The sequence below is a fragment of the Pseudoalteromonas sp. DSM 26666 genome, assembly GCF_900116475.1.
Classification (GTDB): Bacteria; Pseudomonadota; Gammaproteobacteria; order Enterobacterales; family Alteromonadaceae; genus Pseudoalteromonas; species Pseudoalteromonas tetraodonis.
Genome location: NZ_FPAR01000001.1, coordinates 751,656 through 809,326 on the forward strand (window position 1 = coordinate 751,656; position 57,671 = coordinate 809,326).

The 57,671-nt window shown below is 40.6% G+C and carries 41 protein-coding genes and 2 pseudogenes (1 of these 43 only partly in view); 28 read left to right on the top strand and 15 right to left on the bottom strand.

What is annotated here, in order from left to right; genetic code table 11:
• Positions 1–392, top strand: a pseudogene (locus BM380_RS03390) (ribonuclease E); the annotation flags it as partial.
• A gap of 930 nt (positions 393–1,322) precedes the next feature.
• On the opposite strand, the gene yejK reads toward BM380_RS03390, so the two are convergent.
• On the bottom strand, positions 1,323–2,339 hold the full coding sequence (gene yejK, locus BM380_RS03395) for a nucleoid-associated protein YejK (RefSeq protein ID WP_090492923.1): 1,017 nt from the start codon (positions 2,337–2,339) through the stop codon (positions 1,323–1,325).
• A gap of 63 nt (positions 2,340–2,402) precedes the next feature.
• Between yejK and BM380_RS03400 the strand changes: the two genes are divergently transcribed.
• From BM380_RS03400 to BM380_RS03425, 6 genes are all read left to right on the top strand, one after another.
• Positions 2,403–2,615 carry a YejL family protein gene (locus tag BM380_RS03400; protein ID WP_008109847.1) on the top strand — a complete coding sequence of 71 codons (213 nt, stop codon included), beginning with the start codon at positions 2,403–2,405 and terminating at the stop codon, positions 2,613–2,615.
• A 5-nt stretch (positions 2,616–2,620) separates the two neighbouring features.
• On the top strand, positions 2,621–4,117 hold the full coding sequence (locus BM380_RS03405) for a DUF3413 domain-containing protein (RefSeq protein WP_090492925.1): 1,497 nt from the start codon (positions 2,621–2,623) through the stop codon (positions 4,115–4,117).
• A 145-nt stretch (positions 4,118–4,262) separates the two neighbouring features.
• On the top strand, positions 4,263–4,745 hold the full coding sequence (locus BM380_RS03410; protein ID WP_013464686.1) for a DUF4124 domain-containing protein: 483 nt from the start codon (positions 4,263–4,265) through the stop codon (positions 4,743–4,745).
• Positions 4,746–5,100: 355 nt separating this feature from the next.
• Positions 5,101–6,819: a bifunctional isocitrate dehydrogenase kinase/phosphatase gene (gene aceK, locus BM380_RS03415; RefSeq protein WP_013464685.1), complete on the top strand. Its 1,719-nt coding sequence runs from the start codon at positions 5,101–5,103 to the stop codon at positions 6,817–6,819.
• A 16-nt stretch (positions 6,820–6,835) separates the two neighbouring features.
• Positions 6,836–7,774, top strand: coding sequence for a LysR family transcriptional regulator (locus BM380_RS03420; protein WP_028835763.1), 939 nt, complete (start codon positions 6,836–6,838; stop codon positions 7,772–7,774).
• A gap of 172 nt (positions 7,775–7,946) precedes the next feature.
• On the top strand, positions 7,947–8,390 hold the full coding sequence (locus BM380_RS03425) for a ferritin-like domain-containing protein (protein ID WP_024601388.1): 444 nt from the start codon (positions 7,947–7,949) through the stop codon (positions 8,388–8,390).
• Positions 8,391–8,721: 331 nt separating this feature from the next.
• On the opposite strand, the gene BM380_RS03430 is transcribed toward BM380_RS03425, so the two are convergent.
• Genes BM380_RS03430 through BM380_RS03440 form a run of 3 tightly spaced genes read right to left on the bottom strand, consistent with a single transcriptional unit; the run spans position 8,722 to position 13,394 of the window.
• Positions 8,722–11,754: a TonB-dependent receptor plug domain-containing protein gene (locus tag BM380_RS03430; protein WP_090492928.1), complete on the bottom strand. Its 3,033-nt coding sequence runs from the start codon at positions 11,752–11,754 to the stop codon at positions 8,722–8,724.
• Between the two features lie 9 nt (positions 11,755–11,763).
• Positions 11,764–12,840: a FecR family protein gene (locus BM380_RS03435; RefSeq protein ID WP_013464681.1), complete on the bottom strand. Its 1,077-nt coding sequence runs from the start codon at positions 12,838–12,840 to the stop codon at positions 11,764–11,766.
• Positions 12,837–13,394, bottom strand: coding sequence for an RNA polymerase sigma factor (locus BM380_RS03440; RefSeq protein WP_013464680.1), 558 nt, complete (start codon positions 13,392–13,394; stop codon positions 12,837–12,839). Before BM380_RS03440 ends, BM380_RS03435 begins: the two co-directional genes overlap by 4 nt.
• 300 nt (positions 13,395–13,694) lie before the next feature.
• On the opposite strand from BM380_RS03440, the gene BM380_RS03445 reads away from it, so the two are divergent.
• The 6 genes from BM380_RS03445 (at position 13,695) to BM380_RS03470 (ending at position 20,994) form a co-directional block, all read left to right on the top strand.
• Positions 13,695–14,303: a PilZ domain-containing protein gene (locus BM380_RS03445; protein WP_090492931.1), complete on the top strand. Its 609-nt coding sequence runs from the start codon at positions 13,695–13,697 to the stop codon at positions 14,301–14,303.
• Positions 14,304–14,417: 114 nt separating this feature from the next.
• The gene (locus BM380_RS03450; RefSeq protein ID WP_090492934.1) at positions 14,418–15,473 is read left to right on the top strand and encodes an agmatine deiminase family protein; all 1,056 of its coding nucleotides are present in this window, start codon (positions 14,418–14,420) and stop codon (positions 15,471–15,473) included.
• The gene (locus BM380_RS03455) at positions 15,470–16,363 is read left to right on the top strand and encodes a carbon-nitrogen hydrolase (protein WP_013464677.1); all 894 of its coding nucleotides are present in this window, start codon (positions 15,470–15,472) and stop codon (positions 16,361–16,363) included. The genes BM380_RS03450 and BM380_RS03455 overlap by 4 nt, the downstream gene beginning before the upstream one ends.
• Before the next feature lie 50 nt (positions 16,364–16,413).
• Positions 16,414–19,887 carry a transcription-repair coupling factor gene (gene mfd, locus BM380_RS03460; RefSeq protein ID WP_013464676.1) on the top strand — a complete coding sequence of 1,158 codons (3,474 nt, stop codon included), beginning with the start codon at positions 16,414–16,416 and terminating at the stop codon, positions 19,885–19,887.
• Entirely contained in the window at positions 19,887–20,723 is an 837-nt protein-coding gene (locus tag BM380_RS03465) for a peptidoglycan binding protein CsiV (protein WP_090492936.1), read from the top strand. The genes mfd and BM380_RS03465 overlap by 1 nt, the downstream gene beginning before the upstream one ends.
• A gap of 16 nt (positions 20,724–20,739) precedes the next feature.
• Positions 20,740–20,994, top strand: a complete 255-nt coding sequence (locus BM380_RS03470; RefSeq protein ID WP_013464674.1) for a hypothetical protein — start codon at positions 20,740–20,742, stop codon at positions 20,992–20,994.
• Between the two features lie 23 nt (positions 20,995–21,017).
• Here BM380_RS03470 and BM380_RS03475 read toward each other — a convergent pair whose 3' ends face one another.
• The 3 genes from BM380_RS03475 to BM380_RS03485 form a co-directional block, all read right to left on the bottom strand.
• Entirely contained in the window at positions 21,018–22,385 is a 1,368-nt protein-coding gene (locus tag BM380_RS03475; protein WP_013464673.1) for a hypothetical protein, read from the bottom strand.
• A gap of 107 nt (positions 22,386–22,492) precedes the next feature.
• Positions 22,493–24,940 carry a TonB-dependent receptor plug domain-containing protein gene (locus BM380_RS03480; RefSeq protein WP_028835767.1) on the bottom strand — a complete coding sequence of 816 codons (2,448 nt, stop codon included), beginning with the start codon at positions 24,938–24,940 and terminating at the stop codon, positions 22,493–22,495.
• Between the two features lie 755 nt (positions 24,941–25,695).
• Entirely contained in the window at positions 25,696–26,124 is a 429-nt protein-coding gene (locus tag BM380_RS03485) for a hypothetical protein (RefSeq protein ID WP_013464671.1), read from the bottom strand.
• A gap of 337 nt (positions 26,125–26,461) precedes the next feature.
• Between BM380_RS03485 and ccoN the strand changes: the two genes are divergently transcribed.
• From ccoN to ttcA, 12 genes are all read left to right on the top strand, one after another.
• Entirely contained in the window at positions 26,462–27,895 is a 1,434-nt protein-coding gene (gene ccoN / locus BM380_RS03490) for a cytochrome-c oxidase, cbb3-type subunit I (RefSeq protein ID WP_013464670.1), read from the top strand.
• Positions 27,896–27,907: 12 nt separating this feature from the next.
• Positions 27,908–28,582: a cytochrome-c oxidase, cbb3-type subunit II gene (gene ccoO, locus BM380_RS03495; protein WP_013464669.1), complete on the top strand. Its 675-nt coding sequence runs from the start codon at positions 27,908–27,910 to the stop codon at positions 28,580–28,582.
• Between the two features lie 6 nt (positions 28,583–28,588).
• Positions 28,589–28,774 carry a cbb3-type cytochrome oxidase subunit 3 gene (locus BM380_RS03500; RefSeq protein ID WP_010389598.1) on the top strand — a complete coding sequence of 62 codons (186 nt, stop codon included), beginning with the start codon at positions 28,589–28,591 and terminating at the stop codon, positions 28,772–28,774.
• The gene (gene ccoP, locus BM380_RS03505; RefSeq protein ID WP_013464668.1) at positions 28,771–29,805 is read left to right on the top strand and encodes a cytochrome-c oxidase, cbb3-type subunit III; all 1,035 of its coding nucleotides are present in this window, start codon (positions 28,771–28,773) and stop codon (positions 29,803–29,805) included. The genes BM380_RS03500 and ccoP overlap by 4 nt, the downstream gene beginning before the upstream one ends.
• A 149-nt stretch (positions 29,806–29,954) precedes the next feature.
• Complete coding sequence (locus BM380_RS03510) at positions 29,955–30,446, top strand: FixH family protein (protein WP_090492938.1); 492 nt, start codon at positions 29,955–29,957, stop codon at positions 30,444–30,446.
• Between the two features lie 8 nt (positions 30,447–30,454).
• Positions 30,455–32,827 carry a heavy metal translocating P-type ATPase gene (locus BM380_RS03515; RefSeq protein WP_090492940.1) on the top strand — a complete coding sequence of 791 codons (2,373 nt, stop codon included), beginning with the start codon at positions 30,455–30,457 and terminating at the stop codon, positions 32,825–32,827.
• Positions 32,824–32,991 (top strand): cbb3-type cytochrome oxidase assembly protein CcoS, encoded by a 168-nt coding sequence (gene ccoS, locus BM380_RS03520; protein ID WP_008109812.1) that lies wholly within the window; start codon positions 32,824–32,826, stop codon positions 32,989–32,991. Before BM380_RS03515 ends, ccoS begins: the two co-directional genes overlap by 4 nt.
• Positions 32,984–33,655, top strand: coding sequence for a sulfite exporter TauE/SafE family protein (locus BM380_RS03525; protein WP_090492941.1), 672 nt, complete (start codon positions 32,984–32,986; stop codon positions 33,653–33,655). Before ccoS ends, BM380_RS03525 begins: the two co-directional genes overlap by 8 nt.
• A 42-nt stretch (positions 33,656–33,697) precedes the next feature.
• Positions 33,698–34,435, top strand: coding sequence for an FNR family transcription factor (locus BM380_RS03530; protein ID WP_013464664.1), 738 nt, complete (start codon positions 33,698–33,700; stop codon positions 34,433–34,435).
• Positions 34,436–34,631: 196 nt separating this feature from the next.
• A complete protein-coding gene (locus BM380_RS03535) occupies positions 34,632–35,786 on the top strand; it encodes a right-handed parallel beta-helix repeat-containing protein (RefSeq protein WP_090492942.1) in 1,155 nt (384 codons plus the stop codon).
• Positions 35,787–35,945: 159 nt separating this feature from the next.
• Positions 35,946–36,872 carry a universal stress protein UspE gene (gene uspE, locus BM380_RS03540; RefSeq protein WP_036983022.1) on the top strand — a complete coding sequence of 309 codons (927 nt, stop codon included), beginning with the start codon at positions 35,946–35,948 and terminating at the stop codon, positions 36,870–36,872.
• Positions 36,873–36,964: 92 nt separating this feature from the next.
• Complete coding sequence (ttcA, locus tag BM380_RS03545) at positions 36,965–37,879, top strand: tRNA 2-thiocytidine(32) synthetase TtcA (protein WP_090492944.1); 915 nt, start codon at positions 36,965–36,967, stop codon at positions 37,877–37,879.
• 48 nt (positions 37,880–37,927) lie between these two features.
• Here ttcA and BM380_RS03550 read toward each other — a convergent pair whose 3' ends face one another.
• Positions 37,928–38,992, bottom strand: coding sequence for a hypothetical protein (locus BM380_RS03550; RefSeq protein WP_090492945.1), 1,065 nt, complete (start codon positions 38,990–38,992; stop codon positions 37,928–37,930).
• Between the two features lie 64 nt (positions 38,993–39,056).
• A complete protein-coding gene (locus BM380_RS03555) occupies positions 39,057–40,115 on the bottom strand; it encodes a hypothetical protein (protein WP_090492947.1) in 1,059 nt (352 codons plus the stop codon).
• A 324-nt stretch (positions 40,116–40,439) separates the two neighbouring features.
• On the opposite strand from BM380_RS03555, the gene BM380_RS03560 reads away from it, so the two are divergent.
• Complete coding sequence (locus BM380_RS03560; protein ID WP_090492949.1) at positions 40,440–41,729, top strand: amidohydrolase; 1,290 nt, start codon at positions 40,440–40,442, stop codon at positions 41,727–41,729.
• Between the two features lie 143 nt (positions 41,730–41,872).
• Positions 41,873–42,504 (top strand): annotated as a pseudogene (locus BM380_RS03565) (trimeric intracellular cation channel family protein).
• A gap of 13 nt (positions 42,505–42,517) precedes the next feature.
• Here the strand turns inward: BM380_RS03565 and recD are convergent.
• The 6 genes from recD to BM380_RS03595 form a co-directional block, all read right to left on the bottom strand.
• A complete protein-coding gene (recD, locus tag BM380_RS03570; RefSeq protein WP_090492951.1) occupies positions 42,518–44,536 on the bottom strand; it encodes an exodeoxyribonuclease V subunit alpha in 2,019 nt (672 codons plus the stop codon).
• The gene (recB, locus tag BM380_RS03575) at positions 44,533–48,099 is read right to left on the bottom strand and encodes an exodeoxyribonuclease V subunit beta (protein WP_090492953.1); all 3,567 of its coding nucleotides are present in this window, start codon (positions 48,097–48,099) and stop codon (positions 44,533–44,535) included. The genes recD and recB overlap by 4 nt, the downstream gene beginning before the upstream one ends.
• Entirely contained in the window at positions 48,086–51,385 is a 3,300-nt protein-coding gene (recC, locus tag BM380_RS03580) for an exodeoxyribonuclease V subunit gamma (RefSeq protein WP_090492955.1), read from the bottom strand. Before recC ends, recB begins: the two co-directional genes overlap by 14 nt.
• A gap of 168 nt (positions 51,386–51,553) precedes the next feature.
• Positions 51,554–52,615: an alkaline phosphatase D family protein gene (locus tag BM380_RS03585; RefSeq protein ID WP_090492957.1), complete on the bottom strand. Its 1,062-nt coding sequence runs from the start codon at positions 52,613–52,615 to the stop codon at positions 51,554–51,556.
• Entirely contained in the window at positions 52,612–53,742 is a 1,131-nt protein-coding gene (locus tag BM380_RS03590) for an alkaline phosphatase family protein (protein WP_175527441.1), read from the bottom strand. Before BM380_RS03590 ends, BM380_RS03585 begins: the two co-directional genes overlap by 4 nt.
• 68 nt (positions 53,743–53,810) lie before the next feature.
• Positions 53,811–56,084: a TonB-dependent receptor domain-containing protein gene (locus BM380_RS03595; protein ID WP_090492961.1), complete on the bottom strand. Its 2,274-nt coding sequence runs from the start codon at positions 56,082–56,084 to the stop codon at positions 53,811–53,813.
• Positions 56,085–56,486: 402 nt separating this feature from the next.
• Here BM380_RS03595 and BM380_RS03600 point away from each other — a divergent pair, with 402 nt between their 5' ends.
• Positions 56,487–57,671: the 5' portion of a PAS domain S-box protein gene (locus BM380_RS03600; RefSeq protein ID WP_090492963.1), read on the top strand. The gene runs 555 nt beyond the window's last position; the window shows 1,185 of its 1,740 coding nt (coding positions 1–1,185); the start codon lies at positions 56,487–56,489; its stop codon lies beyond the right edge, outside the window.

Below are 57,671 nucleotides of genomic sequence, written 5' to 3' on the forward strand. Positions count from 1 at the left end.
AAGCTGAAGAACCAGTGAAAACTGAAGAACCAGTAAAAGCTGAAGAACCAGTACCAGCTGAAGAAGTTGCTGTTGAAGCTGAAACAGCACCGGTTAGCGCTACTGAAACACCTGTAGAAGCGAAAGAAGCACCTGTGGTTGAAAATAAACCTAAGGCAGTTTCGCAAGCGAGTTCAGCTAATGTAAACGCTAAAACAGTGATTACAGCAGGACATGCAAGTGCGCCAATGGCACAGCCTGCGCCTGTAGCCGATAGCGAAACCAAGCATACATCGGTTGCAATGGCACATGACAAACGTGAGTTAATCCCTGACAGCGGCCTTCGCCCTGGCTCGGTAAAACCTGCCGGTCGTGCAAGCTCAGCAATGACTAAAACGCTGAGTGCTGAATAAGCACTGAGTTTAGCTCAAAGCATAAAAAAGCCGCGTTAATTGATTTTAACGCGGTTTTTTATTGTCTGGCATTTATGTAACTGGCAACGGGGTTCGGGCTGCGAGGATCGGGTAAGGAGTAAAGGTTAAAGGTTAAAGGTTAAAGGTTAAAGGTTAAAGGTTAAAGGTTAAAGGTTAAAACATTCGAAGCTTCGCTTCACACGAGATCAAGCTCTATGTCTACCAGTTATCTGCTAATACCTGTTTTATCTTCTCATTTACTCCTCATTCTCTTCTCTCAGTGCAATTAGATCTTTAAGAAAATTATTCACAAAGAGGGCTAAGAGACGCTGCGCTTTTAGAGGGTAAAGTTACAATCGAAAGTTAACGGGCTGCGGGGTTAGGGTTACGAGCCTGATCCCGAAACCCGTAGCCCGCAAATTGCCGTAAGCATGACAATAAGATTTTAGTGATTTATTTACCACAGAGGATAGGAGAAAACAGAGGAAATGATTAAATACAAATGTTATGAAATTAAAAAGTACAGGGTATTGGTTTTGTTTTGTATTCTCGGTGCAGCGCGTAGCGCCTCGGTGTACTCCGTGGTTCAAAAATGAAGATAGAGGTAAAGTTAACGGGCTGCGGGGTTAGGGTTACGAGCCTGATCCCGAAACCCGTAGCCCGCAAATTGCCGTAAGCATGACAATAAGATTTTAGTGATTTATTTACCACAGATGATAGAAGAAAAAAGAGGAAATGATTAAATACAAATGTTATGAAATTAAAAAGTACAGGGTATTGGTTTTGTTTTGTATTCTCGGTGCAGCGCGCAGCGCCTCGGTGTTCTCTGTGGTTAAAAAACCAAAGATTAGAGTCAAAAAAGTTAGCGGGCTAAGAGGTGCGGATTACGAGCCTGATCCCGAAACCCGTAGCTCGCAGCCCGCTGTGAGTTTAATCTTGCTGTTGTTCCATAAATCGCTGTAGCTGATCTTTTAAGTTTGGTGGAATGCCCTTGATCACTAACGTATCAGTGGCTTCATTATAAGTTACACGCTCGCCTAAATGCTTACGCTCAAAACTGATACTGACTCCACCGCCTAAGCCTGAAAATTTAACCATGCTGGTTACCGTTTTTTTATCAACCGGGAATGACTCTTCTAAGTCATAGCTTTGCTCTTTACAAAAACTTTCAAACGGGTTGTCGTCGCCTTTGGTAAGCGTTGCTGAAAGTTCACTCACATTAGCTTCTTCACCCGTGGTAACACAGTCGTTACAGTAATCGAATACTTGCTTACGTAACTCGTCTTTTTCAGATTTATCAAACTCTTGCTCTGATAAGTAGTCTTCTACCGCATTGAGCATCACTTGACTTTGCTGCTTAGGATCAATGCCCTCTTCACAACCTAAAAAGTCTAAGAAAAAGTCAGCGACTTTACGCCCTGCACGACCTTTAATAAATGAAATATAACGATTGTCTTCTGCCTGGGTATCCCATGCGGTTAAGTCAATACGAGCAGCCAATTGCATACGCGAAATATCTAAATGACGCGATGCGGCTAAATCAAGCTCAGAGGTCATTGAGTAATGCTCTTTAATATTGATCATGGCAATCAACATATAATCAGTCGCCACGTACTGATAGTGACAAAATACTAAATAGCCCGTTTCGTTAAAGGCGTATTTATCTAACTCTTCTTTTAATACCGTTGATGCTTGCTCGGTCATATGCCAAAAGCCAAGTTCATTATTGCGATAGCTTTGCATGGTAGAGGCAACAATACTGTTTTTTTCGCCACTAAAAGCACAAAACCCTTTGCCTGGCTTGCCATTGTAGGCATGGTGTAATTGCTCAATGAATACAGCGACTTTATCATTGATTGTCATTTCGTCGTTACGAAGGTGAATTTGAGTGTCGTCATCTTTTTTGTCTACATAGTGTACGACTAATTTTTTAACATCTATTGCCATCTTTGTTTTTCACGCCTCTGGTGTTAAAATACGGGAATATAACTCTTTTTATTGAACCAACTGATGCCAATCTTATCAAAATACTCTAATGAAGAAGTAGAACAAATCGTCGATCAGCTTATTGATGTTTTATCAAAACATAATGCGCCGGTTGATTTAAGTCTTATGTGTTTAGGAAATTCTATCACGCATATCTTAAAAGAGCATGTACCAACAGGGAAAAGACAAGCCGTTACCGAGAACTTTGCAAAAGCACTCGCGCAGTCGGTTAAGTAAACTCTATGAATTTATCGCAGCACAACCAGTTTTCATCGAAAGCGAGTCAATTATTAAGTTGGGGTCATTGGTTTACATTTGCCAATATTGGCTTAGCGCTTTTAATTAGCTTAAGCTATTTATTTGCCGATTCGCCACCGACCACTTATATGGGTATAACCTATATGATGGTTACTTGGCTAAGCCACACTAGCTTTATTGCATTTTTAGCGTTTGTGCTGACGGTTTTCCCTTTGAGTTTAGTATTCCCCTACCCACGGCATATACGTGGTATGGCAGCAGTGATTGCAACTGTCGGGGCCTCAATACTGACTTTAGACGCTTACGTTTACTTTAACTTAGGTTATCACTTAAATGCCTCTGCACTGCCTGAAATTATTTCACTGTTGTGGCATCGTGTAACAAACTCACCCGCACTTACCACCTTGCTTGCAGGCAGCATAGTGTTAGCCATATTAGCGTTTCAATTGACTGTTAGTAATTTTACTTGGCATCATTTAGGGCGTTTAAAACAGTTTAAATTTGCCCGTTATGCCGGTTCATTTTTAGTGATTTGTTTTGCGCTAAGCCACAGCATTCATATTTGGGCTGATGCAAATTTAAAATTTGATATCACTAAACAAGATAATGTACTACCACTTTCGTACCCGACTACGGCAAAAAGCTTACTCGCTAAAAACGATTTGCTGGATGTTGAAAGCTACGAGCAAGCGCACAACGTTAAAATTAATAACCAAGGTATTAATTATCAAGCACCTGTTCCATTAGAAAAATGTGAAGATTACAGCGCAGCAAAAGTTGATATATTGGTGTTTGATAATGACGAGCAGCTAGCAAAATTTGTTGCCAGCCAACAAAGTATTTATAAAAACACGCAATTTTTACAACCCACCGATCATAGTGATATGTTATTTGGGCTTGTGTATGGCTTGCCAGCATTTTACAAAACGAACATTATTGAGCAGCAAACTTTACCCGTTTGGCAAAGCCAACGCCGTAGTGTGGAAGTGGCCGGTATTGATGAGCTGAGCTTTATTAACGAGCAAGCACACAAAGACAGTGCAATAAAAATTGTTAAAGGGGCTGAAAACGCCACTGTACGTGATGACGCTACTGAATTTTTTGCTTTTAGTATCTCGCAAAATAGCAATGAAATTGTAACCACGTCAACATTGTATAGTTCCGATAAATTTATTTCTAAGGTGAACGGTTTAATTCAGCCTAGCGATATTATCGCTACGAGCCTTGGCCAATACTTAAACTGTAATGCGCTTGCGCAACAAACTATGCTGGGCGAAAACTTGTACAGTAAAAGTAATAATATTGGGGTTAATTACTCGCAAGGCGTGGTGATTGCTTACAAAAAAGATAGAATCACGCTTATTGATCGTGATGGAAATTTTAGAAATATCTCTGCCGCTGAAGGGTTTTCAATTGAACAAGGGCTTGATATTCCATTTTTAGTGCATGGTATTAAAAAGCTTAAAACATTTTCTCAATAGCACCTCATAATACGAGCGAGTCATTAAAACTGACTCGCTTAGTTTCTGTTATTACTCCTTTGCACTTGCTATCCCCCCAAGCTAGGTTATAGTTTTTATCATTAAAAATTATTAACTCGATCAGAATATACAAAGGATAATCATTATGTTCAGCGTTATTAATCTGATCATTACTGTCTGTATTTTATGTTTTAGCTCTCTTGCATTAGCTCAAACCACCTATTTCAAGTGCGTCACTCCCAAAGGCACCACTTTCTCTCAGTTTCCCTGTAGTGATAATGCTACCTCACACACAATAACCGCCACTGAGCCTAAGCAAACCGGTAAAGAAATAAACTATACCAAACAGTTAAACGAGCTGGAACGAGATACGATTATTTCCAACCTAGAAGCAGAGCTGCGCAGTAATCAGCATAAGTTAGCAATACTTTTACGAGAAAAAGACAGGGCTGATTTTAAACAACAGCAGCGTTTAAATCATATATTGAGCGCAGATGATAAAAAGCGTATTAGCAAAGATATTAGAAACACACAGAAAAAATTAGATAAGCAATATAAAAAAGATAAAGCATTGATTGAAAAGCGTATTAAAAAGTTACAAAAAAAGATTGATGCCTATCAACCTTAATCAGACTAACTTCAATAAATATCATCTTAATTAGCTTGGTTTTAAATATAAAATAACATACCCTTAACATCTATAGAGCATAAACTCTATTGTGTGTTTAGTGGTGTAATTTCCTTTGACCACCTTTTTCGGATTTAATACTAATACCAATTGCATTAAATTAGTGATCTATTATAGCGACAAAGAAATAAGTCGATAACAAGGCGAAAATTATGATACATAGTTGTTCTATATAAATAATTTTTAACGCAGCTAGCGGATTATTTAATACGCTAGAATGATCATGTTTTTAATAAAATTGGTATAACCACCGGCATTATCCTAAACACCTAAAGGCGTCTATTAAGGAGTACTGATGCAACCACGCCAAATTGCTGAATTAATTTTAACCGGTTTTAAAAAGCATTATTTGCTGTTTCAAAGAACAACAGCCAAGGCTCCCTACGCTTTTGCTAAAAGAGACTGGCAAGCTATTAATGATATAAGTCGCCTGCGTATAAGCTATTACGATGATCGGGTAAACGAAACAACAAAAACACTGCGAGAACGCCAGCAAACAGACGCGCTAAACGAGAGCTTATGGCTTGAAGTGAAAAAGCTTTACCAACACTTTTTATGTTTTCATCCGCAAGCAGAACTTGCTGAAACATTTTATAATTCAGTATTCTGCCGCCTGTACCACCGCCGCTATTTTCACAATGACTTTATTTTTGTAGAAGCCACGCTCAAAGATGCGCCTTCTGTGCCCGTTGAAGCTGAATACCGTAGTTATTTTCCTGTTGTAGATGGTTTAAAGCCCACCATTAAGCGCATTATTAATCACTTTGATTTTAAGGCCGATTTTGTCAATCTAGAACGCGATATTCGTTTATTAGTTAAAGCCTTTTATAAACAAGCACCCGATACACACCACCAACATTGGCAAATGCGTTTTGATATATTACATACCCCGTTTTATCGTAATAAAGCCGCTTACATTGTGGGGCGCGTTGTATCGCAAAGTGGCGTTCAGCCTTTTATTATTGCGGTGTTACACCATGAAGATAAAGGCCTTTATTTAGATGCCTTACTTACAAAGTCGTCACAAATGCGCGTTATTTTTGGCTTTGCGCGTGCCTATTTTATGGTAGAAACTCATGCTCCTTCAGCGTTAGTACGGTTTTTAAATCAACTTATGCCTAATAAAACCCTCGCCGAGCTTTACAACGCCATAGGCTTTCATAAACAAGGTAAAACCGAGTTTTATCGCGAGTTTTTGAATCATTTAACCCATTCTAATGATGAATTTACCATTGCTCCCGGTACACCGGGTATGGTGATGATGGTATTTACCCTACCCTCGTTTGGTTATGTATTTAAAGTTATTAAAGATAAATTTGGTGAAAGTAAGCCGTTTGGTCGCGATACGGTATTAAAACGCTATCAACTGGTTAAAAGTCATGACCGTGTTGGCCGAATGGCTGACACCATAGAGTATTCAAACGTCGTATTTCCTTTGGCACGATTTGATAGTAACTTGTTAGCACAGTTGCACAAAACCATTGGCTCATCGATGGTGATTGAAGGTGACTGGTTAATCATAAAACATTTATACATTGAACGGCGAATGACACCGCTTAATTTGTTTTTAGAAAATGCAGACGAAAAAAGTGCCGCCGATGCCATTGAAGAGTATGGCCAGGCGCTTAAAGAAATGATTGCCGTGAATATTTTCCCTGGCGATATGCTGTTAAAGAACTTTGGTGTAAGTAAGCACAAACGTATTATTTTTTATGATTACGATGAAGTGCAATATTTAACAGACATGAACTTTAGAGCACTACCCAAAGCAAAAAGTTATGATGATTATTTGATGGATGAACAAAGTTACTCGGTTGCTCCGCAAGATGTATTTCCAGAGCAATTATGTACCTTTGTAATGCCTAACCCAACATATAAACAATTTTTAACCAGTACGCACCCAGAACTACTTGATGTGAGCTTTTGGAAACAAGCACAACAAAATATAAAAAATGGAAAGGTGAGTCATATTTATCCCTATCCTACAGCACAGCGTTTTATCCATTACTGGTAAACGTTAAGGACACACAATGAATATAAGTAAAATAGATTTAAATTTACTGGTTTATCTCGATACGTTACTGCGCGAATGTAACGTTACTCGTGCCGCTAACCAGCTTAGTATTACTCAACCGGCAATGAGTAATGGACTTAAACGCCTACGTAACCTTTTTAACGATCCTATTTTAGTGCGTACCAGTGATGGTATGGTGCCGACCGAGCGCGCTATTGAGTTACAGCCTGTTATTCGCGGTATTTTGATGACGCTTGAAGAAACGCTAGCACCTAATCGCGAATTTGAAGCTAAACAAAGTAAACGCGTGTTTAGAATTATGGCCAGTGACTATGCAGCCAGTACCATGGCACCGCGTTTGTTAGGGAAATTACATGAAGAAGCCCCAGACACCACATTAGATATTTTAACGCCCAGCGATGTAACTTTTCATGATGTAGAAAACGGTAAAGTAGACATGGCAATTAACCGCTTTGAGAACTTACCGCAATCGTTTCATCATAAGCGAATTTGGAAAGATAGCTTTTGCTGTTTAGTAAGATCCGACAACCCTATTATTGAAAACTTTAGCCTAGATAGCTATTTAAAAGCCCGTCATATTTGGGTAAGTAAAACAGGCTTTGGTGTTGGGGTTGGCATGGATCCAAAAGATGTGCAAAAGCTGGGTTGGGTTGACGAAGCGCTCGCACATTTTGGGAAGCATCGAAATATTGCCACGTTTACTCGTAACTACCATGTTGCGATTCATTTAGCGAAAGAAAAAAACCTAGTGGCGACTTTACCTTCAAAAGCGGCCAATATTTATGTAGACGATCCGGGGCTTAAAATACTTGAACCACCCTTTCCAATTCCACCATTTGAACTTGATATGATATGGAGCCCTTTGTTACACAGAGATGCTAGCCATATTTGGTTACGTCAAAAAGTAGCCGAAGTAGCTGAAGAGCTTAAATAACCTTCTTACATGCTTTTATGTAAATTTTGCTTGCTAGCAGTATGTTAGCAAGCTTGCCTAGACCTCCCCATAACAATAAAACCATGAAAAACAATTAGTTAAAAAATAAAACCGCGTTGGAATGCCGCTTGCTTAGTTATCTATGTATTTTAAATTAACAGAGGTCATTATTATGAGCACCCATCAAGGACAAGAGATAAATCATATCACCGACATTATCCAAGTAATGAATAGCGGTATCGACTTTTACGAAAAAGCACAAGATAAAGTACAAGATCCTAGCGTAAGTGCATTATTTCAGCGCATGATCGACGCCCGCAAAGTAAGTGTTGAAAGCTTACAACCCTATGCAATTAATCAACAAGGTGCACGTGAAGATGGCTCTTCGTTCGCGGTAGAAGCACGCAGAGCATTTACCGCTTTGCTCAGTACATTTACTAGCGATAACGACCAAACCTACATTAAAGAGCTTGAAGAAGTAGAAGATAAAACCTTAGAAGAAATTAAAACAGCGTTAAAAAAGCCTCAATCACATGATTGTGAAGCGGCGCTGTCAAAGGTATTGCTTACCATGCAAAGCTGTCATGCTGAAATGAGTAAAATGCAAAAACATTAAGTTTAAAAACTATAAAAGGGCCTTACGGCCCTTTGGTTGTTAAATAACAATAGGAGAGTTATTAGGGTCTGTTGACCTTTTAAGGTTGAATTTGCAGCAGTCTGTTTGGTATTTAGGCAAGACAGAGCCTATGTGGTGTGGTTATTCCCCATAAATAGGCGATAACGCTGCATCAATACCAAACAGGCGCTGCCCGAAGGGTTCTGCCTAGGGGCGATTTACTCTTTGTTGCTCGGTTTTTACTTAGCCCACTAGGTTACAAACCTCGCGCCGCGATTAAACCGCTCCTAGTTTGAACAAATTTTAATCCAAAAAGGTCAACAGACCCTTATTAAAAGCGGTATTCTGCACCTACGTAGTAGTAAGCACCGTTAAAACCAAATGGCGCTGAACGACGAGAGTACTTAAATACCCCATCACTGCTGACAATGGTATTACCTTGAGCATCTACAATAGTACCTGAACGTGAATTACCTATGGTGTTTTCATCAGGGTAAACATCAAATAAGTTATTTGCGCCAATGTTTACCGATAAATTATCAGTTACAAAGTAATTAACTTTAATGTCAGTTAAAATTTCAGCACCGTAAGTCTGGCGACCGCCATCTTCAACTGTGTACTCACCAAAACGATTAAGTGATAAATTAACAGTCCAGTCGTCACGGCGATAAAGTGCACTTAAGTTAATGCGATCTTCTGGTTGCCATTCTTCGATGATAGAAATTTCTTGATCAGAAAACACATCATCGACTGGCACGGTTTCAAGACCAGAACCTGCAGGTGTAAATAACGACACCACATCGGTTTCGGTAAAGTTGGCCGCTAATGTAAAATCAAGCGTGCCGCCTAGGCCTTCTGTATTCCATGTAGCTACAAAGTCGATACCTTGCGTTTCTGTGTCAGCCCCATTTAAGAAAAACTGTCCTGCACCAGCACCCGAGCTAAGTAACGCGGCATCAAGACTGTTTGATAAACCTTTGCCTAAGCGATTACTAATTACAATACGGTCGTCAATATCGATTGAGTAGTAATCAAGCGTTACATTAATATTATCGCTTACGTTATAAACAATACCTAAACTGCGGTTTTGTGATTTCTCTTCTGTTAACTTAGGAATACCTAAACTTTGCGCCAAGGTTGAATCGTTTCTAAACGTGCCCACTTCTTCAGCCACTAAATTGCCATTAGGACCAACAACAAACTGCGTGCTGATATTGTTAAAGTACAACTGCTGCATTGAAGGGGCTCTAAATCCTGAGCTTAATGCACCACGAAGTGAAATATCTTCGGTTAGTGACCAGTTACCCGCGAGTTTAAAGTTAACTGTATCGCCAAATCCTTTGTAATTATCGTAACGTAACGCCCCTGAGATAATCACATCTTCAATAACGTAAGCTTCAGCGTCTAAATAAAACGAGATCACATCGCGCGACTCATCAACCGACGATGCTGGCGATGAACCACCAAAGCCTTGTGTGCCACCTGATGCATTTTCGCTACCAATACCACCGCTCAGTCCATCATAAATATTAACACCATTGTTGGTATCGTAATCGCGGTATGCGTATTCGCTGCCCTCTAAAATACGGTACTCATCGGTGCGTATTTCTGCGCCCATTGCTAATGAGTAATCATCAAAATTTTGAGTAAAATCAAGATTAATTGTTTGCAGTGATAACTCCATACCATACGCGTAACCTTCACGTGGAATAGTGGCGCGAATATCTGCGGCGCTTAAACCTTGGTCGTAACGTAAGAAGTTGGCATAAGAGGCATTAATCGTATCGCTAGTGGTGTAATCAATGCTGTTTTCACCATAGGTGTACGATAAGTCTAAGCTTGAATCGTTATCAAACTGCGTTTTATAACCAAAGTTATATGAAATATCGTCAATCGTAGTGTTTATTTTTGGTAAAAAGCCAGCCGGAACTGTCGCATCACCATCTTGTAATACTGGGTTACCACCGGCATTGGCATTATGACGGAAAAATGCTGCTGATTCGTTATCACGCGTTGAGTAGGTAATAAAACCGTATAGTTCACCCGCTCCTAATTCGTAGCCGGTGTTAACCGTTAAACCAAATTGTTGAGAGTCGGCATCGCCAATTCTAAATGTATCGCGTGGCGCGGTTAGTTCACGCGGGTCGCCTGCCAGTAACGTGCCGTCACTGAGCTCAGTACAACCATAAAATTGACATGAACCATGAAGCCCTGCACGGTTAGTTGGTGCGCGGTCACGGTAGTTTATAGTTGTATTTAAATAACCATTGTCACCTAAAGCAAAGCCTTTATTAAAGTCGATGTTAACAGTTTCGCCATCACCTTCTGAATACTCACCGTAGTTAATAGCGGCTTTACCACCTTCGCTGCCATCTTTGAGCACAATATTTATAACACCGGCAATTGCATCAGAACCATATTGAGCCGCAGCGCCATCACGCAGTACTTCAATACGTTTAATTGCTGAGGCTGGAATAGCGTTCATATCGGTACCCGCCGTACCACGCCCCACCGAAGTATTAATATGAATAATACTGGCTTGGTGACGACGCTTACCATTGATCAATACCAACGTTTGATCTGGCCCTAGGCCACGTAGCGTTGCTGGTCTTAATGCGTCAGTACCATCACTGATAGATGAACTTGAAAAGTTAAAAGAAGGTGCAATAGCTTGAAGCATGCGGCCAACTTCTGTTTGGCCGGTATTTTCGAGTGCTTCTGCACTTAAAATATCAACGGGGACAGGTAAGTCTTCAACTGAGCGCCCTGCCACACGACTACCTACAATAGCAATTTTTTCGATGTTTTGTTCTGCGCTTTGTTCAGCGGCATTGATTCCTTGTGAATTAACTGCAAGTAAAGCAGGTAATACAGCTGCACTAACTCCTGAAAGCTTCATCATGTTGTTATCTTTCCTATTGATTTGTTTGAGTTTAATACTCAGTAAACCATTTTGATCAACAACCGCATCGAGCTGTGTCTCAGCCAGTAATGCTTTTAGTGCATCAAGTTGAGAATAAAATCCATACAACGAATTTGCTTCGTATTGCTTGGCAAGTTCATACGAAAAAACCACAGTTTGTTCTGTTTGCTTAGCAAATTCTATTAAGGCTTTGTCTGCTCGTTGCGCTTTTATATCAAATTGCATCATTTGCCCCTCGGTTTGACTTGCATACACACTGATACTAAAAAACAGCGGTGCAACAAGGCCAAATTGAGTTAAATGGCACGTATGGTTACTGCGCAACTTATATAAACAGTTAGCAAACAAAAATCCTCTATAGTTTTTTATCATTTTTTTAATCTTTAAATTACTTTTTACACTCTTATGAGCAACATTGATTAACAATGGTGTGATTTTCATTACGATTACCTATGATTTTTTTTGATATTTTAGGCTAACAACATGCTCGCCTAAACGTTCATGTTCAATCGAAAAATTATTTTGCAAGCTCTCTAACAGCCCTGCCACATCACCCGCTTTAAAAACACCGGCCACTTTTATACGGGCTAACTCATCAGACGATAGTTCAAACCGCGTGGCGGTATAACGGCTAACTTCGTTTAAGGCATCAACCAGTTGCTCACCATTAAATATCAACATGCCATTTTGCCAAGCTAAGTCACGCTGTACATCATCAACCGATAACTGTGTGATTGGTTTGGTAACGCTTTGTTCAATAATGGCTTTTTCACCGGAAATCACAATATTGGCATTAATTTGACGAATTTCATGATTGTTATTATCAGCTTGTTGATACGCTTTAAAATCATCAGCATTAACAGCAACGCTAGGATCGGTGATCATCACTTTACCCTCAGTAACGACCAGCTCGAGATCTGACGAAGTATTGCGCTGCACATTAAATACAGTACCGAGAGCGGTAAAGCTTTTATCACCGGCCATCACGCTGAATGGGCGTGATGCATCTTTAGCAACATTAAAACGCCCCTCGCCACGACTTAGTAACAATTGCCTACGGCCTTGGCTATAAGCGACTTCCAATGAGCTATTGGTATTAAGTTGTACAATTGTGCCATCTGGTAAAACATAGGTTGCTTGCTCGCCAACTTTTGTTTTATAAATTTTTGTATAATTTACCTTGGCTAAATTTTTGTTGAAATTGCTATCTATATTTAGCAATAAATAGCTGCACATCATTAATGCAGCAACAATACTTGCTGCCATGCCAAATACATACGCAGGCTTTGTTTTGCTATTAGCCGATTGTTTATTTGGAAATAATACGCTGAGTTCGTTAAGTACACTCAGGTCATCCCAAAGCTGAGCTAATTCATACACCGCATTTTGATGAGCAGTACTTTGTAGCATCCACAGTTTAAATTGTTCTTGCTCTTCTTTTGTAAGGCCACGGTCAATAGCACTGATCCATTGCGATGCTTTTTCTAATATTAATTCTTTTGAGGTAAATTGATGGATGTTATTCATTTTGCTGCCCTCATTATGTCCGCACTTTGTTGGCAATGGTCGCTCTCATCGTGTGACTGCTCGCGCATATATAGCATGGTATTTAATAACCCTTTGGCAATGTGTTTTTCTACCGTACTTTGACTTAGCTGCATTTGCTGTGCGATCTCTTTTTGGCTCATTCCATAGACTTTTTTTAAAATAAAGCACTTTCTTACAACAGGACTTAATTGCTCAGTCGCCCGACAAAATAATAAAAAACGCTCTTTAGAGGTGTATTCGTCTTCTAATTGCATTGATTTAAGCAATTTGGGGAGTTCAGTTTCGTGATTTAAAGGGGTACTAAATTTATTATCCCATTTAGCTATATGATTAAGTGCTAGGTGTTTAGCTGTTTTTAACATGTAGCTACGGGTGTATTGAATATCTTGCTTTAATTCAGCTTCATAACTTTTAACAAAGGTTTCTTGAACAATATCATCAACATCGTCAGGCAACACAATTTTAGACACGAAGCGCCGCAGTTGCGTGGATATGTCTGAGAATGTACTGGCTAATTTAAGTCCTCGAGCCACGTGGGTAGTCCCTTGTTATTATTATTACCGTAAGATTACGAGTTTTAGGGCTAATTACAAGGAGTTTTGTTAATTATTGGTTATTTATTAGTTGCTAACATACATAGTGCAATGTAAACGTATTACCTTTTAAAACTTTTTTAATCATTATGCCTATTTGGTAAATATTGAAAGTTAGCGCAATTTTAGTTGATTTGGCTTTTTATAATGAGGGCAAACAGATATTTAGCTTAATTTTATTGGCGTGTTGTGTAGTAATTTAGTAGTCGCAACGCTACTATTAACGGATAGGAGTTACATATGAACAATCAAAAATTATCAGATTTTGAGCTTTATTTTCAAATTGATGAAAGTAATCGCGTCAATCTGTTTGCCGTGGATGATTCGGCTGTGCCAAAAAGCTTAGCTGAACTTGACGCTGATATTCCGCCTTTATTTAAACTTGCTAACGAAGTAAGCAGTTTAGAGCAAAGCGCCTTAGGCCCTTTGCGTAATTTAGGTGATATTGCCCAAGAACTAACTACTTTTTTACAAGCTCAGTCGCGCAAAATAGATTTGATCATGAGTCATATTTTAGCCTCTGAACAACCTGAAGATAACTCAATCTATTGCGACAGTTACGGCGGTGGCGGCATTAAGTTTACCAGTGAACATTTGTATACATTAGGGCAAAAGTTTCGTACTAAACTTTTTTTACAACACGAGGCCTCTGCGGTGTATTGTTATAGCGAAGTGGTTGCCATTGAAAAACAAGATAATGAGCACTACCAATATACCCTGTTATTTGTATCAATAAGAGACAGCGACCAAGAGCTGGTTGTAAGAGCCAGCTTACATGCGCAAACTCGCCAGCTTAAAAAGCGCCAGCAACTTGAAAAAGCCAAAGAGAGTACAAACGATAAAAGCTAGCGTTTATTTACTTCTCAAATCGCTTTAAAATTGTGAGCCAAACGCTCATTTAGAAGTGACTTAGCAGTAATTGAACTGCTAAACTAGCCCCATCTTTATTTGTATTAAAAATCCATGAACTTTAGACTTTTACCTGAATGGGCCGAGCAAGACGCTGTTATGCTTACATGGCCGCATAAAGACACAGATTGGGCTGATAATTTAGCCCGTGTAGAACCTGTATATATTGAGCTTGCTAAGCATATAACAACGCAGCAAAAGCTTGTTATTGTGGCGCATAATAGCGCCTTAAAAATGCATATTACAGCATTGCTAAATAGCGCTAACATCTCTTTGAATCGTGTTCATTTTGTAGTAACCCCTACCAATGATACGTGGGCTCGCGATCATGGCCCGCTTACTTGTAGCGCTATTGACTCACCCGAGCAACTAAAAGTATATGATTTTACTTTCAATGGTTGGGGCAATAAATTTGAAAGCGCATTAGATAATCAAATTAATCGTACTTTGGTAAAAGAGTTAAGTAGCAAAAAAAACCACTATCAAGCGCTCGATATGGTACTTGAAGGTGGCGGTATTGAAATAAACGAGCATGGTGTGTTGCTAACAACCAGCGAATGTTTGCTTAATAAAAACCGTAATCCAAATTTAAACCCAAGTGACATAGAAGCGCTTTTAAAAGCGCACTTGGGCGCAACAGATTTTTTATGGGTTGATCATGGCTATTTAGCAGGTGACGACACCGACAGCCACATTGATACCTTAGTGCGTTTTGCACCAAATAATACACTTGTGTATGTGCAATGTGACGATGAAAGCGATGAGCACTTCAGCGCGCTTAATGCCATGCAAAAGCAACTACAAAGCTTTAAAACTGCCGATCGCACCCCATATAAGCTAATTGAGTTGCCATGGCCAAAAGCCGTGTACGATGATGAAAACACGCGTTTACCCGCCACCTATGCAAATTACTTAATTATTAACAATGCGGTATTAGTGCCTACTTATAACGATGTAAACGACCAACGCGCGTTAGCACAGGTTCAAAAAGCATACCCAGATCACACAATTATTGGGGTAAATTGTTTACCTATTATTGAGCAATTTGGCAGTCTTCACTGCATTACAATGCAATTACCTCGTGGATTTTTAGCTGGAGCAGCACAATGACAAGCCCTGCAAATTTATCAGTTGCCTTAGTGCAACAAAGCAACAGTGACAACGCTGAACACAATATTGAAAAATCAATTGCTGGCATTCGCGATGCAGCCAGTCAAGGTGCACAACTTGTTGTGCTACAAGAGTTACACCGTAGTTTATACTTTTGCCAAACCGAAGATGTCGACGTCTTTGATTTAGCCGAAACAATACCTGGGCCGAGTAGTAATACGTTAGGTGAACTTGCTAAAGAGCTTGGTATCGTGATTGTCGCGTCTTTATTTGAAAAGCGCGCTACAGGCCTTTATCACAATACCGCAGTGGTGCTCGAAAAAGACGGCAGTATTGCCGGTAAATACCGTAAAATGCATATACCGGATGACCCTGGCTTTTATGAAAAGTTTTACTTTACTCCAGGCGACTTAGGCTTTGAGCCTATTCAAACCTCAGTGGGCAAACTTGGCGTACTGGTGTGTTGGGATCAGTGGTTTCCTGAAGCGGCGCGTTTAATGGCGATGGCAGGTGCCGAGCTTTTAATTTATCCAACGGCCATAGGCTGGGATCCACGCGATGATAAAGACGAGCAAACCCGTCAAAAAGATGCTTGGGTTATTAGCCAACGAGCCCATGCGGTAGCCAATGGCGTTCCGGTGATTAGCTGTAATCGTGTTGGTCTTGAGCGCGACCCGAGTGGACAAAGTGACGGCATTCAATTTTGGGGTAACTCGTTTATTGCAGGTCCCCAAGGCGAAATATTGGCAGAGGCCGATAATCAAAGTGAACAAATATTAATGGTTGAACTTGATCAAAAACGCAGCGAGAACGTAAGACGTATCTGGCCGTATTTACGCGACCGCAGAATTGATCATTATCAAGATTTAACAAAAATCTATCGCGACTAAATAATAGTATGGCTCTTAGCAGCTAAGAGCCTAATTTAATGGAGTAATTAATGGCGTTTGAGCAATGGGCAGCCTTGCCTTGGGTAAAATCTCAAAAAGATAAAATTCAATGGGGCGAGCTTTTAGGCAGTGGCTTGAGCATTGCCATTGCACAAGGTGTAAAACAACAAGATAACTTAGTGTTAATAGTTACGCCAGATACACCAAGTGCTTTGCGCCTTGAAACCGAATTAGAGTATTTGCTTCCGGATAACCCGGTAATGATATTTCCGGATTGGGAGACATTGCCTTATGATCATTTCTCTCCCCATCAAGATATTATTTCAGCGCGCTTAGCAACGCTTAATACCCTGAAAAACGAGCAACAAAGCGTGCTCATTATGCCTGTATCAACGCTGATGCTGCGCACGGCCCCAGCTTCGTTTATATACGGTTCAACGCTTAATTTTAAAGTGGGCGATAGATTAGACACCCACGCTTTGCGTGAAAACTTAGAGCAAGCGGGTTACATGCACGTGCAACAAGTTATGGAGCATGGCGAATATGCAATACGTGGCTCTATTGTTGATTTATACCCGATGGGCAGTAAACACCCATTTAGGCTCGATTTTTTTGATGACGAGCTTGATACCATTCGCTTATTTGATGTGGAAACACAACGCTCAGATGAAAAAGTAGAAAAAATTGAGTTACTTCCTGCCCATGAATTCCCCACTAACGACACGGATATTGAACGCTTTAGAATAAACTATCGTGAAAAGTTTGGCGCAAGCGCAGAGCAAGACTCTGTCTATATGCAAGTTAGTAAAGGTAATTGGCCTGGAGGTATTGAATACTACATGCCATTATTTTTTGATGGCTTGGCGACTATTTTTGACTATTTGCCTGAATCAACGACCGTGATGCAATTAGGCGATTTAGAACATGCGGCGGATAACTTTTGGCACGATGTTAATGTACGCTATGAAAACCGCCGTGTGGACCCCTTGCGCCCACTTTTACCACCGGATGAATTGTACCAGCCAATCAATGAGCTATTTTCAAACTTAGGTAATTATGGCCGCATTCGTTTATCGCAAGCAAAATTGGGCACTAAAGCGGGCAATAAAAACCTTGCCGTTAATGAATTACCCAATGTCCGCATTGATCATAAACAACATGAACCTTACAACGCATTCATTAGCTATGTGGCAGAGCAAAAAAAGAAAAAAGGCCGAGTTGTCATTAGTGTTGAGTCGGATGGTCGACGTGAATCATTACTGAGTATATTAAAACCCAGCGGCTTAAAATTTAAAGAGTTTGATACTTTTGAGCAATTTACCAACAGCAGTAGTGACGTTGGTTTAATTGTAAGCCCACTTGAACAAAGTGTCGTGCTTAGCACAAAACCTAGCCTGAGCATTATTACTGAGCAAGAATTGCTTGGAATTAAAGTATCACAACGCAGACGCCGTAAGCACAAGTATGAAGCAAGCCAAGATGCGCTAATTCGTAACTTAGCAGAGTTAAAAGAAGGCCAACCGGTTGTGCACCTTGACCATGGTGTTGGCCGTTATCAAGGACTGCAAACAATTGATGCTGCCGGTGTGGTTACTGAATTTGTAACCATTATTTATGCCGGTGAAGCAAAGCTCTATGTGCCGGTATCAGCGCTTCATATGCTTAGCCGTTACTCTGGCGGTGAAGAAGCCAGTGCCCCACTGCATAAGCTCGGCTCTGATGCGTGGGATAAGGCAAAAAAACGCGCCGCTGAAAAAGTACGCGATGTCGCTGCTGAATTGCTCGATATCTACGCTCAGCGCCAAGCAAAGCCGGGTAATAAATTTACGCTGGATGGCCAAGCTTATCGTCAATTTAGTGATAGCTTCCCGTTTGAAGAAACGGATGATCAACGTAACGCTATTGAAGCTGTACTGGGTGATATGCAATCAAAACAAGCCATGGATCGCTTAGTCTGTGGTGATGTAGGCTTTGGTAAAACCGAAGTAGCCATGCGTGCAGCGTTTGTTGCGGTTAACGATAATAAGCAGGTGGCTATTTTAGTCCCTACCACCCTACTTGCTCAACAACACTACGATAACTTTAAAGACCGCTTTGCTGATTTTCCAATTGAAGTGGGTGTATTGTCTCGGTTTAACTCGACCAAAGAGCAAAAAGAAACCCTTGAAAAGATGAGTAATGGCAAGCTTGATGTTGTCATTGGCACGCATAAACTAATTCAACAAGACATCAATTTTAAAGACTTAGGCCTGTTAATTGTTGATGAAGAACACCGATTTGGGGTGCGCCAAAAAGAAAAAATTAAAGCCCTGAGAGCTGATGTTGACATACTCACCCTGACCGCAACCCCTATCCCCCGTACTTTAAATATGGCCATGAGTGGTATGCGCGATTTATCTATTATTGCTACCCCACCGGCTAAACGCTTAGCTGTTAAAACTTTTGTGCGCCAACGCGACGAAGAGCTTATTCGCGAAGCGGTACTGCGTGAGATTAAACGCGGCGGCCAGGTGTACTTTTTACACAACAATGTAGAAACCATTGAGCGTGTTGCTCAAGAAATTAGCGAATGGGTGCCTGAGGCAACAGTTACCTCAGCCCACGGGCAAATGCGAGAGCAAGAGCTTGAGCAGATCATGACCGATTTTTATCACCAAAAATACAATGTACTGGTATGTACTACGATTATTGAAACCGGCATTGATGTACCCACAGCAAATACTATTATTATGGACAGAGCCGATAAACTCGGTCTTGCTCAGCTGCATCAATTACGCGGACGTGTTGGTAGAAGTCATCACCAAGCCTATGCTTATTTACTCACAGGTAACCCTAAAGCGCTCTCTAAAGATGCGAAAAAGCGTTTAGATGCCATTGCCTCATTAGAAGATTTAGGCGCAGGCTTTGCCTTAGCAACCCACGATTTAGAAATTCGTGGTGCCGGTGAGCTATTAGGAGACGATCAATCTGGACAAATGCAAACCATTGGCTTTAATTTATACATGGAAATGCTTGAACAGGCTGTTAACGCGCTTAAAAATGGTCAAGAGCCAACCCTTGAAAATTTATTACAAAAACAAACCGAAGTTGATTTAAAGCTACCTGCCTTGTTACCTGATGATTATATTCATGATGTTAACGCGCGTTTAGGTATGTACAAGCGTGTAGCAAGTTGTGCTAACCTTGCTGATATTGATGAACTGCAAGTAGAATTGATAGATCGATTTGGTTTATTACCTGATGCAGCTAAAAACCTATTTAGTTTACAACAACTAAAAATGCAGGCGAGCAATTTGGGCATAACCAAAATAGAAGCTAACCCGAAAGGAGGCTACTTTGAGTTCAGTCAAAATACCAAGGTTAATCCTAGCTTCATTATTGGTTTGATACAAAGTGCGCCACACATTTATAAAATGGATGGCGCAAATAAATTACGCTTTGCCATTAGCGAGGCGAATGCCCGTGAACGCTTAAAAATGATCACTGCTATGATTGCAGATTTCGAAAAAAAGGTTAGCCATTAATGTTGCTGAAAAAATCGCTGGTTATTTTATGCTGCTTATTTAGCAGTACTGCATTTGCAGAGCGCTGGTTTGAAGTAGAGGTGTTAATATTTAAACAGCGCCCTGCTCCTTACTTACAAGAAGACTTTAGCTTAAAGCATGACGCCATTGAAGATAAAAACACCTTAGATTTATTGGCCTCTGCTTATAAAAACCAAGCAATGGACGCGTGTATAAACGGTGACCCACGCTTTCAAACACGTACATTTGCTGACACTTTGGTTAATTCAAACCCACAGTCTGCAGCGTGTAACGACAGCATTGATTATGTAAAAAGTTACGATGTGCTGCCAGTAACCCCTCAAGCACCAGTACAAGATACGATGGAGCAAACTTACCTGCTCGCTCCTGAACAACTGCAGTTTGAACAACAACGCCAAGCTTTAGACCGCAAAGGACTCACCCCTATATTACATACAGGCTGGCGGTTTGAAGGCGCAAGTAAATCACGCTCACCCAGTATGCACTTATTTGCAGGCAACCAATTAAATAACAATATGAACACCGGTTTTAGTTACGCCAATTCCGACTTTATTAGCTTACTTGATACTCCTGAGCCATTGTTTAATGAAGCACAGTCTCCGACCATGAAATGGGAGTTAGATGGCTTATTGAAAATACATTTACGCCATTATTTATACATTAATGCGGATTTCGACATTAGTGAAAAGCAAGATAATGGTGAGCTAGAATCAGCCCGTTTTTCACAATTTAGACGCGTTTTCAGCGAAGATATTCATTACTTTGATCATCCTCGTATGGGTATGATTGTACAAATTCGAAAATTTAACCATTAACAGTAGGAAAATAATAATGAAGAAGCTCCTAATAATTGCTGCAGCACTGAGTCTTGCTGCTTGTTCAAAAGTAAGCATGGAAAATTACGAAAAAATTAAAATTGGTATGGACAAAACAGAAGTTGAAGCACTTTTAGGCAGTGCTGATAACTGTGTAGAAAAAACATTACATACTAGCTGTACTTGGGGTGATGACGCTAAAAACATCGAAATTACCCTGGTATCAGACAAAGTAACGCTTTACAGCAAAAAAGGGCTAACGGATAAATAAGGACAACAAAGGAATAACGTATGTTATTCCTCTTTTTTTGCATCGCTGGTGTAAATAAGCTCTATGTTGACTATTTTACTGCGGTTTAAAGTGATTTTGTAACGCTGATAGAGCGTTTTATCCGGTTCGGTTAGAACCAATACCATGTTTAACTGATAGCGCCTTTCTACTCCCTGTTTAGAAATTTTATTGTTTTCTAAATGATAGAGCTTCCCTTCCCCTTTTTTTAAATAACGTGCAAACGGCGCGAGATTAAATTGCAGCGTTTGCTGCAAGCTATCGTAGCCTGGCAAAAATTCTTTAGCACTTACCCGGGTTTCACTAGCAAAATGCAGCCATTGCGCCGCCTGTTTGTTTTGCTGACGACGCTTAGAAAAAATTTTCCTCACTTCTTTGGGGATTTTTTTAAACCGGGTGTACTCTAACCAAATAAACTGACTCGCCACTTTATCTTTTGTGATACTGTTTTTAAAAATAAAGCGCCATTTTGGCCGCCCTCGCACAATAGCACGCCAAATAATACGGGTAATATCTTCTTTAAATATTTCTCTTAGCCCGTAAATAACCCCTAAAATTAGAATTAATGAAGCGGTTATTTCAGTAAAGGTAGAACGCGCATTTAAAATAACCACCATCACAAAAGCCATTATAACAGCTGTTACAGAGCCTTTTACCAACCGCTTTAAATAGCTATTAAGATAGCGTGTTTGGCGCTGTAAAATCACTCCATGCTCTATTAAACGCTGGAGTAAACGCATCTTATTAGTAATTCTGTTGGCGTCTTTAAGTGTTGAATCAGAATTATATTGCTGCTCTGCTCGATACTCACTCTCTGACTTACAAAAGTTTAATAAGTCGTTTCGTTCTTTAGCGTGATCGCTACTACGCGGGCCTTCATCAAGTAGCTTTAAAAAAGTTTGTTCAATTTGCCAGCTTAGGTAGTTATCAGCATTAGTATAAAACGGGATCAGCTTTTCGTTATCTGGGGTGTAACGTCTGAGTTTTCTAAGTAGGCTTTGGCTTTGTTCACAGAGCTCCATGGCTCGTTGATAAAACTCATCGCTTTCTTGAATTTTTAACGCATCTTTAATATCGGCATCAATTGCCAGACGCACTTGATAACAATATAAATTTAAATTTTGTCGGTAATCTTGCTGCTCACCTTTGTTTTTACTAACAAAACGGCTTCGTACCAATGGAAGATGAATGTTATTCGCGTTATAGGCTACAAAAGATTTAAATTGGTTATTAAAGTAAGACTCTTCGCTGAGTGTTTGCGCGTTAATACCCATTTCGTTTGGGATAGAAAAATAAAGATCGAGACGCTGCTCTGCACGCGGTGATAGTTGCGGTTCAATAACAAACGATAAATTTTCGTCTTGCTTTAACAATGATGCCTCCTTTGGTTATCTACCTGAGTTTACGTGCCTCTTTAATTTTGTTCAACAAAAAAGGCCTAGTAAAAACTAGGCCTTTTAGTAGTTCTAATGAATTAAAATTAGAACTTAACGTTTACGCTTGCAAAGATACGAGAACCAATTACGTCGTAAAGCTCTGGGACAGTACCCATATCATTACCACCTAGCACTGACTCAGGCTCTTTATCAAAGATATTATTCATACCACCAGTTAAACGAACATCGTCGTTTAAGTTATAGCTCATAGAGATATCATGGTAAACAGTGTCGTCTGTGCTAAAGAATTCACCATAGTACTCACCGTCCATACCTTTGATATAACGAGCGTTGTAAAGCACGCTGATATCATCATTAATATCGTAGTTAACTGAAAGGTTTGACTTAATTTCAGAGTAACCACCAATGTTTCCATCAATAGTGCCTGTGTAATCAATTTCGTCTTGCTCAAATTCAATTAAGTAAGTCGTATCTAGGTTGATACGGTAGTTATCAGCTGTATAAGAGATATTCCAGTCAATACCTGATGTATCTTGTGCGCCTACATTTGTTAATGCTGAGCTTAATTCAGATAAATCACCATCAGCTGTAATGTTTACTGCTGCACATGATTGCGTATTTCCAGCAAAACAGTTGCGCATTTCGTTTTGTACGTCTAAACGCGTAATTGCATTAGTAATATCAAACTTCCAGTAATCTAATGTAGTTGATAAACCGTCAGCAACTTCCCACACTAAACCGAATGTGAATGATCTGCTCTCTTCTGCTTGAAGATTATCATCACTTGTGTAGTTAACTTCGATTTGTGGATCTTGCTCGTTACCCCATGGATCTTCTAGGTAATCGAATGAACCTGTATTACCACCAAATAATTCAGCAACATTTGGAGCTCTAAAACCAGTAGCAAGTACAGAGCGAACCATAAAGCTATCTGTTACATTCCAAGTAGCACCAAGTTTCCACGTTGTTTCACCACCAAATGTTGAGTAGTTATCGTAACGTGCAGCACCTTCTAGAGTAACTGACTCAAGCACTGGCATAGATGCTTCAAAGTATACAGATTGAACAGAGTAATCACCGTCTGTTGGATCTTGTTGTGAAGCTGTGCTTTCGCCTCTTTGAGTAATTAAATCTGGTGTATAAAAACCACTTTCGAATCTATTCTCAACACCAATTGCGTAACCAATATCACTCTCTGTAACAGCACTGTAACCCGCAGATAGGATGAATTGCTCATTACCACCTTCGTTTGACTCTGTGTAAAGAGAGTTGCTCGATACTAATAGGTCACGATTAATTGCATCGCCACTAAACCAAAGCGCTTGGTCACCATAAATGCTTTGCTCCATGTTACCCGCATGGATTGAGTTTTGAACCTTATCTTCTGAGTCATTACGACCGTAAGTTGCGCTAATGTCCCAGCTTGCATCGTTATCTAAAAGACCTTGCAATGCAATAGACGCTCTGTATGTATCTGTTTTTTGCTCATAGATACGTGGACCCGCATCAACCATTCTACGACGGTACTCTAATGAATCGGCTAATACACCATCTTCATCGATAAATGCATTAGTGTATGCATTACTTAGCTTTGAAGTGTCTAAATCAATGCTTGCAGGTTGTGGTGCTAACTGTTGGCTTGAATCACGACGTGTGTACATTAAATCAACATTAAATGTTGTGTCTGAATCAAGTTCTTTATTAAAGCTAGTAAAGACGCTGTATAAGTCACTTGGTGTTTGTGCATAGCTTGACGGTGTGTAGTCATAACATGTATCACGGTCTTTGAATCCACCTTGACCATTTGGCGCTTTACCACCTAAAGTCCCTTCTGGGATGTAAGACGAACAACCTGGCTCAACAAATTTACGGTCTGACTGAATAATATCGCCACGGCTTGTGTACTGAGCACCTAATACTAGGTTACCGTCAGCCACTTGCATACCATGAAGTAAACTAACACCATAGTTTGTGCCGTCACCTTTGGTAGTTTGGCTACCTTCAACATTGACTTCAGAACCTTCAAAATCTTTTTTCGTGATGATATTTACAACACCAGCGATAGCGTCTGAACCATAAACAGCTGATGCACCATCTTTTAAGATTTCGATTGATTTAATCATGGCAACAGGAATAGTGTTTAAATCAACAGAAGAATCAGCGCCAGTGCCTGATGAAACCATACGACGGCCGTTTAATAGAACTAGGGTACGCTGTGCGCCCATACCACGAAGGTTAACTGTAGCAGAACCACCAGAACCATTGTTACTAGTCCCACCTAAGCTCATACCTGCCGCTGACGGTTGGTTTGAAAGTACATCTGCAACTGAGGTGTAGCCGCTCTTAGCAATAAAATCATCACCAATTACTGTGATTGGGCTAGCCGTTTCCATATCGGTACGGTTAATACGAGAACCCGTTACTTGAATTTTTTCAATTGACTTTGCTGCTTCGTCTGCAGCTAAAACCTGAACACTTGAGAACATTGGGATCGCTGCAATTACAGCTAAACCAAGAGTTGATTTTTTCATGGATGAACCCTACTTGTTGAAAATTTACCTAAATTGGTAATGCTCACTTTTATGAGAATTTTGAGTGAGCGGGAGCAACTTAGGCGCCTTTAACTGAACGAAAACTTAACGAACGTTCACTGTGCAATCAATGAAAATTAAGACGTCCCACGAAAGGAACAAAGGTTACAGTATGTTTCATTGTTAATTAATAAAAACAGTTAAAAATCATAAACTAAAGACCAAGCAATCACATAAAAAACACAGCTGAAATCAAATGAGTAGAGTTTGTAATCAAATGTAATTATTACAATAATGTGCCCTAAACAGGAAAATTAACATGTTAATCACAGCTCGTTATTAAAACGGTAAAACTAGGTGTTAATTACTAACCATATTTATGCAAGTAGATTGTTTATTTAGTCTGAATTTTTTTGTTATAAGTTTTAATCATGCAAATTTTATGTGTATTGAAGGTTTAAGACGGGCTGCCAATTAAACTAAAAACGGCTATCAAAGTGGATCCATTAGATAAATCTACATATTAATGACATGGGTGCTTTATTGCACGTATGAGCACAATTGAATAAGCAAGCCAAGCAGAGCTTAAGTTATAAACTTGGAAGGTAAATGGATATGTAAAAGCTATATTAAGAATGGTTATTTTATCAGATAGACTTTAATTGCAGATAACTATTAAATGTGAGGCATTTGGCTTTGCCGCTATAATTTTACGGGAATGGCGCAGTTAAAAACCACGCCTGAGCAGAAAGCCTTTAATAGGTAACGTTAAAAAAATATTCAACATTTTCACTTATGCCAGTGTTTGTATCGACAGTAGTAAGAATAAGCTTCCACACCATGTTTTTTTCTGAGCAAATCCCTACCATAGTATTAGCTACCCAAACGCTACCCTGATTTTTAAATTGTACGGGAATGTAACCCATATACATGCTAACGCCTTCTAATTTTGCTGCAGTTATTGTTACACCAGTCGGTAACTGAGTGTAAATTGAAAACGGTGTCTCTGGTGATAGGGTTTCTTCGCTTAGCCAAACTTTAACTTGATTTGGAAAAATACACGGGTTGTTATTTTTACACTCTGTTTGTGATTGATTTACTTTTGGTGTTGATGTTGATCCAGAAAAGTCACAACCTAGTAAGAATAGTAGAAAAGAAAGTAAACATACTCTATATATATACATGCAGGTTCTCAAAGTATCTAATGTATTAGCCCAACATTTGGGCACGTTGGTTGATTATCGGCTTTAATGGGCAAGTAAGGTACAAATCACCTCAAAAAATAGACAGCAAGTTAATAAAGTTTGATTGATGTCATATTATTACGCAATTGACCTATCTTTTTAAGGCCAAAAAATTTATCATTTCAACCGCAAAAAAAACAAGTATTTCTTGAGATTATTATCTTTAACAACCACATATTGTGGGTTTTAGATAGTATACTTTGGAATAATAGTAGGTCCTACTTTTACAAGTAGGTAATTCATTTCTAAACGCATTTATTGCAGCGGAAGCCAGAAAATGAGCCAAACAGTAGCATCACAAACTGAGTACAATTATAAAGTTGTACGCCAATTCGCTATTATGACAGTGATTTGGGGCATCGTTGGCATGGGTATTGGGGTTCTGATAGCTGCCCAATTAGCTTGGCCAGCTCTTAACTTTGATACACCATGGTTAACTTACTCTCGACTTCGTCCGTTACACACGAACGCAGTAATTTTCGCATTTGGTACAAGTGCACTTTTTGCGACGTCTTATTACGTCGTACAACGTACATGTCAAACGCGCCTTCTTTCAGACAAATTAGCCGCCTTTACCTTTTGGGGTTGGCAGTTAGTTATTGTTCTAGCAGCAATTACTCTACCTATGGGTATTTCAAGTTCTAAAGAGTATGCAGAACTTGAGTGGCCAATCGATATCTTAATTGCTGTTGTTTGGGTAACTTACGCTATTGTATTTATGGGCACTATTGCAAAACGCAAAGTAGCGCATATTTATGTAGCTAACTGGTTCTATGCTGGTTTCATTATTACCGTTGCTGTTCTACATATTGTTAACAGCATGGCAGTCCCAGTCTCATTGACTAAATCATATTCAATCTATGCAGGTGCCGTAGATGCAATGGTTCAGTGGTGGTATGGCCACAACGCAGTAGGCTTCCTTCTAACTGCGGGTTTCTTGGGTATGATGTATTACTTTGTACCAAAGCAAGCGGGTCGCCCTGTTTACTCATACCGTTTGTCGGTTGTTCACTTTTGGGCACTTATTTCTCTTTACATTTGGGCAGGTCCTCACCACCTTCACTACACTGCGCTTCCTGATTGGACGCAAAGCTTAGGTATGGTGATGTCTATTATCTTATTCGTACCGTCTTGGGGTGGTATGATCAACGGTATTATGACGCTCTCAGGTGCATGGCATAAGCTACGTACTGACCCAGTTTTACGTTTCTTAGTGGTTTCATTGTCTTTCTACGGTATGTCGACGTTTGAAGGCCCGATGATGGCAATTAAATCTGTTAATGCGTTATCGCACTACACAGATTGGACTGTAGGTCACGTTCACTCAGGTGCATTAGGTTGGGTTGCGATGATTTCTATCGGTGCTATTTACCACCTTATCCCTGCGTTATTCTCGCAAGGTCGTATGTACAGCATTAAATTAATCAATACACACTTCTGGTTACACACAGTGGGTGTTGTTTTATACATTGTTGCAATGTGGATTTCAGGTGTAATGCAAGGTCTAATGTGGCGTGCAGTTAACTCTGACGGTACATTAATGTACAGCTTTGTACAGTCGTTAGAAGCCTCTCATCCTTTCTATGTTATGCGTTTCTTAGGCGGTGTATTCATCGTTACAGGTATGCTGGTTATGGCTTATAACGTTTATCGTACAGTTTCAGCGAAAAATAACTCGTTAGAACTTGATGAACAAGCGCAGTTAGCATAACGGAGTTAGATAATGAGCAATAAAAATTCACAAAACAAACACGAAATTATCGAGAAAAACATTGGCCTCATGGCCATCTTGACTGTTTTCGCAATCAGCTTCGGTGCATTAGTAGAAATTACGCCGCTAATGTTCCAAGACGATACAACCAAGCCAGTGGATGGGTTACGCCCATTAAATGCACTAGAGTTTGAAGGTCGCGACATTTATGTGCGTGAAGGTTGTGCTAACTGTCACTCTCAAATGATCCGTCCATTTCGTGATGAAGTTGAGCGTTACGGTCACTACTCTGTAGCAGGCGAGTCAGTATGGGATCACCCTTTCCTTTGGGGTTCTAAACGTACTGGCCCTGACTTAGCACGAGTAGGTAAACGTTACTCAGATGATTGGCATTATGCGCACTTAATGGATCCACGTGCCGTGGTTCCTGAGTCTAATATGCCAGGTTTCCCTTGGTTAGCAGAGAACACGCTTGATACAAGTCTGACTCTGAAAAAACTACAAATTTTCCGTGACACGTTTGCTATCAATCCAGAAAACCCAAAACACCCGGGTCTAGGTTATGGCAGTGACGAGGAATTAATCGCTGACATTGCTAAAGTTGATGCAATGAATGACGGTAAAGGTGCAACAGAAATGCAAGCCCTTATCGCTTATTTGCAACAACTTGGCACACATTTGAAGTAGATTATTATGGACTACGGGACATACAGAGGCATTTTGACTCTGGTAATTTTAGTATTATTTATTGTGATTGTTGGATGGGCATATAGCAAGCGTAGTAAAAGTCGTTTTAAAGACGCTGCTAATGTCATATTTGAAGATGAAAAAAAACACAACAATACACTCTCTAACGAGGAAAAGGGGTCTGAGAAATGACTAGCTTTTGGAGTATATGGGTTATTGTATTAACCCTTGCATGCTTAATCATTATCTTTGGTCTACTAGTTTGGAACTTAAAAAACTATGTAGGTGTAAAAGAAGGTGAAAGCTGTGGACATGAGTTTGACGGCATTCAAGAATTAAACAATCCACTACCGAAATGGTGGACTTACATGTTCTTCGCAACGTTTGTGTGGTCTGTTTATTACTTAGCAGCCTACCCAGGTTTAGGTAATTGGGAAGGTTTAGCAAAATGGACAAGCTCAAACCAAGGTATTACCTCTTTAACTGAATCGAAAGAAGCAGTCATTGAAGCGAAAGAAGATGGCCGTTTTGTAAAGCTAGATGCTGAATACCGCGCTGCTGAAGAACGTTTTGGTCCTATTTTTAATGAATTGGCTCAAATACCTGTTCTAGATTTAGTAGAGTCTAAATTTGCTGGTGATGCAGCACAGCAAGTTGCGCTAGAAAACGGCACTAAACATGAGCAAACTCAAGGTCAACTCGCAGTTGAAATTGGTCAACGTTTGTTCTCACAAAACTGTGCACAATGTCATGGTTCTGATGCTCGTGGTGGTACTGGCTTCCCTAACCTCACTGACAACGATTGGTTGTACGGTGGTTCTCCTGACAAGATCAGAGAAACATTACTTTTAGGTCGTGTTGCAGCAATGCCACCTTGGGGTGATGCATTAGGTGAGCAAGGCGTTAAAGAAATGACGGCTTACGTACTTAGCCTATCTGGTCGTACTGTTAACCAAAAAGATGCCGATGCAGGTAAAGCAAAATTTGCTATGTGTGCCGCGTGTCATGGTCCAGATGGTAAAGGTTCAGTTGCCCATAACCTACCGTTTGGTGCACCAAACTTAACTGATAACATTTGGTTATACGGTGGTTCTCAACGCGCTGTTGAAGAAACACTTAACCATGGCCGTGCTGGTGTAATGCCTGCATGGAAAGAGATTTTAGGCGAAGATAAAATTCACCTATTAACTGCTTACGTTTACAGCTTATCGCAAGATAAATAACGATAAAGTTAACAAAACGTTTCAGTTTTAATCTTTTTATTTCAGTAGATTAATTCAGATCAAAAAAGCCTCCACTCGGAGGCTTTTTTTTAGTCTTTTCATTCTATTTATTATAATATAGCCGCACATTAATTAATTTTAGAGCGACTATGCAACCGACTCCGTGGTATAAAAATTTTTGGCCTTGGTTTTTAATCTTCTTTCCTTTAGCTGCAATTATTGGCTGCATTAGTTTATTTATTACAGCCATTGGTAACGGCCCAGATATGGTTGTAGATGATTACTATAAAAAAGGCAAAGCAATCAACTTAGAACTCGTAAAGTTTGATAAAGCAAAAGCGCTGTATTTACATGGCGACCTAAATGTATCAGATGAGCGTGTAAGCTTTAAATTTACCAAAGGCGATACCAGTAATATACACGCATTAAGATTGTCGTTTTTTCACCGTACTATAAAAGCGCACGATTTTGAGGCCACCCTCACCCCAAATTCTAATCAAGAGTTCACTGCATTATTAGAAAGCTATACACCAGGTGCATATTCGGTGTTTATTGAACCCGTTGATAATAGTTGGAAAATGAAAGAAAACGTTAGTTTACCAACCACCGCCACCGTTTTAGTGACTCCTAACTATAAGTAGTATTTAGTATGTCTAAAAATTGCTTTCATTGTCTTGAAAGTGTGCCTGCTGGATTTAGCGCACATGTTGTTATAGACAATACCGCTGAGCCAATGTGTTGCATTGGCTGCCAAGCTGTTGCACAAAATATCATTGACCAAGGGATGACCGACTACTACAAATATCGCACTGTTAGTGCCGGTAAAGTAGAGCAACTCGTCCCTGAACAACTCGCTTTTATTAAAAGCTATGACAATGAAGATATTCAAGATGAGTTTATCAGTACGCATAACGACAACTCTGAGGTGCTTCTCAGTGTTGAGGGCATTACCTGCGCCGCCTGTGCCTGGCTTATTGAAAAGCAATTACTTAACCTTAAATCGGTAAAGCGCGTTGATGTAAACACCTCAACAAATCGCGCCATGATCCAATGGGATAAAAGCGCAACCCCTTTAAGTGAGCTAATCACCTCACTGGCTGAAATAGGCTACAAAGCATATCCATTCCAATCAGATGTAGAAGCACAGCAAAAACAACAAACAGCTAAAGCCTATATTCGCCGCCTCGGCGTGGCAGGCTTAATGACCATGCAAGTGATGATGTTTGCCTTTGCTATGTACTTTGGCATGTTCTCTGGGATGGACAGCAACTTTGAACAGTACTTTAGATGGATCAGCTTGATCCTTGCAACGCCCGTTATTTTATACAGCGCCCTGCCCTTTTTAAGTAATGCAATTAACGGCTTAAAAGCAAAACAACTGAATATGGATTTACCGGTATCATTGGCGATTTTTGGTGCCTATGGTGCAAGCTGTTACGCCACGGTAATGGAAGTCGGTGAAGTTTACTTTGAATCTATTTGTATGTTTACCTTTTTACTCTTATTAGGTAAATACTTAGAATTTAGAGCGCGCTTAAAGGCCAGTGAATTTACAGCCAACTTACAAAAGCTACTGCCACTGACTGCCCGTACACTCGATGAAAACGGCAAAGAGCACATAATTGCCGCTAAAAAGCTCAAGCTTAACGATATCGTTTTAATAAAAGCAGGCGAAACTATCCCTGCCGATGGCATCTTAGTCAAAGGTAGCACCAGTGTTGATGAGTCTATGATGACTGGTGAACATCAGCCAGTACGAAAGTATATTGATCATAACGTGTATGCGGGCACGGTTAATCATGATGGTATTATTGAAATAAAAATCAATAAGCTGGGCCAAAATACCCTGCTTAATCAAATTATTCGCCTGCAACATAATGCCCTAACAAAACGCCCACGGTTAGTAGAAATTACCGACAAAGTCGCGCAGTGGTTTGTTGCCGTGTTACTGGTATTTGCCTCTCTAACCGCCATTGGCTGGTATCAAATTGACCCTGATGTCGCTTTTTGGATCACTATATCGGTGTTAGTGGCCACCTGCCCGTGCGCATTGAGTTTAGCTATTCCAACCGCGTTAACGTGTGCTGTGGCTACCTTAACTCGTAAAGGAATATTAATTAAGCAAGCACATGTGCTCGAAACACTCTCAAAGCTTACTTTAGTTGCTTTTGATAAAACCGGTACGCTTACGCAAGGTAAATTTAGCCTCGATGTTGTTGACATACTTGATGATAACTACAGCAAAGAGCAAATTCTTGATATTGCAGCACAGCTTGAGAGCTATTCTGAGCACCCTATTGCTAGTGCCTTTAAAGATTTTAAAGGTCAGCGTAAATTTGACGATGTACAGCTCCATCCAGGGGTTGGGATCAGTGCTCAATACGATAATACGCATTACGCCATTGGTAAAAGTGGCTGGTTTGATACCAAAAAAACCAATGCGCAAGCTACCCTTTACATAAACAAGCAACCCGTTGCACGCTTTTATTTTGTTGATAAAGTAAAAACAGATGCCGATAAACTCATTAACTCGTTAAAGGCTGCCAATCTAAGTTGTCATATGCTAACAGGTGACGCCTCAGATGCCGGTGCCAAGGTGGCTAAAAAATTAAAGCTTGATTCAGTACAAGCCAGTTGTAGTCCTAAAGATAAACAAGACGCCGTTGATCATTGGTCAACTCAAGGTGAAGTTGTTGCTATGGTTGGCGATGGCGTAAACGACAGCCCAGTCTTTGCCAGCGCCCACTTATCAATCGCCATGGAAACAGGAGCTGATATCTCTAAAAACAGTGCCGATGTTGTGCTGCTTAACAGTGATTTAGCCTCTATTGATCATTTGTTGACGATTGCTAAGCAAACACGGCGTATAATTAAGCAAAACCTAGCGCTTTCTTTATTATATAATGGCTCTATATTACCGCTTGCTGCTATGGGTTTAGTTGCGCCTTGGATGGCGGTAATTGGTATGTCTGCCAGCTCTATTATTGTGATATGTAATTCACTAAGGCTATTAAAGTTATGAGCATAATTTATATTTTAGTTCCTATCGCTATCTTGTTTGTACTAATTGCCATTGGCGTGTTTTTTTGGGCAGTAAAAGGCGAGCAATTCTCTGATTTAAACAAGCAAGGCCACAGTATTTTGTTTGAAGACGATAAAGAGCAACATAATAAAAGTAATGATTGACCCGATTTTTGTTAGTGCTTTTTTAATGGGGTTGATTGGCAGTGGCCATTGCATTGCTATGTGCGGCGGCATTGCCAGCTCATTACAGTTAGCCAGTAACAAGCGCCAAACTTGGTTATATTCTCTAGCCTATAATAGCGGCAGAGCGCTAAGTTATATGCTGGCTGGTACCCTTGTTGCCGGTATTAGTAGTCAATTTGCCACACAAAACTCGGCCTTTGCGCTGTTTTTATCATTTTTAGCGGGCGTGTTTATGTTACTGGTCGGCGTTTATATCATGCGCTTAGCCGCGACATTACAATGGCTCGAAAAACTTGGCAAAACCCTCATTTGGCAGCACTTAATTAAACTTAATAAATATTTAATGCCCATTGATTCCCCATTAAAAGCGCTTGGTTATGGCGCACTATGGGGCTGGTTACCGTGCGGCTTAGTATATTCTGCGCTCACATGGGCGATGACCAGTGGCACTGCCATAAATGGTGCTCTGGTTATGCTGGCATTTGCCCTAGGGACGTTCCCTGCCATGATCACCTTAGGTGTGGCTGCACAAAAGCTCAATACGCTTTTTAATCACCCTTGGACGCGAATAATATTAGGCAGTGTTATCATTTGGTATGGTATCTACCTTCTGATCATTGCAACAGACAAGCTAGTGCATTAACATTGGTAAATGTTGTGCATAGAAATTTAACGGATTGAACTTATGGATTTTTCTCAAAGTCGTGCTAAAGGTAATTGTGCCATTAGCTGTAATAACTGCAGTATTAGCCAGTTATGTTTACCATTTTCTTTAAATGGCCAAGAAATGGATAAACTTGATGAGATCATTGAGCGAAAAAAACCATTACACAAGGGTGACTACTTATTTGAATCGGGCGCACCTTTAAATGCAATTTATGCAGTTCGTTCGGGGTCGTTTAAATCGTATACCTTGTCAGAGCAAGGCGATGAGCAAATTACAGGCTTTCATTTAGCGGGTGACCTTGTTGGCTTTGACGCCATCAATAAAATGCAACATCAAAGTTTTTCTCAAGCACTAGAAACCTCAATGGTATGTGAAATTCCCTTTGAAACTCTTGACGAACTAGCCGGTAAACTGCCTAAATTGCGCCAACAAATAATGCGTTTAATGAGCAGTGAAATAACCTACGATCAGGAAATGCTGTTATTACTGAATAAAAAATCAGCAGAAGAACGTCTTGCTAGCTTTATTTATAACTTATCAGAGCGTTTTGGTGAGCGTGGTTTTTCACGTAAAGAATTTAGATTTACCATGACCCGCGGCGAAATTGGCAACTACTTAGGTTTAACAGTAGAAACTATCAGCCGTTTATTAAGCCGTTTTCAAAAAGCCGACTTAATTAAAGTAGAAGGTAAATTTATTACTATTTTAGATAATGACGCTTTAGCCAAAACTGCTGCTATTGTTAAGCCTCGTTAATAATCATTTCTCATTTTAAAATTAATCCTACCCTGAATTGGAGCGTAATTATTGCAATTATGCTCTATCTCTACTAACACTTTGAGTATAGGTATTAACCATTCACTTTTAAGAGTCGATGAATGAATTGTCTGGCTCATTTTTTAATATAAAAGCAACTACGTCCTATTAAACTCTTACATAGAAGGACAATCTTATGCCTAAATCTTTATTTCTATTTATCGCTCTTTCTTTAAGTATTTTATATAGTAGCCAAGCATCGAGCTCAATGATCCCCGATGACGGCATTGATGACTCAGAAGCACTAAAAGACTTGATTTTAAACACTGCAGAAAATTCTGAGCTTAAAATAGACAAGCCAGGAGTTTATGACATCTGCTCAGCTATTATTGTTAGAAATCTTAACAATATTGTTATTACAGCTAATACTGGCGTTATACTAAAAAAGTGTGACCAATTTGAAGGAGAGTATATTTTATCCTTTTATAATTCACGCTTCATAGAAATTAATGGTTTTATTTTTAGAGGCTTAACCACAGACAAAATTAATTATGTTTGGGGTGAGCAAGGTATCCTTTTTGCCGGCTCCGAAGATATTTCAATTAAACATAATCAATTTTTTGATTTTGGCGATGCGGCTATAAGAGCAACATCTTCACACTTATCATCCCATGATACGAATATCAATTCTTTCAGAATTGATATTCGTAATAATTACTTTGAAAATGTCACACAAGTAACAACTACTCACCCGTGGAATAATAACTATGGAGGTACGCATGATATTACAGTTGAAGATAATATTTTTGAGGGATTGAAGGGATCATTGAAATTTGCCACGGTTAAACCTGTATCAAAGGCTCTAGTAAGATATAACACTTTCAAAAACACCAAAGGCACCGCTATAGAAATTACTTATTACTCTAACGTAAAAATTATTGCTAATACCTTCATAGACAGTGATAAGTTTATCCTCAATGCTTACCCTAACAAACCAAAAAGTGTGACCGAGCCTTTTAATTGGGGAAGTATTTATTTTACTCACAACACAGTTTTACGTTCTAAGGGAGGCATTAGAATACAGTCAGATGTAACCGGCGAGCTAATAGATGACAAATACGTAAGAGGCATTTATATCAATAACAATCACTTTATTGACGTTGATATGACTGTTTATCCTGAAAAAAAATATTGGTATCTTATTAATTTATTTACTCGAGGTGGAAAGAGTTATCTATTTTCTACAATCAAAGATAATGTTTATAACCTACTACCCGAAGTAGACTTTGTGAAAAAAACGAGTGGATTCACTTTGGAAGACAACACTTTAATAAAGCCTGAAAATAATTAAATTTTGTAAAGCTCTACACACGTTCATGCAGGGTAAGGGTTTCAAAATTAGAGAAGCTTTATTTCTTGATATAGAACAAGAATATTAGTGCTACCCCTTTAACTGTTGTGTATTTACGTTACACTCAAGGTATAACTGTTAAGTGAATGGAGTAGCACAATGGAAACGATTAAACGTATTATCGCGGTTATTGACCCAACTAAAGACGATCAAAATGCCCTCGCGCGTTCAATAGATTTAGCCAAAAAATCAGGGGCTAGCATTACCGCCTTTATGACGGTGTACGATTTCTCTTACGAAATGACTACTATGCTCTCTGGTGATGAACGTGAAGCAATGCGTAAAGCGGTGTTAAAAGATCGCGAATTATGGTTAAAAGATCTTGTCTCTCCTTATCAAAACATTAATATTAATACCCAAGTCATTTGGCATAACCGCCCTTACGAAGCCATTATTAATACCGTTATTAATGATAAATATGACCTAGTGATCAAAGGTACTCATCAGCATGGTGCGCTTAAAGCAGTTATTTTCACGCCAACAGACTGGCACTTAGTCAGAAAATGCCCAACCCCTGTATTATTTGTAAAAGATATGGCGTGGCCAGCACATGGGAATATTTTAGCGGCTGTTAATGCAGTCAGTGAAAACGATCAGCACCTGTCACTGAATAAACGCATAATTAAAGATGCACAATTTTTATGTGAACTGGCTAATGCTAAACTTAACTTAGTCAATGCATACCCTGCTACACCGGTTAATATAGCCATAGAGATCCCTGAGTTTAACCCAGGGTTATATAACGAATCAGTTAAAAAACATCATATTGAATCAACCAATGAACTCGCTAATGAGTTTAACCTAACCTCTGATCAATGCTTTATTGAAGAGGGATTGCCAGAAGATGTGATACCGGATGTTGCAAAACGCTTAAACAGCGAATTAGTGGTTATTGGCACGGTCGGACGGACTGGCTTAAGCGCTGCCTTAGTAGGCAACACTGCTGAGCATGTTATTGACAGCCTTGATTGTGATGTACTTGCACTTAAACCTGATGGGTACGTAAGCCCGCTTGCAGAAAGTTAGCGTTTGCAGTAGCTCCCATATTACATATGGCATATAATACGCCCCTTTATTTTTAGCAATTAATTTTGCCGTACTATTTATAAGGGGGCGTAGTGTCTCATTCTGCTCAAGCCAAAGCTCAATACAACTTAAATAAGCTTCAAAAGCGTTTACGCCGCCTCACAGGTCAAGCTGTCATGGACTTTAACATGATTGAAGAAGGTGACCGTATTATGGTGTGCTTATCGGGTGGCAAAGACAGTTACACTATGCTCGACATGTTGCAACATTTACAACGTGTTGCACCTATCAAGTTTGATTTATTTGCAGTAAATCTCGACCAAAAACAACCTGGTTTTCCTGAGCATGTGCTTCCTGAGTATCTTGATAATTTAAATATTGAATACAAAATTGTAGAAGAAGATACCTACAGTATTGTTACTGATATTATTCCTGAGGGTAAAACAACCTGCTCGCTTTGCTCTCGCTTGCGCCGTGGTATTTTATATCGCACGGCTAAAGAGTTAGATGCGACTAAAATTGCACTGGGTCATCACCGCGATGATATGATAGAAACCTTGTTTTTAAATATGTTTTATGGCGGAAAACTAAAAAGTATGCCGGCTAAACTAATGAGCGATAACGGTGAGCATATGGTTATTCGCCCACTGGCATATTGTAAAGAAGCCGATATAAGCAAATATGCGTTCAGCCAAGGCTACCCTATTATTCCGTGTAATTTATGTGGCTCACAAGAAAACTTACAGCGTAAACACACTAAAAATATGCTGGAGCAATGGAATAAAGAGCACCCAGGCCGTATAGAGAGTATTTTCACCGCCATGCAAAACGTTGTGCCTTCACACTTAGCTGATAATCAATTATTTGATTTTACCAACTTGCAAACGGGTGACGTTATTGATGGGGGCGATATCGCGCTCGATAAACCAGATATTCCAAAAGTGCCAGTTAATCATGAACAAGATGAAACAAACCAAGCCGACGTGGTTACCATTAATTTAAGCTAATTTTTAAGGGTTTGCAGTAATGCAAACCCTTCACTTTGTTCTATGCTGCTACTGACCAGCAGCTAATCCTTGTAAAAACTCTAAACTCTGCATTTCTTGTTTGTTTGCCTGATAAGGCAACTGCTGTAAGCTGTCGTAAGCAAAATCTTCAATAGTAAACTCGCTAATTTCACTTTCACCAAAACTGTTAAGCTCACCTGGGCTTGGCGACATACGTTCAATAACAAAATCGCTTAACCGTAAGCCGCCCGTTTGCTGCGGTAAAACAGACCAGTGCGCTTTAAAGTCAATTTTCTGACTGCCCTCATTTAAACGCGCTTTGGCAACTAAATGTGCCAATGGCGAGGTGCCACTGTATAAGTTAGCCCTTAAACGGTATAAGCCACTTTTTATAACTGTTATATTGGCCGGTACTATCATGTTTTCATTACGTGGATAGGCGTTTTCAAAACCAGTTAAGGTTGCACTAGGCGGCATATAATGTATTTGTGCCACCACAGGGACTATTTTACCCGCGATATCGGCTTCAACTAATAATTGTAAATTACGTGGATAGTCTTCTTCACCTTTAAATATCATTGCCAGCTCGTTTTGACGAGCCACACCGCTTTGCGTTTTTAGCGACTTTTTGGTGTCTGTATCACTGAGTGTTACTACCACCTTACCTAAATTTGGGGCGCTTACGGTTAGCTCTATAGCTTGTGGATACACATACCGATATTGAGACAAGCTGACTGTTAACTCCCCGCCTTGCTCACCCACTGGGCTGCTAACAGGAAAGAACTGATTTGGCTTAAGTCTGTCCTCATCATATACCGTTAATGGTTGTGAATAAGGCGGAAACGCCAAACTTTGTTGATACTGTTGTGCCACCGCCGATGCCGCTTTGGCTAAGTCTTCATCAAATGCTGACTGAGTTACTGAGCTGGTTTTTGTTGTTGCCTTTGTCACAGGTTGGCTTAGCGTGCGCTGCTGAGCTGGAGGTGTCGATATCGGCTTTTTATCATTGAGAGGGGCTTGTTTTAGGGGGTAACTTGCATGACCCTCATCAATTAAAAACCACATAAGTAGGCCCATGCTGATAGCAAAGCCAATCACGTAGGACTTTTTCATCGGTTAGTTATCCTATATAAAACGTGTAGTACGTATACTACACGATGTTTTAAGTATGCTTATATTACGGGATCACATTATATATAAGTGCCGATGCACTCAAATTATCTGAGTCTTTTACATAACGATATTGTTTCTTCCAAAACCAACTACCTGTGGTTTCATCTACGGTTTCAAACCCTAGCGTGTCGCCAGCTACCATAATGTTATTCATCGCAATCGTTACATTTCCTTGGCGCTGCGCTTGTTGAATCTCATTATGACTGTAACTGTTAGTCATCATTAATGGATAATGATATGGCATAAAACTATTAACAGCATCACCTTGCGATTTTAAACGCCCATTAGTGTCAATATTGGTGCTACAGCTACCAAATGAGTTTACCGAGCTTGCACCACATGATGAGTGAGTAGCCACTACCGAGTCGTCATTACCGCGTAAAAATCCAGCCGTTAAACCTAAGTAAGCATTACCATCGGCTACAAAACGTAAACGAGGTGTGCGTGCATCAGGTAATGGCGCAATTCTGCGTGCATTATTTACTTTTAAATCGTGCAATACGCCTACCGCCTCATTAACTTCACTGCCTAACCACCACGTTAGCGCGGCATCTACAGCAAAATTCCACGATGCGCCTGTTAATGTACTCACCGCTAAGTCGGCCAATTCACTGCCGCCACCAGCACCCGCTAAATCAAAGGTGGCAATAATATTAAGCGGCTGTAATCCGGCATTTACAAGCCAGTTTTCTTGGTTATCTATAATATATCGGGCAACTAAGTCACCGGTTGAATGAGTTACAAACACACAGCCTGGCTCGCATAGATTTGAGCGAGAAATTTGCTGTAGTTTAGGCCATACCCAATCGGTGGTGATTTTTCCTTCTATTCGTTCATATGCAGGCCAATCGATGCGCTCGTCTGCGCGGTTCACCCAATAAGACTGCCAATAGCTTTGTCCATCGTTTACCACATCACTGGCTGCTCTATTGGTAAGTTGTGATACCTGCAAACCATGAATTAAAATTACCTTATACTCTTTACTGAGCGCAGAAAAACTCATCAGCAGGCTTAATGCTGCTGCAAATAAAGAGACGCGTTTAAATATGTGTGTGTTGTTCATATTAATCCTTAACTGATTCAATATTTTTATTATGCTTAGCTTGTTACACGCTGTTGTCGGTGCATGGTAAAAGCAACGCATTGACCAGTATTGGGAACAAAGTTAAAAAATGCAACATTTTGTTATCATTTTCACTGTTAAGGCTAAATATCTGCGTTAAAATACGACAAAAGCGCTAAACTATTGTGCTATTTGGAACAGTTTATGGGCTTTATAAACCGCCATTGAAAACACTGTGAGCTTTTTTGTTAACTATCGCACGGCACTACTTTTTATCAGCGTAATAGCGTAAGTTAGTTACATACGAACAACCAAGGAATCATAATGATAAAAAAAATAATGTGTGGTGGCTTTTTATTAACCGCCATTTCCGCCCCTAGTTTTGCCGCGAGTGTTAACACCCAACTTGAACAAGCAACACAAAGTGTGAGTGAAAAAGTTATTACGTGGCGTCGTCATTTGCATCAATATCCAGAACTGAGTAATCGCGAATTTGAAACCGCCAAGTACATTACTGAACATTTAAAATCACTGGGTCTTGAAGTACAAACCGGTGTTGCTCATACCGGTGTTGTGGCAAAATTAAGCGGCGGTAAAAAAGGCCCTTTAATCGCATTGCGTGCTGATATGGATGCTTTACCGGTTACCGAACAAGTTGATTTACCCTTTGCCTCTAAACAAACATCAACCTATCGTGGCAATGAAGTAGGCGTTATGCATGCCTGCGGGCACGACACTCATGTTGCTATTTTAATGGCCGTGGCAGAGTCACTGGTAAAAATAAAAGATCAGTTAGCGGGCGAAGTACTGTTTGTATTTCAACCGGCTGAAGAAGGTGCCCCCGAGGGCGAAGAAGGTGGCGCTGAGTTGATGTTAAAAGAAGGCTTATTTAAGCAAAAGCCTGAGGCCGTGTTTGGTTTACATGTCACCAGCTCACTCAATACAGGGCAAATTGGCTTTCGTGAAGGGCCACTAATGGCCAGTGAAGATTCTTTCACAATTAACGTAACGGGGCGTCAAACACATGGTTCACGTCCATGGAATGGCGTAGACCCAATTGTTGCTTCATCACAAATTATTATGGCAACTCAAACAATCGCCTCTCGCCAAGTTGATGTAACTAAAGCACCTTCAGTCATTTCGTTTGGCGCAATTAATGGCGGCATACGCTCAAATATAATCCCTGATAATGTAGAGCTGATTGGTACCATTAGAACCTTTGATCAAACTATGCGCGCCGATATTAAAAAACGTTTAGCTAAAACCGCTGAGCTGGTTGCCGAATCCGCTGGTGCTAAAGCCGATGTGCATATAGATCACGGCTACCCTGTCACAGTAAACAATGTAGCACTCACCCAAAAAATGACCCCAACGCTTGCCCGTATTGCTGGTGCTGACAACATTATTACCACCGATTTAATTACCGGCGCAGAAGACTTTAGTTATTATGCGCTTGAAACCCCTGGGCTATTTTACTTTTTAGGCGTCACTCCAAAAGATCAAAACGCTAAAACGGCAGCAAGTAATCATTCACCTCAGTTTTATGTTGACGAAAGCGCCTTACAACTCGGCGTAGAATCATTATCTCAACTGGTTGTTGACTACTTACAATAACAACTCAACGTAACAAGCACAGGGGTAATAACCTTGTGCTTGTTTTATTAGAGAGTGTTATTAGAGAGTGTTATTCAGCTAATATAAATCCCCTTTCGCTTACCTTTAATTATATAAATTCTCAATCAGGTAAGGACACCTTAATGACAGCAGAATATTTTAATTTTTTAAGCTTAATTGGTGTGGCTTTTTTGCAATTTCAGGTGCGTTATTAGGCCATGATAAAGATATTGGCGGATTTGGAGTGGTGGTTGTTGGCTCAGTCACTGCGCTTGGCGGTGGCACGCTCAGAGACATACTTCTTAACCAACCCGTTTTTTGGATAGCCAACCCCGATTTTTTATATGTCACCTATGGCGCTATTTTTGTCACTGTTATGTTTATTCGCCACTTACCCGATGTGTCTAACTATTACATGTTGTTGGTTGATGCAATTGGTATGGCTATCTTTAATGTGGTCGGTATCGAAAAAGCATTAATTGAAGGCACCACCATGATGGTTGCACTTACAATGGGCATGACTACGGGGATATTTGGTGGCTTAATACGCGACGTGATCTGTCGAGAAGTGCCGTTGGTGATGCGAGAAGAGCTCTACTCCACCGCCTGTTTTGCAGGAGGCTTGACCTATGCCGTGCTATTTTTATTAGAAGTCCCTTATTTATGGTGCATTCTTGGTTCGCTGTTGGTCAGTGTTTTTTTAAGATTGGGCGCGCTCCATTTTGGCTGGCAGCCCAATCTATTTAGAAAAAGAACACCAAAAATAAACGATTAGTATAAGCATTGCGTTACACTAATCGCTCATAGAGTCCTGATGCCCGTGACACACTTTTACCCATCGCCAGTTGCAGCACTTTTTTATCTGCTACCAGCTCAAAGGTCTGCTTTGCACGGGTAATACCGGTATACACTAATTGCCGGTTAATACCGACGCTCGCTTGTTTAAGTGGTGGCAATACCATAGCAGTGTAACTAAACTCTGAGCCTTGCGATTTATGAATGGTCATAACATACACTTTATCGTGCGCTGGGAGTCGTGCAGGTGAAAATGCACGTTCATTACCCTGCTCATCAATAAACAGTGCTTTGAGTTGGCCACTGTCATCAGGCATTAAAATACCTATATCGCCGTTAAAAAGTTTAAGTTGATAATCGTTTTGGCTAATCATAATAGGCATACCCGTGTAATGCCGCTGATTAGGGTTAACGCTAATTAACCCTTGCTGTTGCAATACCCGCTCAATACGTTGATTTAAACTATTAACGCCGTAATCGCCTTCACGCACCGCGGCAAGTAATTGATAGCGGGCAAAAGCCTCATGCACTTTGGCAACACTAGCTCCTTGGGCAATCAGTGTTAAATAATCACCGTAGTGACCTGCCGCGCTGTTTATAAGCTTTTCAATCGGTATAGAGACAAAATCGTAGTCTAAAATAACATCGCTAAAATGCCCTTGCGTACTGTGTTGTTCAACATAATTTAAAATACCCCGATCATTGGTATTAACAGCCAAAGCCAATTGGCCTATGCCACTTTGGGCATCAAAGCGATAACTATGTTGTAAAAAGGCAATGCAATCAGCTAGTTTAAACTCACTCTGAGTTTGCGCGCCAAGTTTAGCTGCGCCATTAAAACACACCTTATTTAATTGCTCACAGCGTGCTTTTGAATATTGCGGTGTTTGCCCAAGCACTAAACCTTGGCATAAATCACTCATTACACTGCCGGTATCAACCGAGGCGAGTTGGTCTTTATCGCCGAGTAAAATCAATCGGGCATGCGCTGGCAAGGCCTCAATTAATTTAGCCATGAGCGATAAATCGACCATACTGGCCTCATCAATAATCAATACATCAACATGCAACGGATTGCTTTTATCGTGCCTGAATTTATTAGTAAATGGCTTAACTCCTAACAAACGATGAATAGTTTGCGCACTTTGCGGGATCAACGCATTAATATCAGCCGGTATTTCTGTGAGCTTATTTTTAGCTCCTAAAATTGACTCTGTTAATCGCGCCGCTGCTTTACCTGTGGGTGCTACTAATTTTATGCTCAATGGTGCAGCCTGATATAACGACTGTAAAATGGCTAACAGCTTTGTCACCGTGGTGGTTTTACCTGTGCCAGGCCCGCCTGTGATCACACTAAAGCCCTTTGTTGCAGCAATGGCACAAGCGACCTTTTGCCAATCAATATCAAGCGTTGGATTATCAGGAAAGTAGCGAGTTAATAACTGAGCAAGTACTGCATCATCAATATTGAGTTGTCGCTCACTCATTGCCAGTAATCGTTGCGCTAAGGTTTGCTCATACCCTGCTAAACGGGAAAAATACAACCGCTGATTAAACAATTGCAGCGGCTTGTGATCCCCCACACTGTGATGCGCGTGTAAGTAACTTATTGCTGCCTCAGTCGTAAAATCGTCACTAAATGGGGTGAGAGTGTCAGGTACGGTGCCTTCTAATTTAGTAAAGTCGCTTTGACGTAAATTAAACGGATTAGCCCAATCAACCTCTGTTAGGGTTAAACAACTATGCTGGCTTTGCTGTGATAAACACAGCATTAAAATAATATAAAATAATTCGTCATAATCATGCTCAGTATTGTTACCACTGAGTAATTCGGCCAGCTTTACATCCACAACACGTACGCGATGCTGCTCAGTTAAATAGCTAAGCAGCGGCACAACTTTAGGTGTTTGAGTAACAGAGTCCGCTAGTTGTTCATTGAGTAGCGCCGACTCATCAACAAGCGCGTCGTCAAAGTCATCAAACAAACCAGGTTGTTGGTTTAAATCACTCATAGCATCGCTCCTTGGCTAAACAAACCATCTAAAATAATAACTTGCTCTGCACTTAACTGTTTAAAGTACACCCCTTCACCCGCTGGCATACCGCGTAAAAAAGTATAATACACGCCGCCTAAATGCGTCTCTATGGCATAGTCAGGGATACGTTGTTTAAGTAATCGATGCAGCGCTACGGTATAAATTAAATACTGTAAATGATATTGGTGGCTGGTCATGGCTTGCTCAAGCTGCTCTGGCTCATAATCTGCGGGGATACTGCCCAAATAATTCGATTTATAATCTAAAATATAATACTTGCCTTGGTAGCAAAAAATTAAATCTATAAAGCCTTTTAATAAGCCTTTTACATGGGCAAACTCAAGTTTGCTTTGGCTAAAACCAAAGTGTTTAATCAGCATTTCGTTGAGTTTAGGGGCACTTAGGCTAGCAAGCGGTAAGTTAAACTCCATTTCAACAAGACAATCACTCGGTGATAATTGACTCAAGCTTAAATTATTTTCACTATTTAACGGGAAATTAAGCGCATCGAGTATCCATTGCTCGGTAATTTGCTGCCATTGCTCATCAATATGGTATTTTTCAAAGGCACGTTTAATTACTGCCGATAAGTTTTGCTCTGGATTTGAGGGGTGAACAAGCGGGCTGGTAAAATCAAGTTGCTCGAATATTTCGTGTAAGCAACTTCCTGGTTTTGCACCTTTTGGAAAACTATAGGGTGAGAGAAGGTCATCTTGTTGCACCGCAAACTCATCTCTTTGATGATCTTCATCGCTGCGCCCAGGTGCAAGTTGGTCAGTATGCTTTTTAAAGCTTAAGGCACTAAAACTGGTTGCCCGCCAATCGCGTTCAATCTGCGTGGTTACAGTATTAATACTCAGCGCCTGCTTTTCAACGTGTTCATTATTAAAGCGAAGTATGCCCTGCTCGAGTAATTCACCCGAGGTAAATTGCAGATATTCCATCGAATCATTGGCATCACAAAACTCACTTAAATGAGTGCGCCATATTTGGCTGCTGGTTAACGCTAACCCTGAGAACAACACATGCCCAAGCGCACTACTTTGAATCGCTAAGCGGCTACTTTGCCCTTGCCCGATATTATATACACCCAAGGCACAAAAATGCACTGCACGGGTCAGTGCGACATACAATAGGCGTAAATCTTCGGCTAGGCGCTCTTGCTCTGCTTTTTGCAAGGCGTCTTCGTCTTTACTTAAATCAAAAATTAACTTGCCGTTATGGTGATAAAGCGCGTCTTTAGTTTCACGATAGCCACTAGCAAAGGGCATAAATACCAATGGATATTCAAGCCCCTTTGAGGCATGCATAGTGACAATTTTAACCAAGTTTGCGTCGCTCTCTAAACGTACTTGCACAGTTTCGCCATCTTGCTGGCTCACCTTTTGCGCAAACCAACGTAATAAACGAAGTGTCCCTTCAAGCTCTATTTGTTTTTGCTGCAGTATTTCGCCAAGGTGTCTAAAGTCGGTAAGCCAACGTTCTACGTTATAGCCCAAGCCTTGCCATTTGGCACTGAGTTGATTATGACTCAGTAAGCGTTCAAGCATGGCCATAGCCCCTTGCTTGTGCCAAATATGGCTAAGTTGAGCAAAAAAGTTTAAGTGTTCTTGCCATGCATTTTCATCATCGGCCAAAGCAAAAATATCATTATAACTTAAACAGAATAATGGCCCTGCGAGTACACCTCGTAGTAGCGACTCGTCGTACTGGCCGTGCAATGCGGTTAAAAAATTGAGTAAATGGTGACTTAGCTCTTGGCTAAATACACTATCACGAGACAAATACACGCTGGCAATATTGGCTTTGCTCAAGGCCTGCTTCATTATTTGCGCTTCAACGCGGTCGCGCACCAAAATACAAATATCAGCAGCGCTTACCGGCGTATTGCCAATACAGGCTATTCCTTGGTTTGCCTGCTCAAGTAAAGTAACAATTTTATTGGCAAAATGGGTGGCTAAATGAGCTTGCCCTAAGCCTTTACTGGTCGGTTTGCCTTTTTCATCGCCGGCTTCATCTACAAACACATTAAACTCAAAGGCGGTGGCCGGCTTGCCAGCAATTAAAAATGTATCTTCGGCTTTTTTACCCTTGGCTTTCACTTTATTAAAAGGAATGGCATCGTTATAAATAAAGCTGTTGTCGTATTTACTAAACAAGCTATTTACGCTGTTGACGATATCGCTGCTGGAGCGAAAATTAGTGCCTAGGGTAAATTGTTGCGACTGCTCTACGGCCTCTTTGGCACCAATGTAGGTAAATATATCTGCGCCCCTAAAGCCATAAATAGCTTGTTTGGGATCGCCTATCATGGCTAAAGTGGTATTGCTTTGAGCATAAATTTTACTAAAAATACCGTACTGAATAGGGTCGGTGTCTTGAAACTCATCAATCATTGCCACCGGAAATAACTGCGCAATTTTTTGCGACAATACGTCACCCTGCTCACTATTAAGGGCTGTATGTAAATTAGTGAGTAGGTCATCAGGGGTGATCACGCTTTGCTCTTGTTTGCGCTTAACTATGGCCGCTTTTACCCAACTTGCCGCATATTGCATTATCGCAATTTTTAACCCTTGTTTAATGGTATTGTTAAGTGCGACTAAGGTATCGAATTGGCTAATAAGTGGATGAGTCAGTAATGTGCCATTTTTTTTATAATTAGCGGTATTACTTAAATTCTCGCTGCTCCATACCTCAAACGAATATTTGTTAGTACCAAATTCAAAAAAGTCATCATTGCCTAAGCAAAATGCTTCAAGCGCCGCTAAACTGCCTTTTCGCCCGGGTGTTTTTGAGCCACTTAAATCGGATGCTTTCACAGCACCAATAAATTCTTGCTCTAGGCACGCTTTTTTAAAGGCGGGTACAAGCTCCAAGTATTCATCTCGGGCTTGCCACACATCCTCTAAATTTACTTGCGGTGTTATTTCGGCGTTGGCTTTATTTAAAATACTGCTTACTTGGCTAAATAATGATTCAGGTGCGGCAAACACCTCTAAAATTGCATTTGTTTTTTGCTTATTAAGCGGGTAGACAAACGCGCGCCAAAAATCTTTTATGGTCTCAAGCAGTATCTCGCGCTCATCTAAAATAAACTCTAAGTTAAATGCGACCCCCGACTCAAACGCATGTTGTTTTAGCATCCGCTGACAAAAACCATGAATGGTAAAAATAGCCGCCTCATCCATTGATTTAGCTGCTGCATCGAGTAAGTCAAACGCACGATGTTTATCATCAACGCCCGCTATCACACCTTCAATGAGTTCATCGTTTGGCTGTTGCCCCAATAAGGCATCGCGCGCGGCAATAATACGGCTACGAACACGGTCTTTAATTTCTTGGGTAGCGGCATCGGTAAAGGTCACCACTAGAATTTGCTCAACACTCAAAGGCGTATTCAGCTCACCGGGTATTTGCATGCCCAATAAATAACGTAAATACAAACCCGTGATCGTGTAGGTTTTACCTGTGCCTGCACTGGCTTCAATTAAGCTTTGCCCTGATAATGGCATAGTGAGTGGGTTAAGCGCTTGCATAGTCACTCTCCTTGGCGTGCTCAAATAACGGGACAAGTAATTTTTCGCTCCATTGTATAAACTCCTCTTGGCAATCATTGAGCGATTGCACCGTGAGACGAATATAAGGGTTTTCCCCTTCACCTCGGCCAATATACTGTGGGCTAAATTTACTGTTAGCTTTTGCCATATCGCCACCGCTTTTCACATATTCGTAACCACTCACCGGAAAAAACGCCACCGGCGCGTTTCGCAATGCTTTGTATAGTTCAAACCAATCTGCAAGCAGCAAGTCGGCATTGGCTTTACTCATAGGGGCAAAGCTAATTTGTTTATCTAAACCCAGTAATAAGGTTTCAACCTCTTGTTCCATGCTTTGAGCTGCCAGGTGATAAAGAAAGCCTTTTATTAAATCTTTGGCTTTAATACTGGCACTGCGGTAAAACACTTGTTTTTGCATATACACATGGTTAAGCCAGCCTTCAATGGTGGTATTTTCAAGCGCAAGTAACACTTCTATCGGTTCGCTTTTACCGGCTTTTATTTGCTCTTTTACTTGCCCTGCAAGCGCATCAACTCGGTGCTGCATACCCTCATAAATTAAGCTGCCAACATTGGCTTGGGGCAACTCACCGCGCTGCAGGATTTGCTCGGTACTGAGCGGCGTATTGTTAATGTTTGCTTCAAGTATTTCGTCAAGGTAAAAATAACGGCGCAGCGCATCTAGGCTAAACGGTTCTTCGTCTTTCGCTATATCGTTAAATTGCGGCAAGCGTAACCCTAAACTTTGTTGATAAAAGCTCTCTTGGGCATGGCATACACTACGAATAAACACATCAAGATCAAGTAGCTCTGGGGGTGTTACATCAAGCGCAGTGATTGCTTTTGGCTCAATAGCCTCGCTAGGCAGCCAAATTGGGTTATAGCTGTGATTATTTACTCCCGCCTGTTCATCGCTAGGAGCTGAGTAATACAGGCTATTAAAAGGCTGCAAATGCTGCTGCGTAATAAGGCATTCAGGCAAGGGTTTATCACTGGGTTCGCTAAGTTTAAAACTGCGTCCAATGTATTCTAAAAGCTCACTTACTAGAGTTGATGGCATGCGCGGCTGGTTGTCAAAACACGAGCGGCCAATGTAGCTCATATATAAATTATCTCGGGCACTGAGAAGTGCTTCTAAAAAGAGGTAACGGTCATCGAGTTTACGTGAACGGTCACCTTTTTGCTTTTTAGAATAAGGCACTAAATCAAATCCGATTGGCTGCACGGTACGTGGGTAATCGGCATCGTTCAAGCCTAGCATACACACCACCTTAAACGGCACGGCGCGCATGGGCATTAACGTACAAAAGTTCACTTGTCCTACTAAAAAGCGCTGACCTACACCTTTTTCTTGTATACCTTGCTTGATTAGATAGCTCACTATGCGCTGCGAAACGGCTTTACTGTAGTCGCCGTTGTCGTGGTGCTTCGCAATGTCTTCGAGCACCTTTTGCAGCACTAATAAATCCCAGCTATCATCGCTTTCGCTCTCATACACAGCATTGAGTAGCTCACTTAATATATGGGCTTTATTAGAAAGCGTATCATCAGGGATGAGTTTCGCTTTAAAGTCTTGAAGCACATCAATAAAATGCACCAGCTTATTGAGAGTATCAAGCGCCATACCTTCTACTTCATCGGCGCTATAAATACCATTAAATGGGCACTGTTCGTCGCGCATGGCAATCCCCAGTAATAAACGGTTCAAGCCATGTTGCCAGGTATTTAAATCAATGGCGGGTAAATCAAAGCTTTGTTTATGCTCAGCGTTTATGCCCCACTTTACCCCTACTCGCTCAAGCCAATAATGTATTTGCTCGTATTCATGGGCTTCTAGGCCAAATTTTTCGGCAATTTGCGTAACCTGTAATAAATCAAGAATATCCGACACGCCAAAGCGCGAAAACGGTAAATTAGCTAAACTGGCAAACGAGCTCAGTACTGGTTTTTCTTGCTCTATGGCTAAATCGGCAAGGGCGTATGGTATAAATCGGCTGCCCTGCGCACCACCAAAAACGGCCTCAATGTAAGGGCTATAAGTACCTACATCAGGCATCATGACGATGATGTCTTTGGGGGTAAGCGTTGGGTTTTGATTAAACAAATTGAGTAAGTAGTCGTGCAGGCGCTCTACTTCCCTTAATGGCGTGTGGCAGTCACTTAACGTAATGCTGGTATCGTGTGCACTTATGGGCAGTTTACCCTCATCGTTTATAAACCATTCTTTGTTATCGGTAAGCGATTCACCTTTAAAGGCAAGTTGGTATATTTCGCTTTGCACTTGCCCAAGTAAGGTATCGTCAAACGCATCAATAAAACCATCAATCCAACGGGCATCAAGCTGCACCAGTTGCTCAAAATAATCGCGGCCGAGTTTACCCCACGAGGACAACAACGGATTACCAATAAAATAGTATTCTTCATCAGGATTCGTTTGCTTTTTTTGCTGCGCTTCCACCAGCGGCATTTTGGCGTATTTAGCGTTTATTTTAGCCGCTGTTTTTTCATCGATTATATCGCCCCAATAATGCTCGCTGGGGTTAAAAAAGAATAAAAACACCTCAGTTTTTTTACTCAAGGCTTCAAACACGTCAAGCTGTGAGCTGGCAATCGCAGATATACCAAATAGGCTAATACGCTTTGGCAATAAGCTGCCATCCATACTCTCAAGGGCGCTGAGTAATTGTCCTTGCATGTTGGCGCGGTGAAATTGGCTTTGCCCAAGTGTTTTACTTAATTTAACAAGGCGGCGCCACAAATCGGGTTGCCAAGGAGCAATGCTGATATCTACATCGTCAAGCGTATCAACCCCGCTATCCCAAGTGGCTATCCAATGGGGGCGATACATTAAATATTGGTCGTACACATCGGCTATTTTTTCACATAGGGCAAAGGTTTTTTGGCCGTCAATATCCCCCTCTAAATAGGTTTTTAGGGGTAAATACAGTGGCTCGTCAATACAAGTAGGTAAAATTGCAAACAGTTTCCAAGCAAGGTTCGGTTTATTAAACGCCGACTCTTTAGGCACGTTTGGCAATAGTTGCTGGTACAACTGCCAAATAAAGCTCGACGGCAGCGGAAAGTCTACCTGCGCAGCCACGCCTAAATTTTCACTTAAACCAATTTTTAGCCACTGCGACATACCCGGCGATTGCACTAACACCACTTCTTTATCAAATGGGCTTTGCAACGGGTTTACCTTTAGCAGTTGATGAAACTGCGCTTGCAGGGCTTCCATACGGTTTGATTGAATAATATTGAGCATACGATACCAGCCTTACTTGAGATAAAGCCAGTGTAAGATATTTTCAATTTAAGCGGTAGCGCTAAGGAGGAATTGGCGTTAATAAATCAGCATGTTAGCCAGTAGCTAGCTGATTTATTAAACGCACAGGACTCACTTTAGACACTGTGCGTTTTTATATTAAACCAACTATTGGTATGGGCTTATGCTAGATAAGCTAAAGTCACTTTGCATTATTACGTTACCATCAATGCCTTTGAGCTTAAGTGACAAGCCTGGATCTGCTTGCTGCCAATCAATGGTTAAATCGCCATAGTTAACATTATGCGTGTAATCACCGACACGATGTCTATTGGGGCTAACGTCTTTCCATTTTTCAGTCAGGCCTGAGCTGGTCATTTCAATGAGTGGGTAATCAAGATTGTGTTGATACCTTGAAATTTCCCCCCAATGGGTATCGCCGCTGATGATCACCACGCCATTTACGTGGTGTTTTTTAATTAACGCAAATAAACGGTTTCTGTCCTCTGGAAAATTTGCCCACGATTCCCAGCCAGTAAAATCAGGCAGTAACTGTAAGCTTGATGCAATTAGTTTAATCGCTGCTGGCTTTTTAAGTTCGGCTTCAAGCCATTGCCACTGCGCCTCCCCTAGCATAGACGCGCCTTTTACTTCGGTTGGACTGTACGGGCCTTGGTTATTTGCTTTACGCTTTGTAAAATACTCAAGTTCGCTCACTGAATTAAGCTTATCGCGATTAAAGCGTAAGTCAGGCATGATCACCTGCACGGTTTGCTCGCCTTCGCCATACATGTACGAGGTATAAATACCATCAGCACGGGTTCGGCGCGCTGAGTTTGCCGGTTCATCCCAAAAATCGAGCATAATTTGCCGTGATGCTTCTTTATGCGGGTACTCTTTACCCGCATCGTTTTGACCATAGTCGTGATCGTCCCACATGGCTATTAGGGGTGTATTTGCTTTTAAGGTTTTAAAGCCAGGCTTTTCCCCTAATCGTTGGTATTTATTTTTAAGCACGGCCATGTCGTTAGTATCGCCATAAATGTTATCGCCTAAAAATATAAACAAATCACCCTGCTCTTTATTAATCGCATTAAAGATGGGGATGTCTTTATCTTGATGCCCACACGAGCCAAACAATATTTTAGAGGGCGCAGCCATTGCGCCACCACTAATAACAAAAGCAAGTAACAGCGCTGAATGATTAAAAGTTTTTAGTAACTGTTTCATTTTAAAATCTCGTTAATAGCCGATGTCATATTAGGGTTAATCGTGTTTGGGTTTTGCCCAAGTGCTTTTAAAACGGTGGCGGCAATTTGCGCTTGTTTAAGCTCATTATCGGTTTTTATTAAGCCATTACCTTTAATTGTAGGGCCAATGGCAGCAAGCCAAATATGCTCTGAGCCAATAATTCCCTCAGGAAATGCCTTTTTACCCTGCTCCGACTTTGCTAATGCCCGTTTAGAGCTGTGATGTTGCCAATCGTTTGCGTAGCTGCCACGGCCGTGATCGGTAGTAACAATTAACGTAGTATTATTTTTATAACCTGCTGTGCTTTGAATGGTTTGCCATAAATCTTTTAAAAATGCATCGCTTTGTTTGGCCGACTTTAAGTAAGCATCGTAATGGCCATCGTGAGCAAAATCGTCAGTTTCCCCTAAGCTAATCACCAATAATCTTGGCTTTTTAGCCAGCATATAGGCTTTAGCAAATCGATAGGTAAAACTATCAAGCCGCACATTGTGCCATGGGCTGGGGATTTCTGTTTGTAATGCGTTTAACAGGGGCGCATCGGCAAATAAATCATCGGCAATAGGCATAAATCCTGCATTTACATACACATGACTACGCTTAGTATTTACAATGTAAGAAAACACATCCCAGCTACCAAATAAAGCCGTGCTGTTTTTAAATTCAGGCTGCGCATCTAATCGCTCTAAAATGGTTTTATTTGGATTAAATACTTTATCGTTACTGTTAATGTTTTCATCCACTTCGCCGGTAAGAATTTCGTTATAACCAGGGTATGAAAAATACCATGGATTACTCACTGACATCGCTGAGCCGTTTGCTCTGTCGCCCATAATTACGCCTTGAGTGGCAATCGTTTGTGTTAAAAACGGCATTAATAATTGCTGGCGCTGTTGCACCCTTTCATCCCAAAATTCATTGCTTAACTGTGCTGGTTGCTTAACAAATTCTTTATTATTGAGCAGGTTTTTATCGGCACCATTAAATACTTCCTGCCAGCGCACGCCGTCAAGGGTGACTAACACTACATTTTGTTGAGCAGCCAATGCCACATTATTAAACAATAAAATTAAACTTAACCCGATAATTTTTATCATGCTTTTCATGGTGTTCTCATCAACTTTATATAGTAAAAAGCCCATCGGTGATGGGCTTATATAAGGTTACATTAGGTTTAAAAAGTAGCCGTTAATGTAACCGCTGCTGTGCGTGGCGAGCCGATAAAGTAAGTACTCCCATTGCCCGTACCACCTGCCAAGTAACTTTTATCGGTAATGTTATAAACCACAAAGGCAATATCAACGGCTTTAAACGGGCCTGCGTTAACTTCGGCTGCATAACCTGCGTTTAAATCAAGCACGGTGTAGCTATCTACATCGCCACGCTCACCGGTGTATTTAGCCGATAGACCAAAGCGGAAATCGCCACTGTAGTAATCGGTTGATAGCACAAATAAATCATCCACTGAGTCAATTACTTTGCCTCCAGCTTCAAAGCCTGGCGCATCGCCTTTGTATTCAGAGCTATTATTGGTGTATGAGCTATATACATTCCACTCATTATTAAGCATATAACTTGCTGACAGCTCTAGACCTTTGGACTCAATACCGCCCACATTGAGGTACGAGCCGTTTGTGCCTATGGTGTAGTCTATACCGCCGGTATCGCTGCCAGGTGCTATAAAGGTGATGCGGTTATCAAATTCAATTGAATAGGCCGTTGCTGTTAATTTAAGTGCATTATTTTGATAGCGTACACCCAGGTCAATATTTTCAGCGGTTTCTGGCTTAATAGCTGATAAGTCAGAGCTATCGCGTTCAAGCACACCGTCTTTAATGGCGGCAAAGTTTTCGCTATAGCTGGTAAATAACTCAGTATTACTATTTAGCTGATACAAAATACCACCACTAAATAGAAGGTCTGAATCACTGTTTACTTTAGCTGTTGTGGCGTTTTTATAGTGGTCATACTTTTCTATATCCACTAAGTATTTTTTTACCCCTAGGTTTAAGGTAAGGTCGCCAAATGCCATTGAGTCTTGTGCATACCATTTAAGCGTATCAGTCTCAAAGGTGTTTTTGTATTGCGTCCAGTATGGGGTGTTATCAAAATGATGATAAATACGGGCATCGATTACTTTATGCCAATCACGCGACTCATCACGGTCGCTTTGCTCATACCAAAAACCCGCTTCTATATCGTGCATGCCAAAGCTAGCTTGATAATTAGCAGTTACCCCTAAACGATCTTTATTGTAATGAGTATGACGATAAGACATAACTGGCGTGGCATCAGCGTCGTAACATGCAGGGTTAAGCTCAGGACCCGACTCCCACGGCCAATTTAAACTTGCGGTACAACCTGCGTTCGGCGCAAGTGGATTACCGTTGCTATCTGTAAAGCCATAAGAGCCTGCGTTGGTGCCCCCCTCGGTGGTTGGGTTGCCATTTTCATCTACAGGGGATGTTAAATAAGGTGGGATCCAATCGCCTCGGCCTGAGTTTTTATGGTAATAAGGGCTAATGGTTAACAATGAGGTAGGTGAAATCGCGTATTCAAATTTTAAATAGCCTAGAGTATTTTCACGCAGGGTGCCCCAACCTTCTGCAAACATTTGGTCAAAGTGCGGAACGCCTGTCCAGTTCCATGTTAACTGATCCCAATCAGGGGTTTGCTCAAATTGCTCTAGGCTCACGCTATTGTAGTTGGTCTCGCTTACATCGTCGTACGATAAGCGCCCTGTAATAGTTAACTCATCAAGGGTGGTAACAAATTTCGCTTCAGCGTGTTGGTTATCTTTTCCGCCATTGCTGCCTGAGCCAATCCAACGGCTAGTATCGGTTTGTGAGTAACTCACGTACGCTTGGGTATTATCGAAAATGGTGCCAGTTTCGTGCTTAACATAATAACGCGAAGCATCGTGACTGCCTGAGGTATAAGCAAAGGTGGTGCTTTTATCTAAACTCGGTGCTTTACTTACAAAATTAAAAGTACCGCCTAATGCCTCTAATGAGGCCGATTTAATGTCTGAGGTACCTTGGCCAACTTCCACTGTCACCAAGTTTTCGCTATCGAGATAACGATTCGCTTTAGCCCCGCCACCATAATTAGAGCCACCATTAGGAATGCCGTCTATCGTCATACCTAATTGCTGTTGGTTAGAGTCAATACTAAAACCACGCATGGTAATGGTTGTTGACCAATCATCGCCACCAAATGCGTCGCCTTCGTTTATGCTAATACCTGGCAGGTTATCAATTACCGATAACACACTCGATACCGAGCTTTGTTGTTCTAGCATCGCAGGTTCAATAACGTTGTTTGCATAACTGGTTGGTTTTGCAGTAACAGTTACTTCTTCTATCACGTTATCGTTAGCATAAGCTGAAGTTGATACCGCCATGGCCACAGCCATGCTCAAAATCGATTTATTTTTTAAAGCGTACATTGTTGTCCCATTTGATTCTAATTATAAAAGGTAATTATGAAAGCGGGCACAGTCTATTTTTTAAGTATGACAACGAGGGGCAATTTTATTGACAAACAGGTTAAACAAATATGAGTTAATTATGACGTAAAGTAATCAAATCAAGCACATCGTAATTAAGAGCAATCAGACTAAAACAGCACCCAAAAGCCAAGGGACTCTCTAAAGTCATAAAATTTTCTCACTCTTTCTAACTGCAATTGATCAAAATCTTATTTAACTTAGATATAAAGAGTTAAGAGCCCATAAAGTGATAACTTTTAGCCCAAAAACACGGTTTTATACAAAGTTAAAAACCAATTTTGCAATCAGCTTTTTCTGGGCTATCTTTTTATTAACGCTTTAATTACAGGTAGCTGCACTATGTTTAATTTTTTCGCTAATAGCGCTGAGCAAGCATTAAAACAGTCTATTACGGCAATTGTTTCCATAGATGAAAAAAACAATATTGTCTTTTATAACAAAGCCGCGCAAAAATTATGGGGCTACACAGAAGATGAAGTACTCGGTCACAACATACGAAAACTAGTCCCTGACGAACATAAAACAAACCACGACGACTATGTAAATCATCATAGAGAAACCGGGCAAGACAAAATTGTTGGCAGCTACCGAGAAGTTGAGTTACAAACTAAATCGGGAAGTCGCATTTGGGTCGAATTAGCGCTTTCTCAGGTGAAAGTAAATAACAACAAACATTACACCGCTTTTATAAGAGATATATCAGCAGAGCGTGAAGCAAAAGAAATCAATGAGCAATCGTTAGAGCAAGCCCTTGATGCAGTTGTATGTATCGATGAAAATAATTGTATCACTTTGTATAACAAAGCCGCTGAAACACTGTGGGGTTACAGTAAACAAGAAGTAATGGGAAACAATGTAAAAATGCTAGTACCCCATGCAATACAACATAACCATGATGAGCTTGTAAATGCAAACCGAGACACAGGTGTCGATAAAATAGTTGGTACCAGTAGAGAAGTTGAAATTGAACGCAAAGATGGAACAACCGTGTGGGGGCGATTATCGCTATCGAAAATTAAATTAGCTAATCGCGTTATTTACACAGCTTTTATCAAAGATGTAACGCAAGAGGTAATAACTAGAGAAGAACAACGGATGTTGTCACTTGTTGCAAACGAAACAGACAACGCGGTAATAATCACCGATCCTAACGGCTATATTCAATATGTAAACAATGGATTTGAACGTTTAACAGGATACGCTTTAAGTGAAGTAAAAGGTAAGAAACCAGGCAGTTTTTTACAAGGCAAAGATTCTGACAAAAACATGATAGAAACGATACGTACACATCTTAAAAATCGAACTCCTTTTTATGGAGAAATATTAAACTATAAAAAATCGGGAAGTGCTTACTGGACCTCGCTATCTATCAACCCAGTAATAAGAGAAGGGAAATTAGAAAATTACATTGCAATTCAAGCTGATATATCTGAAGTAAAGCAAATGGCGCTTGATTTCACAAACAAACTAGAAACTATCGGCGAGTCTATAGCTATGTTGCAAGTGTCTCTTCATGGTGAAGTA

Excerpts from the sequence above, each read along its gene's own strand:
- yejK (WP_090492923.1), bottom strand. The coding sequence starts at position 2,339 with ATGGCAATAGATGTTAAAAAATTAGTCGTACACTATGTAGACAAAAAA.
- BM380_RS03400 (WP_008109847.1), top strand. The coding sequence starts at position 2,403 with ATGCCAATCTTATCAAAATACTCTAATGAAGAAGTAGAACAAATCGTC.
- BM380_RS03405 (WP_090492925.1), top strand. The coding sequence starts at position 2,621 with ATGAATTTATCGCAGCACAACCAGTTTTCATCGAAAGCGAGTCAATTA.
- BM380_RS03410 (WP_013464686.1), top strand. The coding sequence starts at position 4,263 with ATGTTCAGCGTTATTAATCTGATCATTACTGTCTGTATTTTATGTTTT.
- aceK (WP_013464685.1), top strand. The coding sequence starts at position 5,101 with ATGCAACCACGCCAAATTGCTGAATTAATTTTAACCGGTTTTAAAAAG.
- BM380_RS03420 (WP_028835763.1), top strand. The coding sequence starts at position 6,836 with ATGAATATAAGTAAAATAGATTTAAATTTACTGGTTTATCTCGATACG.
- BM380_RS03425 (WP_024601388.1), top strand. The coding sequence starts at position 7,947 with ATGAGCACCCATCAAGGACAAGAGATAAATCATATCACCGACATTATC.
- BM380_RS03430 (WP_090492928.1), bottom strand. The coding sequence starts at position 11,754 with ATGAAAATCACACCATTGTTAATCAATGTTGCTCATAAGAGTGTAAAA.
- BM380_RS03435 (WP_013464681.1), bottom strand. The coding sequence starts at position 12,840 with ATGAATAACATCCATCAATTTACCTCAAAAGAATTAATATTAGAAAAA.
- BM380_RS03445 (WP_090492931.1), top strand. The coding sequence starts at position 13,695 with ATGAACAATCAAAAATTATCAGATTTTGAGCTTTATTTTCAAATTGAT.
- BM380_RS03450 (WP_090492934.1), top strand. The coding sequence starts at position 14,418 with ATGAACTTTAGACTTTTACCTGAATGGGCCGAGCAAGACGCTGTTATG.
- BM380_RS03455 (WP_013464677.1), top strand. The coding sequence starts at position 15,470 with ATGACAAGCCCTGCAAATTTATCAGTTGCCTTAGTGCAACAAAGCAAC.
- mfd (WP_013464676.1), top strand. The coding sequence starts at position 16,414 with ATGGCGTTTGAGCAATGGGCAGCCTTGCCTTGGGTAAAATCTCAAAAA.
- BM380_RS03465 (WP_090492936.1), top strand. The coding sequence starts at position 19,887 with ATGTTGCTGAAAAAATCGCTGGTTATTTTATGCTGCTTATTTAGCAGT.
- BM380_RS03470 (WP_013464674.1), top strand. The coding sequence starts at position 20,740 with ATGAAGAAGCTCCTAATAATTGCTGCAGCACTGAGTCTTGCTGCTTGT.
- BM380_RS03480 (WP_028835767.1), bottom strand. The coding sequence starts at position 24,940 with ATGAAAAAATCAACTCTTGGTTTAGCTGTAATTGCAGCGATCCCAATG.
- BM380_RS03485 (WP_013464671.1), bottom strand. The coding sequence starts at position 26,124 with ATGTATATATATAGAGTATGTTTACTTTCTTTTCTACTATTCTTACTA.
- ccoN (WP_013464670.1), top strand. The coding sequence starts at position 26,462 with ATGAGCCAAACAGTAGCATCACAAACTGAGTACAATTATAAAGTTGTA.
- ccoO (WP_013464669.1), top strand. The coding sequence starts at position 27,908 with ATGAGCAATAAAAATTCACAAAACAAACACGAAATTATCGAGAAAAAC.
- BM380_RS03500 (WP_010389598.1), top strand. The coding sequence starts at position 28,589 with ATGGACTACGGGACATACAGAGGCATTTTGACTCTGGTAATTTTAGTA.
- ccoP (WP_013464668.1), top strand. The coding sequence starts at position 28,771 with ATGACTAGCTTTTGGAGTATATGGGTTATTGTATTAACCCTTGCATGC.
- BM380_RS03510 (WP_090492938.1), top strand. The coding sequence starts at position 29,955 with ATGCAACCGACTCCGTGGTATAAAAATTTTTGGCCTTGGTTTTTAATC.
- BM380_RS03515 (WP_090492940.1), top strand. The coding sequence starts at position 30,455 with ATGTCTAAAAATTGCTTTCATTGTCTTGAAAGTGTGCCTGCTGGATTT.
- ccoS (WP_008109812.1), top strand. The coding sequence starts at position 32,824 with ATGAGCATAATTTATATTTTAGTTCCTATCGCTATCTTGTTTGTACTA.
- BM380_RS03525 (WP_090492941.1), top strand. The coding sequence starts at position 32,984 with ATGATTGACCCGATTTTTGTTAGTGCTTTTTTAATGGGGTTGATTGGC.
- BM380_RS03530 (WP_013464664.1), top strand. The coding sequence starts at position 33,698 with ATGGATTTTTCTCAAAGTCGTGCTAAAGGTAATTGTGCCATTAGCTGT.
- BM380_RS03535 (WP_090492942.1), top strand. The coding sequence starts at position 34,632 with ATGCCTAAATCTTTATTTCTATTTATCGCTCTTTCTTTAAGTATTTTA.
- uspE (WP_036983022.1), top strand. The coding sequence starts at position 35,946 with ATGGAAACGATTAAACGTATTATCGCGGTTATTGACCCAACTAAAGAC.
- BM380_RS03550 (WP_090492945.1), bottom strand. The coding sequence starts at position 38,992 with ATGAAAAAGTCCTACGTGATTGGCTTTGCTATCAGCATGGGCCTACTT.
- BM380_RS03555 (WP_090492947.1), bottom strand. The coding sequence starts at position 40,115 with ATGAACAACACACACATATTTAAACGCGTCTCTTTATTTGCAGCAGCA.
- BM380_RS03560 (WP_090492949.1), top strand. The coding sequence starts at position 40,440 with ATGATAAAAAAAATAATGTGTGGTGGCTTTTTATTAACCGCCATTTCC.
- recD (WP_090492951.1), bottom strand. The coding sequence starts at position 44,536 with ATGAGTGATTTAAACCAACAACCTGGTTTGTTTGATGACTTTGACGAC.
- recB (WP_090492953.1), bottom strand. The coding sequence starts at position 48,099 with ATGCAAGCGCTTAACCCACTCACTATGCCATTATCAGGGCAAAGCTTA.
- recC (WP_090492955.1), bottom strand. The coding sequence starts at position 51,385 with ATGCTCAATATTATTCAATCAAACCGTATGGAAGCCCTGCAAGCGCAG.
- BM380_RS03585 (WP_090492957.1), bottom strand. The coding sequence starts at position 52,615 with ATGAAACAGTTACTAAAAACTTTTAATCATTCAGCGCTGTTACTTGCT.
- BM380_RS03590 (WP_175527441.1), bottom strand. The coding sequence starts at position 53,742 with ATGAAAAGCATGATAAAAATTATCGGGTTAAGTTTAATTTTATTGTTT.
- BM380_RS03595 (WP_090492961.1), bottom strand. The coding sequence starts at position 56,084 with ATGTACGCTTTAAAAAATAAATCGATTTTGAGCATGGCTGTGGCCATG.